61 protein-coding genes and 2 other annotated features (1 of these 63 running past the window's edge) are annotated in these 57,671 nt (G+C 42.8%); of the genes, 52 read left to right on the forward strand and 9 right to left on the reverse strand.

The genetic code is table 11. From position 1 onward, the window contains the following. Positions 1-322 precede the first annotated feature (322 nt). The 3 genes from RTR76_RS14005 to RTR76_RS14015 form a co-directional block, all read right to left on the reverse strand. Positions 323-1,060 (reverse strand): polysaccharide deacetylase family protein, encoded by a 738-nt coding sequence (locus tag RTR76_RS14005; protein ID WP_312521704.1) that lies wholly within the window; start codon positions 1,058-1,060, stop codon positions 323-325. Positions 1,061-1,168: 108 nt separating this feature from the next. Next, complete coding sequence (locus tag RTR76_RS14010; RefSeq protein ID WP_312521706.1) at positions 1,169-1,366, reverse strand: hypothetical protein; 198 nt, start codon at positions 1,364-1,366, stop codon at positions 1,169-1,171. A gap of 90 nt (positions 1,367-1,456) precedes the next feature. Further along, positions 1,457-1,918: a CBO0543 family protein gene (locus RTR76_RS14015; protein WP_312521708.1), complete on the reverse strand. Its 462-nt coding sequence runs from the start codon at positions 1,916-1,918 to the stop codon at positions 1,457-1,459. A 171-nt stretch (positions 1,919-2,089) separates the two neighbouring features. Here RTR76_RS14015 and RTR76_RS14020 point away from each other — a divergent pair, with 171 nt between their 5' ends. Together RTR76_RS14020 and RTR76_RS14025 are read left to right on the forward strand one after the other, a co-directional pair. Next, positions 2,090-2,626, forward strand: a complete 537-nt coding sequence (locus RTR76_RS14020) for a hypothetical protein (protein WP_312521710.1) — start codon at positions 2,090-2,092, stop codon at positions 2,624-2,626. Between the two features lie 36 nt (positions 2,627-2,662). Then, the gene (locus RTR76_RS14025) at positions 2,663-3,196 is read left to right on the forward strand and encodes a guanylate kinase (protein ID WP_312521712.1); all 534 of its coding nucleotides are present in this window, start codon (positions 2,663-2,665) and stop codon (positions 3,194-3,196) included. A gap of 68 nt (positions 3,197-3,264) precedes the next feature. On the opposite strand, the gene RTR76_RS14030 is transcribed toward RTR76_RS14025, so the two are convergent. Continuing rightward, positions 3,265-4,434, reverse strand: coding sequence for an aminotransferase class I/II-fold pyridoxal phosphate-dependent enzyme (locus RTR76_RS14030; RefSeq protein WP_312521714.1), 1,170 nt, complete (start codon positions 4,432-4,434; stop codon positions 3,265-3,267). Continuing rightward, a complete protein-coding gene (locus tag RTR76_RS14035; RefSeq protein ID WP_312521716.1) occupies positions 4,431-4,910 on the reverse strand; it encodes an Lrp/AsnC family transcriptional regulator in 480 nt (159 codons plus the stop codon). The genes RTR76_RS14030 and RTR76_RS14035 overlap by 4 nt, the downstream gene beginning before the upstream one ends. Before the next feature lie 102 nt (positions 4,911-5,012). Further along, positions 5,013-5,214: a binding site (T-box leader), on the reverse strand. A gap of 148 nt (positions 5,215-5,362) precedes the next feature. On the opposite strand from RTR76_RS14035, the gene RTR76_RS14040 reads away from it, so the two are divergent. The 3 genes from RTR76_RS14040 (at position 5,363) to RTR76_RS14050 (ending at position 6,635) form a co-directional block, all read left to right on the forward strand. Then, a complete protein-coding gene (locus RTR76_RS14040; RefSeq protein WP_312521718.1) occupies positions 5,363-5,557 on the forward strand; it encodes a hypothetical protein in 195 nt (64 codons plus the stop codon). Positions 5,558-5,675: 118 nt separating this feature from the next. Beyond that, on the forward strand, positions 5,676-6,173 hold the full coding sequence (msrA, locus tag RTR76_RS14045) for a peptide-methionine (S)-S-oxide reductase MsrA (protein ID WP_312521719.1): 498 nt from the start codon (positions 5,676-5,678) through the stop codon (positions 6,171-6,173). Positions 6,174-6,482: 309 nt separating this feature from the next. Continuing rightward, positions 6,483-6,635: a hypothetical protein gene (locus RTR76_RS14050; RefSeq protein WP_312521721.1), complete on the forward strand. Its 153-nt coding sequence runs from the start codon at positions 6,483-6,485 to the stop codon at positions 6,633-6,635. A 546-nt stretch (positions 6,636-7,181) separates the two neighbouring features. Here the strand turns inward: RTR76_RS14050 and RTR76_RS14055 are convergent. Continuing rightward, complete coding sequence (locus RTR76_RS14055; RefSeq protein WP_312521723.1) at positions 7,182-7,616, reverse strand: hypothetical protein; 435 nt, start codon at positions 7,614-7,616, stop codon at positions 7,182-7,184. Positions 7,617-7,856: 240 nt separating this feature from the next. Between RTR76_RS14055 and RTR76_RS14060 the strand changes: the two genes are divergently transcribed. The 21 genes from RTR76_RS14060 to RTR76_RS14155 all read left to right on the forward strand — a co-directional run bounded on the left by RTR76_RS14060 (position 7,857) and on the right by RTR76_RS14155 (position 31,255). After that, positions 7,857-8,450: a DNA-3-methyladenine glycosylase I gene (locus RTR76_RS14060; RefSeq protein ID WP_312521724.1), complete on the forward strand. Its 594-nt coding sequence runs from the start codon at positions 7,857-7,859 to the stop codon at positions 8,448-8,450. A 52-nt stretch (positions 8,451-8,502) separates the two neighbouring features. Then, positions 8,503-9,603 (forward strand): hypothetical protein, encoded by a 1,101-nt coding sequence (locus tag RTR76_RS14065; protein WP_312521725.1) that lies wholly within the window; start codon positions 8,503-8,505, stop codon positions 9,601-9,603. A gap of 15 nt (positions 9,604-9,618) precedes the next feature. After that, on the forward strand, positions 9,619-10,995 hold the full coding sequence (locus RTR76_RS14070; protein WP_312521851.1) for an RsmB/NOP family class I SAM-dependent RNA methyltransferase: 1,377 nt from the start codon (positions 9,619-9,621) through the stop codon (positions 10,993-10,995). Positions 10,996-11,008: 13 nt separating this feature from the next. Next, entirely contained in the window at positions 11,009-11,737 is a 729-nt protein-coding gene (locus RTR76_RS14075) for a pseudouridine synthase (RefSeq protein ID WP_312521726.1), read from the forward strand. A gap of 59 nt (positions 11,738-11,796) precedes the next feature. Next, complete coding sequence (locus RTR76_RS14080; protein ID WP_312521728.1) at positions 11,797-12,135, forward strand: hypothetical protein; 339 nt, start codon at positions 11,797-11,799, stop codon at positions 12,133-12,135. 114 nt (positions 12,136-12,249) lie between these two features. Then, on the forward strand, positions 12,250-13,164 hold the full coding sequence (locus RTR76_RS14085) for a putative sporulation protein YtxC (RefSeq protein WP_312521730.1): 915 nt from the start codon (positions 12,250-12,252) through the stop codon (positions 13,162-13,164). A gap of 302 nt (positions 13,165-13,466) precedes the next feature. Beyond that, entirely contained in the window at positions 13,467-15,380 is a 1,914-nt protein-coding gene (thrS, locus tag RTR76_RS14090; RefSeq protein WP_312521732.1) for a threonine--tRNA ligase, read from the forward strand. A 68-nt stretch (positions 15,381-15,448) separates the two neighbouring features. After that, positions 15,449-15,575 (forward strand) — a sequence feature (ribosomal protein L20 leader region). A gap of 27 nt (positions 15,576-15,602) precedes the next feature. Next, positions 15,603-16,121 (forward strand): translation initiation factor IF-3, encoded by a 519-nt coding sequence (infC, locus tag RTR76_RS14095; protein WP_312521853.1) that lies wholly within the window; start codon positions 15,603-15,605, stop codon positions 16,119-16,121. A 15-nt stretch (positions 16,122-16,136) separates the two neighbouring features. Next, the gene (rpmI, locus tag RTR76_RS14100; protein WP_312521734.1) at positions 16,137-16,334 is read left to right on the forward strand and encodes a 50S ribosomal protein L35; all 198 of its coding nucleotides are present in this window, start codon (positions 16,137-16,139) and stop codon (positions 16,332-16,334) included. A 31-nt stretch (positions 16,335-16,365) separates the two neighbouring features. Next, complete coding sequence (gene rplT, locus RTR76_RS14105) at positions 16,366-16,722, forward strand: 50S ribosomal protein L20 (protein WP_312521737.1); 357 nt, start codon at positions 16,366-16,368, stop codon at positions 16,720-16,722. Between the two features lie 188 nt (positions 16,723-16,910). Then, entirely contained in the window at positions 16,911-17,759 is an 849-nt protein-coding gene (locus RTR76_RS14110) for a class II fructose-bisphosphate aldolase (protein ID WP_312521739.1), read from the forward strand. A gap of 142 nt (positions 17,760-17,901) precedes the next feature. Further along, a complete protein-coding gene (locus tag RTR76_RS14115; RefSeq protein ID WP_312521741.1) occupies positions 17,902-18,714 on the forward strand; it encodes an RNA methyltransferase in 813 nt (270 codons plus the stop codon). 53 nt (positions 18,715-18,767) lie between these two features. Continuing rightward, entirely contained in the window at positions 18,768-18,881 is a 114-nt protein-coding gene (locus tag RTR76_RS20905) for a YqzL family protein (protein ID WP_396145152.1), read from the forward strand. A 267-nt stretch (positions 18,882-19,148) separates the two neighbouring features. Next, positions 19,149-20,171, forward strand: coding sequence for a phenylalanine--tRNA ligase subunit alpha (gene pheS, locus RTR76_RS14120; RefSeq protein ID WP_312521743.1), 1,023 nt, complete (start codon positions 19,149-19,151; stop codon positions 20,169-20,171). Positions 20,172-20,183: 12 nt separating this feature from the next. Next, positions 20,184-22,613, forward strand: coding sequence for a phenylalanine--tRNA ligase subunit beta (gene pheT, locus RTR76_RS14125; RefSeq protein WP_312521745.1), 2,430 nt, complete (start codon positions 20,184-20,186; stop codon positions 22,611-22,613). A 204-nt stretch (positions 22,614-22,817) separates the two neighbouring features. Continuing rightward, complete coding sequence (locus RTR76_RS14130) at positions 22,818-24,212, forward strand: amino acid permease (RefSeq protein ID WP_312521747.1); 1,395 nt, start codon at positions 22,818-22,820, stop codon at positions 24,210-24,212. 127 nt (positions 24,213-24,339) lie between these two features. Continuing rightward, positions 24,340-24,597 carry a cell division protein ZapA gene (locus tag RTR76_RS14135; protein ID WP_312521749.1) on the forward strand — a complete coding sequence of 86 codons (258 nt, stop codon included), beginning with the start codon at positions 24,340-24,342 and terminating at the stop codon, positions 24,595-24,597. A gap of 64 nt (positions 24,598-24,661) precedes the next feature. After that, the gene (locus RTR76_RS14140) at positions 24,662-25,324 is read left to right on the forward strand and encodes a YetF domain-containing protein (protein ID WP_312521751.1); all 663 of its coding nucleotides are present in this window, start codon (positions 24,662-24,664) and stop codon (positions 25,322-25,324) included. A gap of 152 nt (positions 25,325-25,476) precedes the next feature. Next, positions 25,477-26,394 carry a metalloenzyme gene (locus RTR76_RS14145; RefSeq protein WP_312521753.1) on the forward strand — a complete coding sequence of 306 codons (918 nt, stop codon included), beginning with the start codon at positions 25,477-25,479 and terminating at the stop codon, positions 26,392-26,394. Further along, on the forward strand, positions 26,387-28,882 hold the full coding sequence (locus RTR76_RS14150; protein WP_312521754.1) for a DUF3656 domain-containing protein: 2,496 nt from the start codon (positions 26,387-26,389) through the stop codon (positions 28,880-28,882). Before RTR76_RS14145 ends, RTR76_RS14150 begins: the two co-directional genes overlap by 8 nt. A 12-nt stretch (positions 28,883-28,894) precedes the next feature. Further along, complete coding sequence (locus RTR76_RS14155) at positions 28,895-31,255, forward strand: endonuclease MutS2 (RefSeq protein ID WP_312521756.1); 2,361 nt, start codon at positions 28,895-28,897, stop codon at positions 31,253-31,255. Between the two features lie 55 nt (positions 31,256-31,310). On the opposite strand, the gene RTR76_RS14160 is transcribed toward RTR76_RS14155, so the two are convergent. Further along, positions 31,311-31,922, reverse strand: coding sequence for a hypothetical protein (locus RTR76_RS14160; protein WP_312521758.1), 612 nt, complete (start codon positions 31,920-31,922; stop codon positions 31,311-31,313). Between the two features lie 14 nt (positions 31,923-31,936). Next, positions 31,937-32,257, reverse strand: coding sequence for a YbaB/EbfC family nucleoid-associated protein (locus tag RTR76_RS14165; protein ID WP_312521760.1), 321 nt, complete (start codon positions 32,255-32,257; stop codon positions 31,937-31,939). 99 nt (positions 32,258-32,356) lie between these two features. Between RTR76_RS14165 and RTR76_RS14170 the strand changes: the two genes are divergently transcribed. Beyond that, a complete protein-coding gene (locus RTR76_RS14170) occupies positions 32,357-32,719 on the forward strand; it encodes a hypothetical protein (RefSeq protein ID WP_312521761.1) in 363 nt (120 codons plus the stop codon). 563 nt (positions 32,720-33,282) lie between these two features. On the opposite strand, the gene RTR76_RS14175 is transcribed toward RTR76_RS14170, so the two are convergent. After that, complete coding sequence (locus RTR76_RS14175; protein WP_312521763.1) at positions 33,283-35,454, reverse strand: penicillin-binding protein 1A; 2,172 nt, start codon at positions 35,452-35,454, stop codon at positions 33,283-33,285. Positions 35,455-35,626: 172 nt separating this feature from the next. Between RTR76_RS14175 and tyrS the strand changes: the two genes are divergently transcribed. The 25 genes from tyrS to RTR76_RS14300 form a co-directional block, all read left to right on the forward strand. After that, a complete protein-coding gene (gene tyrS, locus RTR76_RS14180; protein WP_312521765.1) occupies positions 35,627-36,829 on the forward strand; it encodes a tyrosine--tRNA ligase in 1,203 nt (400 codons plus the stop codon). Positions 36,830-36,990: 161 nt separating this feature from the next. After that, a complete protein-coding gene (gene yunB / locus RTR76_RS14185) occupies positions 36,991-37,668 on the forward strand; it encodes a sporulation protein YunB (protein WP_312521767.1) in 678 nt (225 codons plus the stop codon). A gap of 187 nt (positions 37,669-37,855) precedes the next feature. Then, positions 37,856-38,098 (forward strand): NAD(P)H-dependent oxidoreductase subunit E, encoded by a 243-nt coding sequence (locus RTR76_RS14190; RefSeq protein ID WP_312521769.1) that lies wholly within the window; start codon positions 37,856-37,858, stop codon positions 38,096-38,098. A 4-nt stretch (positions 38,099-38,102) separates the two neighbouring features. Beyond that, a complete protein-coding gene (locus RTR76_RS14195; protein ID WP_312521771.1) occupies positions 38,103-39,794 on the forward strand; it encodes a [Fe-Fe] hydrogenase large subunit C-terminal domain-containing protein in 1,692 nt (563 codons plus the stop codon). After that, a complete protein-coding gene (locus RTR76_RS14200) occupies positions 39,794-40,936 on the forward strand; it encodes a SpoIIE family protein phosphatase (protein WP_312521773.1) in 1,143 nt (380 codons plus the stop codon). The genes RTR76_RS14195 and RTR76_RS14200 overlap by 1 nt, the downstream gene beginning before the upstream one ends. 97 nt (positions 40,937-41,033) lie before the next feature. Further along, positions 41,034-42,536 (forward strand): 4Fe-4S dicluster domain-containing protein, encoded by a 1,503-nt coding sequence (locus RTR76_RS14205; protein ID WP_312521775.1) that lies wholly within the window; start codon positions 41,034-41,036, stop codon positions 42,534-42,536. An 81-nt stretch (positions 42,537-42,617) separates the two neighbouring features. Next, complete coding sequence (locus RTR76_RS14210; RefSeq protein ID WP_312521777.1) at positions 42,618-43,349, forward strand: YebC/PmpR family DNA-binding transcriptional regulator; 732 nt, start codon at positions 42,618-42,620, stop codon at positions 43,347-43,349. A gap of 116 nt (positions 43,350-43,465) precedes the next feature. Continuing rightward, the gene (locus tag RTR76_RS14215; protein WP_312521779.1) at positions 43,466-44,041 is read left to right on the forward strand and encodes a BofC C-terminal domain-containing protein; all 576 of its coding nucleotides are present in this window, start codon (positions 43,466-43,468) and stop codon (positions 44,039-44,041) included. Between the two features lie 102 nt (positions 44,042-44,143). Continuing rightward, on the forward strand, positions 44,144-44,641 hold the full coding sequence (gene ruvC / locus RTR76_RS14220) for a crossover junction endodeoxyribonuclease RuvC (RefSeq protein WP_312521781.1): 498 nt from the start codon (positions 44,144-44,146) through the stop codon (positions 44,639-44,641). After that, positions 44,638-45,240: a Holliday junction branch migration protein RuvA gene (gene ruvA, locus RTR76_RS14225; protein ID WP_312521783.1), complete on the forward strand. Its 603-nt coding sequence runs from the start codon at positions 44,638-44,640 to the stop codon at positions 45,238-45,240. The genes ruvC and ruvA overlap by 4 nt, the downstream gene beginning before the upstream one ends. Positions 45,241-45,242: 2 nt before the next feature. Next, positions 45,243-46,259 carry a Holliday junction branch migration DNA helicase RuvB gene (gene ruvB / locus RTR76_RS14230; protein ID WP_312521785.1) on the forward strand — a complete coding sequence of 339 codons (1,017 nt, stop codon included), beginning with the start codon at positions 45,243-45,245 and terminating at the stop codon, positions 46,257-46,259. Between the two features lie 21 nt (positions 46,260-46,280). Then, positions 46,281-46,505, forward strand: coding sequence for a DUF2905 domain-containing protein (locus tag RTR76_RS14235; protein ID WP_312521787.1), 225 nt, complete (start codon positions 46,281-46,283; stop codon positions 46,503-46,505). Positions 46,506-46,524: 19 nt separating this feature from the next. Beyond that, positions 46,525-47,862 (forward strand): SpoIID/LytB domain-containing protein, encoded by a 1,338-nt coding sequence (locus RTR76_RS14240; protein WP_312521789.1) that lies wholly within the window; start codon positions 46,525-46,527, stop codon positions 47,860-47,862. Positions 47,863-47,900: 38 nt separating this feature from the next. Continuing rightward, positions 47,901-48,920: a tRNA preQ1(34) S-adenosylmethionine ribosyltransferase-isomerase QueA gene (queA, locus tag RTR76_RS14245; protein WP_312521791.1), complete on the forward strand. Its 1,020-nt coding sequence runs from the start codon at positions 47,901-47,903 to the stop codon at positions 48,918-48,920. 13 nt (positions 48,921-48,933) lie between these two features. Continuing rightward, positions 48,934-50,046: a tRNA guanosine(34) transglycosylase Tgt gene (tgt, locus tag RTR76_RS14250; RefSeq protein WP_312521792.1), complete on the forward strand. Its 1,113-nt coding sequence runs from the start codon at positions 48,934-48,936 to the stop codon at positions 50,044-50,046. 54 nt (positions 50,047-50,100) lie between these two features. Further along, the gene (gene yajC, locus RTR76_RS14255) at positions 50,101-50,406 is read left to right on the forward strand and encodes a preprotein translocase subunit YajC (RefSeq protein WP_312521794.1); all 306 of its coding nucleotides are present in this window, start codon (positions 50,101-50,103) and stop codon (positions 50,404-50,406) included. After that, a complete protein-coding gene (locus RTR76_RS14260; protein ID WP_312521796.1) occupies positions 50,390-50,983 on the forward strand; it encodes a 5-formyltetrahydrofolate cyclo-ligase in 594 nt (197 codons plus the stop codon). Before yajC ends, RTR76_RS14260 begins: the two co-directional genes overlap by 17 nt. A 38-nt stretch (positions 50,984-51,021) precedes the next feature. Then, positions 51,022-51,726: a PP2C family protein-serine/threonine phosphatase gene (locus RTR76_RS14265; RefSeq protein ID WP_312521798.1), complete on the forward strand. Its 705-nt coding sequence runs from the start codon at positions 51,022-51,024 to the stop codon at positions 51,724-51,726. Positions 51,727-51,739: 13 nt separating this feature from the next. Beyond that, positions 51,740-52,072 carry a hypothetical protein gene (locus RTR76_RS14270; RefSeq protein ID WP_312521800.1) on the forward strand — a complete coding sequence of 111 codons (333 nt, stop codon included), beginning with the start codon at positions 51,740-51,742 and terminating at the stop codon, positions 52,070-52,072. 4 nt (positions 52,073-52,076) lie between these two features. Beyond that, a complete protein-coding gene (locus tag RTR76_RS14275; protein WP_312521802.1) occupies positions 52,077-52,742 on the forward strand; it encodes a phosphohydrolase in 666 nt (221 codons plus the stop codon). 85 nt (positions 52,743-52,827) lie between these two features. Further along, positions 52,828-54,033, forward strand: a complete 1,206-nt coding sequence (secD, locus tag RTR76_RS14280; protein WP_312521804.1) for a protein translocase subunit SecD — start codon at positions 52,828-52,830, stop codon at positions 54,031-54,033. 13 nt (positions 54,034-54,046) lie between these two features. Then, the gene (gene secF / locus RTR76_RS14285) at positions 54,047-54,955 is read left to right on the forward strand and encodes a protein translocase subunit SecF (RefSeq protein ID WP_312521806.1); all 909 of its coding nucleotides are present in this window, start codon (positions 54,047-54,049) and stop codon (positions 54,953-54,955) included. A gap of 140 nt (positions 54,956-55,095) precedes the next feature. Then, positions 55,096-56,106 (forward strand): hypothetical protein, encoded by a 1,011-nt coding sequence (locus tag RTR76_RS14290; protein WP_312521808.1) that lies wholly within the window; start codon positions 55,096-55,098, stop codon positions 56,104-56,106. Positions 56,107-56,140: 34 nt separating this feature from the next. Beyond that, positions 56,141-56,599: a DUF456 family protein gene (locus RTR76_RS14295; RefSeq protein WP_312521810.1), complete on the forward strand. Its 459-nt coding sequence runs from the start codon at positions 56,141-56,143 to the stop codon at positions 56,597-56,599. A gap of 87 nt (positions 56,600-56,686) precedes the next feature. Then, on the forward strand, positions 56,687-57,671 hold the 5' portion of the coding sequence (locus RTR76_RS14300; protein ID WP_312521812.1) for a magnesium chelatase. The gene runs 365 nt beyond the window's last position; the window shows 985 of its 1,350 coding nt (coding positions 1-985); it begins with the start codon at positions 56,687-56,689; its stop codon lies off the right edge, out of view.

A 57,671-nucleotide genomic window follows, 5' to 3' on the forward strand; every position in this document is an offset into this window, starting at 1 on the left:
GCTGGAAACGGCCTGGGAGGATAGGGAGTCGCTGATTAGACAAAAAGCACTTACAATTGTAAGTGCTTTTTTGCTTTATGTATGTAAGCGTCCTGGTTAGGACGCTTTTTATTATGTTAGACTAATACCCATAATCCGCCAATCGCAATAAGAATTAGGATGATCAGCCAAAAGTTGGACAGTAAGAAAAACAGAATAACAGCTATAACTGCCCATGATATCATACGAATTCCTCCCCATGATCTTTATTACATAATATGTAATAGATCTGTTAGTGTATACAATATTGAGGAGAAAATTTGTATAGGGTTGAATGGCACTATTAGTATCTATTTAAAAAATCTTTAAAGGAAGTAATGGAAGGGTACGCTTCTTGTTTGTATTGTAATAACTCACTGACGGTTACGAATTCATATCCATCTTTGCGGAGTGCATCAATAATAGTTCCTATCGCCTGTGGAGTTGGCAAGGGGTATTGGCCATCGTGCAACAGGACAATACTGCCTGGCTTTGCTTCTTTTAAGACAAAATTAACTACTTTCTCAGTAGAAGGCCGCTGCCAGTCATGAGGATCAATGGACCATAATATGACTTTATACCCTTTTTGCTCAGCGACTTCGATGACTTTGCTATTGAGCATACCGCCTGGGGGCCGGAATAAAACGGGTTGGGGAGCATGGGAGAGAATGATTTTTTCTGTCTTATTAAACTCTTCTTCTATATTTTTTTTAGTAAGTGCCGGTAGTGATGAATGGCTATAGGCATGGGAGCCAATTTCATGGCCGTCGCGTACTTCCTGAGCAATCAGCGCGGGGGATTGCTCAGCATTAATCCCAAGTACAAAGAAAGTTACTTTTACTTGCTTGGCTTTAAGAACCTCTAATATCTCGGGAGTAGTTTTGTAATGAGGTCCATCATCAATTGTTAAAGCAATAACTTTACGGGGAACCTGAGCCTGATAAATGATTTGATTGTTATCGAGTTTAGTTTGGGCAATTTCTCCGATAACTGCTGTTGCCAGAATAAAGCAAGAGCAAAGTATAAAATGAATTTTTTTCATTTTATCACCTCAACTGATTGTCTATTGTCGCTGTATAGTCAAGTATATTCTACTGTTAATAAAATTAGGCTTAATAAGAACAAAAACCCCACTGCTGTAGCAGTGGGGTTACTTTTCTCCTGTTAAACGCTGCAAGGCGGTAATAAACTCATAGGGATCGACGGACATTGTAATGCCAGGAATTTGAGGATCTGAACTGCGGCTATACATTTCAAGAATCATTTTTTCATTCTTTAAATAAATATCTAAGACGGTATTTGCTTTGTTGTTCTCGAGACTGACTTTCAAGACTATTTTCTCATTCATCGAAATCTCCTATAAAGACGGCTTTGTGTTATTATCATATGTTAAGTTCTATATAGGAGGTGAAGAAAAAGTAAAAAAATTTGATATAAATTATTTTTCTGCTCTCCAGCCGTCTTTGTAAAACCAGATATGGAACTGATACCAGATAAACCAGCTAAGCATCCAAAGGATAAAGGAGTGATAAATTCTATAGCCATTGTTATAGCTGATCATAGAAGTATATTCTACCGCAAAGTACTCAAAGACCGATAAGACGATAGACCATAGCAATGCCCACTTTATTCTTGACATGGGGGAGTAGCGTACCCAAAACATTGCAAATACTGGAACAACAACTACATTCGCTGCAAATGAGATATCTTCTACCAGAGGCATTACCCGGAGCGGAAACTCCCACCAGCCAAAATAGGTTGCAGTGTAACACCATAGATTGGCATATAAGCTTGCAAATAAAGCTACTGGTATATAGCGCTTCATCCCTTTGTAGCCAATAATCAAGGCCGCTAGGGCGATAAGCAGTGATAAATACTGTACAGTAAGTTCAATAGACATAGCAAGTACTCCTTTAAAATGCAGGGCTGAAGGATAAAAAAATAACTGGCTATAAGCCAGTTAGAAGGAGAGGGAAAAATTTACTACAATATAGTTATTCCCTTTCGTTTAACTTTTTATTACCGGTAAGGACTATTCTTTTAAATAGTTGTTAGGAGGTTAGTATAAGCGATGGATGAAGTTGATTTAACACGACTGAGTTCAAAATTAATTACTTCAGTGAGTGAGCCGGTCTATACGATTTCCTATTTAACAGCGCAAGCGAGAAATGGGTTGGTAAATGTTAGTTCTGCAAATTTAACGCTTGCTGTTCCCGGCAATATCGTGTGTCAAATTAAAAATAATAGCGCAAATAAAATGACATCGGTGGAAGGGATTTTGGTCAACAGCTCAGTAAATATTGGTTATTCTCTTATACGAAATGGTGCATTAAATGGCACGCTAACGCCGCAAACCGTGTATAATGTAAATAGTAAGTTTATTCCTTCAATCTCTACTACTGTAGCATCTGCTGCGGGTGCTGCAGTTAGTGTGAGTGACGGAGATATTCTTTTGAGTCAGCTCTCATTAACCAATAGTTTTAACCCAATCAGTATTGTTCCGATCATTATCAATCCAGGAACCTCCCTATACTTTTTATCTTCGGGAGCGTTAGGTTTAAATGTTACTATAAATGTTATTTTCACAGAATACCCGAGCAATTTGTAATAGAAAAGAATGAGTTAAGTAGGTAGAGGTGTAGTTATGACAAATATTATTGCATTTCTAGGTCCCAGCGGAGCAGGCAAAAGCACCTTACAAGGTTTTTTGGATATTCAGCCAATTGTCACCTGGACATCGAGATTACCCCGTGAAGGCGAGATAAATGGAGTAAATTATCATTTTACAACTAACGATACGATTATGCAGATGTTTGAGCAGGGCTTATTACTGGAGTTTACTAAATACAATGGCAATTTATATGGAACACCAGTAGCTTCGCTGGATGAAGTAATTCTCAAGGGACTGCTTGGTTCAATAATCGTAGACTGCAATGGTGCTAGTGAACTGCGGAAAAAATATTGTGAACGAGTTTTACTTGTAGGTATCTATGCTCCCGAAGAAGAATGCATTGCCCGCCTTAAAAAAAGAGGAGATGCAAATGCGCTGTTACGAGTTAGTACCTATCATGAAGAAGTGCAAGCAATGCAGAAACTCGCTGATATTACAATTAATAACGCTAAGGAAAACTGGAACCGCAGCAGGAAACTGGTTCAATTATTTAAAAAACCCTGTTAAAATCAAAACAGCCAAATAACCTGCTTGAATATAAGTAGATTATTTGACTGTTTTATTTATTTATTTATTTATTTATTTAGCGATTTTACGAACCGCTCGATGCGAAGGAGCGCCTCTGACAGATTTTCAACAGATGCAGCATAGGAACAGCGGACAAAACCTTCACCACTTGCGCCAAAAGCATCACCGGGGACCAATGCAACCTTTTCTGCCTTTAGCAGCTCTTCAGCAAATTGCATAGAAGAGAGCCCTGTAGTTTTGATTGAAGGAAAGATGTAAAATGCTCCCTTGGGCTCGAAGCAAGGTAAGCCAATACGCTGAAATCCATCAAGCATAAGTCTGCGGCGATGATTATATTCGACAACCATCTTATTCATATTTGTCTTGCCTCTTTTAAGAGCCTCGATAGCGGCTACTTGGGCGGTTATTGGCGCACACAGCATCGTATACTGATGAATTTTCATCATGGCACCAATAAAATCGGAGTTTGATAATGCATATCCAATACGCCAGCCTGTCATTGCATATGCTTTAGAAAACCCGTTCAGCACAATGGTTCGGTCACGCATACCAGGAAGGCTGGAGAAACAGGTATGGCTGCCTTCATAGGTGAGATCGGCATATATCTCATCTGATATAACAATAAGATCATGTTTTAGAGCAAAGGCCGCGATGGCGGATAAATCCTCCCGCGTCATGATTGCTCCTGTTGGATTATTCGGGTAGCCGATGAGCAAAAGTTTTGTGCGGTCCGTAACTGCTTGTTCTAATTGATTAACGGTAACGCGAAACTCATCTTCCATAAAAGTAGGAACAGGAACGGGGATACCACCTGCTAATGAGACGCACGCCTTGTATGATACATAAGAGGGCTCGGGAATCAGGACTTCATCGCCTGGGCTTAATAACGCACGCATTGCGAGATCAACGGCTTCGCTTACTCCGACAGTAATTAATACTTCAGAACGCGGATCATAATGAACTTCGTAATCAGCAGCAATTTTACGGGAAATTTCTTCTCGCAGCTCAAGCAATCCATAATTGGAGGTATACGAAGTGTAACCGCGTTGTAAGCCATAGATACAGCTTTCCCTGATGTGCCAGGGAGTAATAAAGTCCGGCTCACCGACACCGAGCGAAATAACACCTTTCATTTCAGCAGCAATGTCAAAAAAGCGACGAATACCAGAGGGCGGAATAGCGTTTACTGTGGGTGAAATTCGATCTGCCCAGCTCATGGTGTGATTACCAGCCTGTGATCATTTTCGTCATCTTCAATAATGACACCGGCTTCTTTGTATTTCTTGAGCATAAAATGGGTGGTAGTACTGATAACGCCATCGATTGTAGCAAGTTTATCAGAAACAAACTGAGCAACTTCTTTTAGTGTCTGCCCCTGAATGATCACCAAAAGGTCGTACGCACCTGACATTAGCGAAACACTGTGTACTTCAGGAAAACGGTAAATACGTTCGGCAATAAAATCAAAGCCGCTTTCCCGTTGCGGTGTTATTTTTACATCAATCACTGCCGTTACGTTATCTATCCCGGCTTTTTCCCAATTGATAATAGCAGGGCGCTTTATAATAATTTTTTCATCCTCTAATCGTTTCATTGTTTCTGCTAATTCATTTTCAGGAGTATCCAGCATAATTGCCAATTTGTTTAAGGGCAGGGCTGGTTCCTTATCTAAAATCTCCAATAATTCTTTCATCTTGTATTTCTCCCTTCGAAATTTGCATAGTTTGCACGAGAATTTTCCTCTTTGCAGTCAGAGAGAGCGACTTTCTGACAAAATAAAAAGTTCCCGTCCTAAGAGAAGGACGGGAACTAAACCCGCGGTACCACCTAAATTAGCCAATTGGCTCACTTTATGCCGTTAACGCCGGCTACGATGAGACTTACGAATTCGTCTCTAACTCCAGGGTGGCTTTCCGTATTGTTCTTATGCCAGCTTCCACTAATACCAGCTCTCTGTGAAAAGAAGAAATACGTACTTTTCCTATCATCATTATGATGTCGTTATGCTATTTAGCAATAGCATAGCAAAAAAAAACCTCTGATGCAAGGGCAGATTTATTAATTATTAACATTTCGGGGAAGGTAGAGTGAATCTTATCGCGAATTATGGCAGAAAGTCAAATTTATTTTCAAGGAGGAATTGCCTTGATTGATCAAGATGATAAGGTATTGCCGGTGGCTCCGGTTGTAGGTAATAAAGCGATAAAAATTATGTCATTTGGACTTGAGCAGAATAAAGATCAACAAGTGAATCGCAAAAAAGTGACCAACCGCTCTGAGAAAAATAAGAAAGAGCTTATCTGTACGGTCACGGCCGATAAGGTAGACTGTCAAATCTAATAACTTGCAGCTTAAGGCGTAGGAATGGATTTGAGCTGACAAGGTACAAAAGTGTACAGCGGTGGATAGACACTGTTAATAAGCGTGTATACTAATTGCTAAAGGTGGTGATGTTGCAGTGAAAAAAATATGGCTGGCAGGCGGCTGCTTCTGGGGTGTTGAGGGCTACTTTCAGCAATTACAAGGAGTAGTCGATACAACAGTAGGTTATGGTCAGGGTCAAGTGGTGAATCCTACTTATCAGCAGGTGTGCAGCGGAGAAACCGGACACACGGAGATATGTGAGGTCGTTTATGAGGAAACACAAATCACGCTGGTTAAAGTGCTTGAACATTTCTTTCGCATCGTTGATCCCACCAGTCTCAATCGTCAGGGGCCTGACCGTGGCACGCAATATCGGAGTGGTGTGTATTATACAGACGAAATTGATGGGGCTGTAATAAAGGAAGTGCTGCAACAGGTACAAGTTCGCTATACCAGGCCAATCGTGGTAGAAGTAGAAGCCTTGCAATCCTTTTATCCCGCTGAAGAATATCACCAAGATTATCTCAACAAGAATCCACATGGGTATTGTCATATCGATATGGGTCTTGCCACAGTGAATGAAAGAAAGTAGTTGAGAGCACTCATGAAGTCATGAGTGCTTTTATTTTTGCAAAATGAATGTTATGAAAAGTTGGAATAGAGGGAAAAATACAAACATATCACAAGAGAGGAGAATAGTATGATTTGTATTATGGGATCAAAATGCCAGTGCGTGTACAATCAATCAGGTCAATGTGCTGGAGAGCCAAAACCTGAAAATGTTCCATGTCTTGGCTTAGTTTGCTTTAATATTACCAATAAATAAAAACGAAAATCCCCTCCTATGAACGATGTAACCATTATCTAGTTAACAGAATATAATAACATAGGAGGGGATAAAATGGATGAAAAACTGAAAGAAAAGCTAGATGAAGTGGGATCAAAAATAGACGATAAGGTTGAAGAAAAGGCATTAGAGTATGATATTCCCAAATGGGCTGTCTGGCTAGGCGGCGCAATAGCTGTCAGTGTGATTATTAAAATATTATTCTAAGGCATTCGTATCTGAAACAACGACCTCCGCCAAAGCGGAGGTCGTTGTTATTATTCAATTTCGTTTAAACAGCGTGTGTATCTGTTCGTAAAAGCAGATAATTAATGAACCATGCAATTTCGCTAAGTAAGAATTCATAGTCACCATTTAAAAATGTGGTAACAGGAAGCCAGATAAAAACTGCCACAGGCACTGATAACCAAAGTATGCCCGCAAATATCCAGCCAATACTTCCGGTTTGTATGCAGCGCAAGGCGGCTTTGCAAGGGAGTATTGCAAAATAATACAAGGCGAAGGAGCCAATAATATGCAGAATAGTACGTAGTGTTGAAAGCAAATTTATCACCTGCAGTCAATAGTGATTACTACATAATTCGACTTAGATGTACAATATCCTACACGAGACTAGCGTTAATTTCTCCCAAAAAAGGTTTTATTTCTTAAGTAGACGAATAGTAGAATGAAATACATCCTAAAGGACGTGGCTGGAACCAAGTCTTTTAGGATGTAGGTGGAAGCCTATTCGTTTATATATACGAATCTAAGTTAGTCTCTGTTAAACTCAGGCTGCACTGATTCGGGAGAGAACACTCGAATCGCTTCTGTTTTACCATTGTTTATTATTTGCAGGCTCCAGGTTCCCAGTTTTTCATTCTTTGCATTGACTACAAAAACCTGCAAGTTTACTAGAGAGCCTTTTTCAGCAGGGATTGATATCTTACCGGAATCTTTTCCCTTAAGAACAACTGTTTCGCGTTGGGTTTTTGAGTTTCCAACACTCCATTCAAGTTTAATTTCTGCAGCACTTGTGGGCATTTCTTCTTTGGCATAATAAGTGGACGCCCAAAACGTAGACGGATTATCTACAACAACCTCTACGGTCATATTTGCAGGTGAGGCATTTGCCGCATGGAATGGGGTAGCGATGAGGAATAGTAGTACTAAGCATACATTCAATAGCCCTTGTTTTAATTGATTCATAACAGTCTACCTCCGTAACGGTTTTTCTTTATTTTACCATAATTTATACAAGCTTTATAGTGAGAGCGGCATATTAACTTTTTTGCATTGGGACGGGCAAAAAAAATAACTGGCTGTTAAGCCAGTTAATGGGAGAGGAGAAGATTTGGTATCATATAAAGTATGCCCTGCATCATTGCTTTTTAGACAGTACCAAGTTTGTAAACTGACAAAAAAGAAAGATTGGGTGTGATTTTTGATATGGCCAAAAGTATAATGCCTATTCGCTGTCAGTGGTGTAGTGACGATCCCTTGTATATTCAGTATCATGACACCGAGTGGGGTGTCCCGGTATTTGATGACGGCAAACTTTTTGAATTTCTAATGCTTGAGGGTGCACAGGCTGGATTAAGCTGGATTACTGTTTTACGGAAAAGGGAAACCTATCGCAAAGCATTTGATGAGTTTTCCTGGGAAAAAATTGCTGCTTATGACGAAGCAAAAGTGGCCGAATTGCTGCAAGATCCAGGTATAATACGCAATCGCTTAAAAATTGCAGCTGCTATACAAAATGCGCAAGCTTTTATGAAAATTATCGATAGCCATGGCAGTTTTGCCAGTTATATTTGGCAGTTCGTAGAAGGAGCCCCTATACGCAATAACTGGCAAAGTATTGGAGAGGTACCTGCACAGAGTAAAGAATCGGAACGGATGAGCAAGGATCTGAAAAAAAGGGGATTCCGTTTTGTTGGGCCAACGATTTGTTACGCCTATATGCAGGCTGTTGGGATGGTAAATGATCATACAACAGATTGCTTCCGCCATAGTCAAATGGAGACCTGTATAAAAAAATAAGATAGCTGCTACAGTACAAAGACAATCATTATACATAGAGGCAGGAAAATGCATGCAGCATATTGTATATTACGTTTCCGGTCATGGCTTCGGGCACCTGACCCGGTCATTGGCAATTATTGAATTGCTTTTGCAGCATAGAAACGACCTTTCAATTCGTATGAAGTGCAGCTCAGCGCATGCTGCTTTTGCAGAGCGTTACTTGCAAGAGCGAAACCTGACTGTACAAATTCAGTTGTTTGAATCAAATTTTGATATCGTCGTTGACCCGGTTAAGGTATGCGTCGATTTTCCGTCTACCATTAATAATCTTAAGATGTGGATTAAAGAGTTACCGGCCCGGGGGCTGCGGGAATGTGAGCATGTTGAAGGAAAAACGGCTTTAATCCTTTCCGATATAGTACCGGAAGCTTTTGTAGTGGCAGCTCGGCTAGGGATACCTGCTATTGGAATTAGTAATTTTACCTGGTATGAAATTTGTAAGGAATATGTACCGGCAAAGTACCTGGCTATTCTAAAAGAAATGTATCAAAAAGCAACGACTTTTCTTGAGTTCCCGCTGTCTACAGGTGATCATATGCCAGTGAGCAACAGGACTCCGGTGGGGATGATCAGCCGTCCTATCAATGAAAATAAGGTGAAAGAAATCCGAAAAAGGTATAAGAAGGAGGATCGGCCGCTGCTATTATTTAGTATAGGCGGTGCCTTGGAACTGGAATGTCAGGCGTTGTCCTCAGGCATAGATTGGCTTTACACGCGTGGTGTTTGTTTGCCCTCCAAGGATAATACATTCCCGATACCTGATGATGAATCGGATATACAAAATTATGTCGCTGCTTGTGATGCCGTTGTTACGAAATTCGGCTGGTCTACATTGGCTGAAGCAATGATTGCACAAAAACCTGTATTTTTAATAAAAGCTAATGGTGGCTGGGCGGAAGAAAATTTAATTATGCCTGAAATTAAGACGTTAAATTGTATAAGATCAATTGTACCTGCCGAACTATATTCTTTCTCGCCGGACATTGTAAGTCAACAAATACAGCAGATGAGCGAATTTTATAAGTCTATTGGAGAGCGGTACAGGTATTCGCCTGAAGACATTATTAGGCAGCTTACACCTTATTTGCCTGTTAGTAACATGATAATCTAGAAGTAGAGGAATGTGATGCAACTGAAACTGCCAATACAATTAGCAGAAAAATTAAAGCAGCAATTAGGAGCAGAATATCCAGCTTTTGTTGAAGCTTTTGCACAAGATAAAATAGCCGGACTGCGGGCAAATCGTCTAAAGATTTCGCCTGAAAAACTGAAGACATTATTACCCTATTTGCAGGAGGCTGTTGAATGGTGCAGTGATGGTTTTTATTACCGAGACAGCGAAGTACGGCCGGCGAAGCATCCGTATTACTATGCTGGCTTATATTATATTCAGGAGCCGAGTGCAATGCTGCCCGTCCAACTGCTTGCTGCCCTTCCCGGGCAGCGGGTTTTGGATCTCTGTGCAGCACCTGGGGGAAAATCGGTACAAATAGCAGCACAACTGGCGAACAGGGGATTATTGGTTACAAACGATATTCACCCTCAGCGGGCCAAGGCATTATTAAAAAATATCGAGCGTTATGGTGTCACTCATGTTGTTGTTACAAATGAAAAACCAGACCGCCTGGCAAAGGTGTTCGCGGACTATTTTGATAAAATCCTCGTTGATGCTCCTTGCTCGGGAGAAGGGATGTTTCGCAAAGAACCCTCCATGGCCAATGACTGGTCCCAGCAGGAAGTAGATAAGTACGCAACTTGGCAGCAAGAAATTTTAAATTATGTTCCCTCCATGCTTCGTGCTGGTGGAGAAATAGTGTACTCTACTTGCACGTTTTCTTCTGAAGAGAATGAAATGCAATTAAATAATTTTGTTGAGCGGCATCCACAGTTTGCTATTATGGAAATGCAGCGCTTGTGGCCTCATAAGGTTAAAGGAGAAGGACACTTTGCAGCAAGAATAAAAGGACAGCATGAGCTGCTGGATGAAACTGCAAGTGAAAAACATCCATACCCGGACTGCGATATCAGCGGTTTGAGTACCTCGCTTCGCGAGGCATTGCAGACATTTTCCAAGCAAGTATGGCGCGAACAGCAGGCTTGGCTGAAATGGCTACCTTCCAACGGGGTTGTTGTTGAGCGAAATGGTCATGTTTTGTGGGAGCATAACAGCCTGCCTATACTTAAGGGATTAAAAGTTTTGCGCTCAGGCTGGCTGCTTGGTGCTTGGGAAAAGGGGCGCTTTCGTCCTAGTCAAGCTTATGCGATGGGGCTTCCCCGTGAGGCAGTTGCGTCGGCGCAGTGCTGTAATTTTGCGGCAGAGGATGAACAAGGCCGCTATGCAGCAATTCGCTATTTGCGCGGGGAAACAATTCAAATCGAGAATCACGACTGGCCTTCAGGCTGGTATCTTATGACAGTTGACGGGTTTGCGCTTGGCTGGGCTAAAGGTGCCGGCCATAGTTTGAAAAATGATTATCCTCCTGGCTGGCGCTGGGAAGATTAGCTGAGGTGCATAAATGGCAGAGAAAGACCGATATCGTTTGGACAAGATTTTAGCAAACACGGGGGTTGGTTCGCGTAAGGAAATAAAAATGGTGGTTAAGGCCAACCGGGTGATGGTTAATGGCGTTGTAGTGAAAAATGCAGATATGCATGTTTGGCTTTCCCGTGATACCATTGAAGTAGATGGAAAGCCTGTCATTTACCGGGAATATATTTATCTGCTTATGAATAAACCACAGGGTGTACTTTCGGCCACAGAAGACAATCATGGCCAGGTGGTGGTAGACTTGTTACAGCCGGAACACCGGCTTTTTGCCCCTTTTCCTGTGGGGCGCTTGGATAAAGATACAGAAGGACTGCTGCTGTTAACGAATGATGGACAGTTAGCTCATGAGTTGCTTTCTCCCAAGAAGCATGTAGCAAAGACGTATTATGCTAGAGTAGCAGGAGAAGTAACAGAAGCGGATGGACATGCTTTTGCTCAGGGCGTCGTACTGGATGACGGCTATAAAACGCTGCCTGGTGAACTTCAAATTCTCCATTCCGGTGCTGAGTCTGAAATAAAACTGACTATTTATGAGGGGAAATTTCATCAGGTAAAACGAATGTTTGCAGCTGTTGGTAAAAAGGTTATGTATCTAAAGCGTTTGACGATGGGAACATTACAGCTAGATAAATCGTTAGCTCCAGGAGAGTACCGGGAACTCACTTCGCAGGAATTGGAAGCATTGGGAGGAAAATAAGTAAACAAAGCGAATATTAGCGGAAAATACAGTAATGTTATTACAGGGAGCGAAACGGCATGTACAGCTTTCCTATTCAAGAGACGGAATGGATCGTAAAAAAAGGTCACGCCAGCCTGTCGGTTGAAGGCAATGCATTTAGCGGAGCTTTGTATTTGACCAATGAGCGCCTCGTATTTATCGGCTATCTGTTAAGCTTGAACCGTAAATATATGGAAGAAGTACCTCTAGAGCATATAACAGAATTAAAATTGGAGAAGACTTTTTTCATTATACCTAATGCATTTAGCGTTGTAACAATACGCGACCGGATTCTAAAAATCATTATTTCCAAGCGCGATGAATGGATAAATGCTATTAACAAGCAGTTAACGCAGATTGATGGAAGCACCCTTTAGGGGTGCTTTTTTTGTTGCAGATTCTTTTCCAATGCGATGGCATGTTAACACCGGCTTTTTGTATGCAAATGCTTGGTGGCACATATACTATAACGTGGAAAGGAGTTGAGGTCTTTGAAACTGCTTTCAGTAGGATTAACCGGTGTCAGTCAGGATGTCACCATGAGGCTGCAACAGGATTGCTGCAGCTTGATGCATGAAGGCTTTCGAATCGCCGTTGATGAAATGAATCGAGGGAAGTATACTTTTATTGGATGTAATATTGTTGAAGGGGAATTATCCTTTCGCAATTATGAACGTGTCAAAGACTCATTAAAGAATTATGTGGCTAAAATAGTGGCGGATTTTATACTTGCGAACGAGGAGAAGGCTCTTGTTAGCCGGCTTATTGAACGAAACTATCATTATTTTAGCAAAGAAGAACAAAAAATAATTTATGAGAACTCTTTAAAGCTCCTTGCAGACAGCAGCAGTTGCCTAATTCAGGATTTTAGCGCCGGAGAACGTCGCAAACGAATCGTATCACGCCTGATGGAATATCTGGATAACCATCATGAACTAGTCGTCGATGGATTTGTTCAGTTTCGTTTAAAAGATTACAGGGATAATCTGGCGCAGGTAGTAGATAAAGCTGTAGATGATCTGATGCTGGACTTGGAGTACCAGGAATTCATCCGCGTACTTCGTTATTTCATTAATGTTCAGGAACCACAAGTAGAAGAAACTCATGTCTTAATCTATGGTGCCAGCAGTTTTAAGCTTTTGGATGCAAACGGACAGTCAATTGACAATCAGTATCTTGACAGTTTTGATGCTCAGTATTCAGATGAAATCAATTATCAGGATTTGTTAATTACTGCGCTGATTGCTGTATCACCGCATCATGTTGTCTTGCATAATCCATTTTTACAAGGGCCGAATGAGCTGATTCGTACCATTAAGAGTATCTTTGAAGACCGGGTAATGTTCTGCAATGGCTGTGACATGTGCAGCACAAAAAGCGTCTCTCATAATGTTGACAGTGATTAATTTTTTTGCTATAGTTAAGTTTAAGTTAATATTCTTATCAGTAATGCCGGGGATACGATAAATATGGATCGCCGTACCAGAGAGAAGATGCCATAGGCTGAAAGCATCTTACGGGCTGACTATACTTATTACCACCTCGAAACTGTCTGGCCGAAATTCTTGTAAGCCAGTCCGGGTCATTCCCGTTATCACATGATCAAGTTGGGCTATTATAGCCAAACAGGGTGGAACCGCGTGAGTAGAACTCTCGTCCCTTTTAGGGATGAGAGTTTATTTTATTTGTCAGCAAGGAGGACTATAACATGGAAAAAATACAAATCACTTTAAAAGACGGAAGCGAACGGGAATATGATGCCGGTACAACTTTGGCACAAGTTGCCGAATCCATTAGCCGCGGCTTAGCCAAAAGTGCTCTTGCAGCAAAAGTTAACGGTCAATTAGCGGATCTGCGTACTCAACTAACCAAACCTGTAAAGGTTGAATTTTTGACATTCGAAGATGAAGCAGGTAAAGACGCGCTGCGTCATAGTTCATCGCACATTCTTGCGCAAGCGGTAAAACGTTTATTTGGGGAGGTAAAGATCGGGATCGGGCCGGCTATTGCCAATGGCTTCTATTATGATTTTGATACTTCACATACCTTCACTCCCGAGGACCTAGAAAAGATCCAAGCCGAAATGGAAAAGATTATTAAAGAAGACTTACCGATAGAACGGATCGAGATAAGCAGGCAAGAAGCCATTAAGCGCTTTGAGGAGCTAGGTGAAACTTATAAAGTAGAGCTTATTCGCGATTTACCGGAAGACGTTACTATTTCGTTATACAGCCAAGGTGAGTTTGTCGATTTATGTGCAGGGCCCCATGTACCTTCCACTGGTAAGGTAAAAGTTGTTAAACTGCAGAACCTGGCTGGTGCCTATTGGCGCGGCGATGAAAAGCGCAAGATGCTGCAACGTATTTATGGCACCTCTTTTGAGAAAAAAGCGGATCTTGATGGGTATTTGCACATGCTGGAAGAAGCAGCAAAACGGGATCACCGCAAGTTAGGAAGAGAGTTGGATTTGTTCAGCATGCAGGAAGAAGGACCTGGTTTTCCTTTTTTCCATCCTAAAGGTATGATCATTCGTAATGAACTGGAAAGCTTCTGGCGCAAATTGCACGTTAAATATGGATACCAGGAAATAAAAACTCCTATCATTTTGCACCAGAAACTCTGGCAGCAGTCCGGACACTGGGATCATTACCGGGAGAATATGTATTTTACAAATATTGATGGTGAAGGATATGCCGTAAAGCCAATGAACTGCCCTGGCGGTATATTGGTGTATCGCAGCCAGCATCACAGCTATCGTGATTTGCCGCTGCGGACAGCTGAACTTGGTCTTGTTCATCGTCATGAGCTTCATGGCGCTCTCCATGGGCTGATGCGTGTTCGGAGCTTTACACAAGATGATGCCCATATCTTTATGCTGCCATCACAAATAAAACAGGAAATAATGGGTGTTATCGAACTCTTTGATACTGTATATAGCGTATTTGGTTTAAGCTACCATGCAGAGTTAAGCACTAAGCCGGAAAAGGCAATGGGTTCCGATGAGATTTGGGAAAGTGCTACTAATGCTTTGCGGGAAGCAATGGAAGAAAAAGGGCTGCCTTTTAAAATTAATGAAGGGGATGGCGCTTTTTACGGTCCCAAAATTGATTTCCATCTGAAGGATTCTATCGGACGGACTTGGCAGTGCGGTACCATCCAACTGGATATGCAGATGCCTGAGCGGTTTGATCTTAACTATATCGGAGAAGACGGACAAAAACATCGCCCCGTTATGATCCATCGGGTAGCCTATGGAAGCATGGAGCGTTTTATCGGTATTCTGATTGAGCATTTTGCCGGTGCCTTTCCAGCCTGGCTGGCACCTGTGCAAGTAAAGATTCTTCCGATCACTGAGCGGCAAGTCGCTTATGCTCAGCAATTAGCTAAGACAATGCGGGATAAAGATATTCGAGTAGATGTGGATGACCGTAATGAGAAAATTGGTTACAAGATCCGTGAAGGACAAATGTCCAAAGTTCCGTACATGCTTGTGGTCGGTGACAAAGAAATGGAAAGCAATACGGTTGCTGTCCGCAAACGTGGACAGGGAGATCTTGGAGCTCAGGCGGTCGATGAGTTTATTGCCTCAGTCATGGATGAAGTGGCAAAAAAAACAATTTAGTTCCGTAAAAAATGGTAAAGCTATTGACTTTTATTGTTATGGATGCTAATATATCCTAGTAAGTAAATATTTACAAGCAGAGGCCATCCGCTTCTCACCTTACAACGCTTTAGGTTGTTCGTAAGGTATTAGGATTTAGCATAGTGATTATGCTGTTTTGCGGGTGGTGTATGCCATCCGCTTTTAATTTGTTTATTTGAAATTATCAGGAGGTGAGCGGCAATTAGCAAAGACACTTTAAGGATTAATGAAGAAATCCGCGCAAGAGAGGTTCGGGTTGTTAGCGAAGCAAACGAACAATTAGGGATTATGTTGTTGAGGGATGCACTACGGGTTGCCGGAGAACAGCAGCTTGATTTGGTTGAAGTAGCCCCAACAGCTAAACCGCCAGTTTGCCGTATTATGGACTTTGGTAAGTTCAAATACGAACAGCAAAAGCGAGACAAAGAAGTCAAGAAAAAGCAAAAATCATTTACTCTCAAAGAAGTTAAACTTCGTCCTAATATTGAAGATCATGACTTTGAGGTTAAATTAAAAAATGCTTTGCGCTTCTTAGAAGATGGGGACAAAGTAAAAGTTACCATCATGTTCCGTGGACGGGAACTGAGTCATCCCGAGCTTGGCAGACAGGTTCTTGTTAAAATGGCTGCTGAGGTAAAGGAAGTCGCTAATGTAGAACGCGAACCGAAGCTTGAAGGAAAAAATATGATTATGATTCTTTCAGCAAAGCAACACAATTAAAAAGGAGGATACATCATGCCAAAAATTAAAACTCGTAGAAGCGCCGCTAAGCGGTTTAAAGTTACCGGCACTGGAGAATTCAAAAGGTCTAAAGCTTTCAAAAGCCATATTCTGGAGAAAAAATCTCCTTCACGTAAACGTAATCTGCGCAAAGCTGGAATGGTAAGCAAATCTGATCATGAGCGCGTATCAAGAATGCTGCCGTACGCATAAATCAGGAATTTTTAAATGGAGGTAATTAGACATGCCAAGAGTTAAAAAAGGTGTGACGGCTCATAAGCGTCATAAAAAAATATTAAAATTAGCAAAAGGTTACCGTGGCTCGAAGAGCAAGCTCTTCAAAAAAGCTAATGAAACGGTAATGAAAGCTTTATACTATGCTCGCCGCGACCGTCGTGCTAAAAAACGCGAATTCCGCAAACTGTGGATTGCCCGTATTAATGCCGCTGCTCGTATCAATGGCATTTCTTACAGCCAGATGATTAATGGTTTGAGCAAAGCCGGAATCGAAGTTAACCGCAAAATGTTGGCTGATTTAGCTGTCAACGATATGGCTTCCTTTGGTAAGCTTGTTGAGACTGCTAAAGAGCAGCTCCAATAGAACAAAAAACTCCTGAGTAATCAGGAGTTTTTTTATTTTAATAGTATATTAGCTGCGATATTGGAAATAATTGCATCAACAAAGACTATTTTAAATTTTAAGATAATTCTGGCAGGTGTTTCTTCACTGATTCCCGAATAGTATGTAATAAGTGCATGACAATAAAGGAATAGAAGGAGGAGTCAATCTTGGCCTTGGTTACTATGCATGAGCTTCTTCAGGATGCCCGTAAAAGGAAGTATGCAGTCGGTGGATTTAATGTATTCAATTTCGAAACGCTGGGAGCTGTCCTGGAAGTTGCAGAAGAGTTAAAGACCCCACTTGTTTTAGGCATTCCAGAAAGATTGTTTAAGTTTGTCGATGTAGAAACGCTAAGTGCTGCTTTAGTGCGTGCCGCACAAAAATCCTCTATACCTGTTGCACTCCATCTTGATCATGGCTATAGTTATGAAGGGGTAATGAGAGCTATTCGCTGGGGGTTTACCTCTGTTATGTTTGATGGATCCCATTTGTCTATGCAAGAAAACTTAAAACGCACAAAGGATATTACCCGCATAGCCCATTCTCTTGGCATTTCTGTCGAAGGGGAATTGGGCTATATTGGTTGTTATGACAATATAGGCGATTTAACAGAGGATAATTTGGTTAAACCGGAAGTAGCTGCTGAATTTGTTGATAAAACAAAGGTTGATGCGCTGGCAGTAGCTGTAGGCACTAGCCACGGCGGGTATCATGGTCTCCCCAAACTGAATTTTTCCCGCCTTAATGAGTTAAATAGCAGCGTGAATGTGCCGCTTGTTATGCATGGCGGCTCAAAGCTGCATAAAGATGATTACCGGCATTCGATTAATTCAGGAATCACAAAGATTAATATTGCGACTGATATGTCACAGGCGGCGGCCGAGACATTGAGATCGGAATTAGGCAGAAGTGCTACTGCAAACTATGTGAATCTCATGAATGCTGTAAAAAAAGGGGTTAAAGAGTCTGTTCGTAAATACATGCTGTGTTTTGATTGTATAGCAAAAGTAGTTTGAACTATTGGCCTGCCTTGAAAAAAGGCGGGCTTTATATTTATTTGTTTTCATTTGCACATTGTGATAAACTACTGCAGTAGCGAAAAATCTTGACATCGATCTGAGAGTTGCGCTACTCGAATTCATGACCGGGGGAATTATAGTGCTAGAGGTCATTGCAAGTAACCAGAATAGCTTAATTAAGCTGGCTGCATCGTTAAAACAAAAAAAATATCGTGATGAAACAGGTGTGTTTTCGGTAGAAGGGGTACGCCTGGTGGAAGAAGCAATTCAGGCTGATTGGGAAATTACCGCTTGTCTTGTTACAAAAAAAGCTCTTGAGCAATCACGTGTTCAAAAAATAATGACTCAATTACAAGAGCGCCATTGCCGTTTGGCTGAGCTTTCGGAAACTTTGTATGCCAAAATTACTGATACAGATCAGGCGCAAGGCATTATGGCAATTGTAAAGAAAAAAGAATATTTATTCAAGAATTGGGTGACTGGAGACCGTCAGCCGTTGATTGCCGTCCTGGATAATGTCCAGGATCCGGGAAATGTAGGAGCTTTAATTCGCACAGCAGATGCTGCTGGGTGTACAGCTGTCATTATGACACCGGGAAGTGCTGACTTATTTAGTCCCAAGACCGTTCGGGCCACAATGGGCTCCTTGTTTCATCTGCCGGTAATCAGCAAAGTAAGTACAGCAGAATTGGTAACATATTTAACACAGTTTCAAATCCAGCTCATAGCTACTGCATTAACTTCTGCTAAACCCTATTATGAGGTTGATCTCACAGGACCGACTGCGATTGTTTTTGGCAATGAAGGCAATGGGGTAAGTGATGCGCTTCTTCATCAGGCTGCCAGCCGTTTATTTATTCCTTTGTATGGCAAGGCAGAGTCTTTGAATGTGGCTGCTGCCGCTGCGGTAATTTTTTATGAGATTGCGCGGCAGCGGCGTGCAGCCTTGTAATTTGAAAATTCGTATGGTATAATTACTAAAGCAATGACCTGAAATTTCCAACTATGGCAGAGAGGGTGTGGTCCTTCTTGGTGACCGCCGAATTATTCTGGAAAGTATTTGAAGCTACCGGTTCCATTGCTGCGTATATGTTTTATCGTCGCTTAATGATTCACTAATGAAATATACATTGCAATGACAGAGAGAGTACGCCAGTTCCGGTCCTACAGGGAGGATGTGCCGCCGATTGAGAGCCATCCGGATCGCCTGGCTGAAGTTCGCTCCGGAGCATCTGGCTGAAGAGGTTTCTTGTGTAGGCTGGACGTCTTTTCCGCGTTAATGGAAACACGAGTGGTAATTTAGGGTGGTACCGCGGAAGCTGGACTTTCGCCCCTTCAGGGGTGAAAGTCTTTTTATTTTTGAAATTAGCAACTAGGAGGTATTATATGGAACAACAATTGGAGTCCTTGCGTCAGTCAGCGCTGCAAGAGCTGAAACAAGTGTCCAACATGGACATGCTGAATGAGCAACGGGTAAAGTATCTTGGAAAAAAAGGCAGCCTTACATCTGTTTTACGCGGGTTAGGGGCGTTAAGTGCCGAAATGCGCCCACGTATGGGCCAGATTGTTAATGAAATCCGCACCGAACTGGAGGAGTTAATTGCTGCTAAGGCTGAGGAACTTAAACAAGCAGAATTAGCGCATAAAATCGCCTCTGAACGCATTGATGTCACTATGCCTGGACGCCGGTCCGTCCTCGGGGGGAAGCATCCCCTCACGGTAACGCTTGACCGTATAAAGGAAACCTTTATGCGAATGGGTTTTGATATAGCTGAAGGACCGGAAGTAGAAAAAGATTATTATAATTTTGAGGCGCTCAATTTTCCACCTGATCATCCCGCTCGCGATATGCAAGATTCATTCTACATAACGGAAGAATTTTTGCTGCGCACGCATACATCACCAGTACAGGTGCGTACGATGCAGTCCGGCGATCCTAATTCTCCGGTACGTGTTATAGCACCCGGTAAAGTGTATCGTTGGGACTATGATGCCACTCATTCGCCGATGTTTCACCAGGTAGAAGGTTTGGTTATTGATAAAGGAATCACGTTTGCTGATTTGAAAGGCACGTTAGAACTGTTTATTCATGACATATTCGGTGATGATGTTCGTGTGCGTTTCCGTCCCAGTTTCTTTCCTTTTACTGAACCGAGCGCGGAAGTTGATATTTCCTGCGTTATGTGCAACGGGCAGGGCTGCCGTGTTTGTTCAGGCACAGGCTGGTTGGAGATTTTAGGTTGTGGTATGGTTCATCCACGGGTATTGGAATTAAGTAATTATGATCCTGCCCAAGTCAGCGGTTTTGCTTTTGGCATGGGCGTTGAGCGCATTGCTATGCTGGTTTATGGAATTGATGACTTGCGGTTATTCTTTGAAAACGATTTGCGCTTTTTGCGACAATTTTAAGGAGGATATCACATGCGTGCATCAATAAAATGGCTTAAAGACTATGTCTCCATTACGCAAGCTCCGGAAGCTCTGGCTGATCAGTTAACTATGGCAGGAATACCGGTGGCGTCAGTAGAGAGCCTAGGACAGAATATTCATCATGTTATTACCGGCAAAATTTTGGAGGTTAATCCGCATCCTGATGCTGATCGCCTTTCTGTTTGCAAAATAAATATTGGTAATAGTAAAGTAACTATTGTTACCGGTGCAACTAATGTGCGTGCCGGTCAGGTAGTGCCGGTTGCTTTAGACGGAGCTAAACTTCCCAGTGGCAAGACAATTGTGAGTGCTGAACTCCGCGGAGTCATGTCACAAGGCATGTTATGTTCTGCTGAAGAGTTAAACCTCGATGCAAAGATTATTGCACCGGAGTTGCGTGAGGGCATTTATATTCTGCCGTCCGAAACTGCAGTCGGTATTGATATTCAGTCTGCACTTGGTTTAGATGATACGGTTTTGGAGTTTGAACTTACACCTAATCGGGCTGATTGTTTTAGTGTTATTGGTCTGGCTCGCGAAGTAGCGGTACTAACAAATGAAACTGTTACAAAGCCGATGCTTGCCTTGCAGGAAGCGGGAGAAGGCAAGGCAGTAACGCTTGCGAGTGTTACGATTAATGAACCCTCATTGTGCCCTCGGTTTGCTGCGCGCATCTTGCAGAATGTAAAAGTAGGCCCTTCGCCTGTATGGATGCAGCATCGTCTACAGGCCGCAGGTATGCGTCCTATCAATAATGTAGTTGATGTGACTAATTTTGTTATGCTTGAAATGGGACAACCCATGCATGCTTATGATTACAGCCTGCTTGCCCGTCATAGCATTACTGTACGCAGAGCAAACCCAGGTGAAAGGCTGACTACTCTTGATGGCGTTAAGCGGGAATTGAGTACGGATACACTTGTAATTGCCGATGCCGTGCAGGCTGTCGGTATTGCCGGTGTTATGGGGGGCTTGGCAACAGAAGTGACTGCTACGACCCAGACTGTTCTTTTAGAAGCAGCTGCTTTTCAGGGAGTGAGCGTGCGGCGTACATCGCGGGCGTTAGGGCTGCGTTCCGAAGCTTCAGGCCGCTTTGAGCGGGGGGTTGATACGGCAAACATAACACGGGCTTTGGATCGGGCTGCCAAATTATTGGAAGATATGGGAGTATGCAAAGTTTGTCCTGACATTATTGACAATTATCCAGGAATGACATTGCCACGCCAAGTTGTCTTTACGGCGCAACAAATTAACGCATTTTTAGGAACTGATGTTCCTCATGCCACGATGGTAGATATTTTGCGGCGACTGGAATTTGAACTGGATGTTCAAGCGGAGCGAGTCACTGTTACTGTACCAACATGGCGGTCAGACGTAACGGGACCTGCTGATATTGCAGAAGAAGTAGCCCGGATTTACGGGTATAATAAGGTTCCTACTACGACTCCGGCTGGAAGAATGACTCGTGGCAGTCAGAGCTATATACAGTCTATTGCAGATAAACTAAAAAATAGTTTAGCTGCCGGCGGCTTTACTGAGATTATTACTTTTAGTTTTATGCATCCTGCAACGCTTGCTAAATTGAACTTTGCAAGTGATAGTTCTTTATACCAGGGAATTGAGATTAAAAATCCGATTACTGATGAATTCCCCTGGCTGCGTACCACCTTATTAGGCGGTATGATGGATGTTCTTGTAAGAAATCTTTCACGTAAAAATGAAGATTTAAAACTCTTCGAATTGGGAGCTGTTTATCATCCCGGACAATTACCGTTAGTCGATTTACCGGATGAGCCTCTTATGCTGTGCGGTGCTTTATGCGGGCGTCGCAATGAGGTATCCTGGAATCAACCGCAACAGATGGTCGATTTCTATGATGCCAAGGGTGCTGTAGAAGAATTACTGGCTGCAATAGGAATTTATAATCCTATAGTAGAAGCAGGGGAACATCCATCGCTCCACCCTGGAAAAACAGCTGTCTTTACTGTTGGTGGCGAGATAGTAGCTACTGTCGGGGAAGTTCATCCTAAGGTCCAGGCTGCATTTGGCATTACCCGCAAAGTATATATGTTTGAAATGCCTGTTGCGGCATTGGCAAAGCAAGCCCGTTTAATTGCTAAGTATGAGCAGCTTCCAAAATTTCCGGCTATTGCCCGTGATTTAGCTGTAGTCCTTCCTGTTAGTGTATCAGCCAGCCAAGTGGCGGAAGTGATTGCTGAAAATGGAGGCAGTCTTTTAGCTGAAGTTAAGTTGTTTGATGTTTATACTGGAGAGCAAGTTCCTGCCGGGTATCGCAGCCTTGCTTATTCATTAGTATTTCGTGCAGTGGACCGTACCTTAACCGATACGGAAATTGAGACTCACCATAAGAACATACTTGTGCATTTAGAAAAGACTTTAGCGGCTAAACTAAGGGATTGAGAATAAAATGTCTTCGAGAAAAATACAAAAAAGACTTTACCCCCGTTTTACTTTGTGTTAAACTGTTAACCGTGGGCGGACGTGGGGCGAAGTATCTTGCATTATCATCAGACCTGCCTTAGGCAGGTCTATTATTTTGTTCGTGGTGCATAATACAAAGAGAAGTCGCTGTGTTCCCGTTTATTTTAATGAGGGGGAAAAAATATGAATATTCTTCGTACAAAAAAGATCGATGAATTAATTGCTAGTGCTGAGAAGAAAGGATTAAAGAAGACACTGGGAGCCTCTGACATGGTCATGCTTGGCGTGGGCTGTATTATCGGTACCGGTATTTTCGTACTTACCGGCGTGGCAGCAGCCAAATATGCAGGTCCTGGGATTATGCTTTCTTTTGTCTTATCCGGTCTTGCCTGCGCATTTGCAGCATTAGCTTATGCTGAATTAGCCTCAATGGTACCGGTTGCAGGCAGCGCCTATACATATTCGTACGCTGCACTTGGTGAAATTATTGCCTGGATTGTGGGCTGGAATTTAATTTTGGAATATTCTGTAGGTTCGAGTGCTGTAGCCGCGGGCTGGTCGGGCTACATGGTAGGACTCTTAAAATCAGCCGGTATTGAATTACCAAAAGCCTATACGGCTGTTCCGGCTGATGGTGGTATAGTTAATTTGCCAGCAATGCTTATTGCAATCTTTTTGAGCTTTTTACTTGTCCGGGGAACTAAAGAAAGTGCAACTTTGAATAAAATTCTCGTATTTATAAAACTAGCAGCTGTTTTTATTTTTCTAATTTTAGCAGGACCAAAAGTAAATCCTGCTAACTGGACTCCTTTTATGCCTTACGGGTTTTCCGGTGTAGCAGGCGGTGCTGCTATCATCTTTTTTGCCTATATTGGCTTTGATGCTGTCGCTACAGCGGCAGAAGAATGTCGCAATCCGAATCGGGATTTGCCGATTGGAATCATTGGGTCATTAATTGTTTGCACAATCCTTTATATAGCGGTTGCAGCTGTGCTGACAGGAGTGGTTCCGTATACAGAGCTCAATAATGCCGAGCCTGTTGCGTATGCACTTAGGGCTATCGGGTATAACCTTGGTTCTGCGCTGGTTGGAACCGGAGCGATTGCCGGTATCACCACAGTACTGTTGGTACTGATGTATGGTCAGACAAGAGTATTTTTTGCGATGTCCCGCGATGGACTTATTCCTGCAGGAATTTGCAAAGTCCATCCTAAATACGGTACTCCCCATGTTATTACTATGCTGGCAGGTGTAGCCGTAGCGTTAATTGCCGGCTTCACTCCTATCGGGATTATTGCGGAGTTAACCAATATTGGAACGCTTTTTGCATTTGTTGTGGCTGCTATTGGTGTATTTGTATTACGCCGTACCCGTCCTGATCTGCATCGTCCGTTCCGCTGCCCGGCAGTTTCCATTGTTGCTCCTCTTGCCGTTATATCGTGCAGTTACCTCATGTATAATTTACCAGGAGAAACCTGGATGCGGTTCTTTATATGGAGTGCGATTGGCTTTGTCGTCTATTTCGTCTATAGCTATCGTAATAGCGAGTTAAACAAACAAAAGGAAAGTCTAAAATAAACGCGGAGGAAAGGCTGCTTATGTCGAAGCATAAACGGCCTTTCTTTTTTTTATTGCAGGAAAATCAGATAATAAGTAGAATCTTATACATTCGACATAGAAAGTACATACTGAATAGGTGAAAACGATGAGTGCGAAAAAATCTAAGGTTACTGTAGAAATATACGGAGAACCCTATAATATAAAGGGTGAGGGAGAGCCGGAGCGCATTCGCCGGGTTGCCTTGCTGGTTAATGAACAAATGAAGCAGATTGCCTTGGCGAATCCGACGTTAACACCTGCTAAAATTGCCGTTTTAGCAGCTTTAAATATTGCTGATGAATTCTTACGCCTTGAGGAAGATTACCGGCAGATGGTGCGTATGCTGCAAGAAGAAAAACCATAACCTTTATAAGAGAATACCACTCCGCATGTTTGCTCATACTACAAACATAAAAAGGAGTGGTAGTGTGTTTGGCTACGAAGGAGCTGGACTCGTCATTGTAAGAATGACGATCATTTTCGCAGTTGCGCTTATTGTTGTACGTGCCATGGGGAATAGGGCAGTAGGCCAGTTATCACCCTTTGACTTCGTGTTAATGGTAGGCATTGGGGATATTGTTGCGAATGTCGCAATGGACAAATCGGAAACTGTTCTATTAGGTGCTGAAGGCTTAGTTGGTTTACTGCTATTGCAGAAAGTGTTATCTTATCTGGCATTGAAGAATACGACTCTACGTAAATGGTTTGAAGGAGTGCCGGTTACTTTAATTGAGAATGGTAAAATCCTTCCCCAAAACTTCGTAAAGCATCAATTTAACTACGATGACTTACGGCAGGAATTGCATAAAACCGGAATGGACATGACTAACATTAAAGATATTAAGGTAGCAAGACTAGAAAGCTGCGGTGCTTTTTCACTTATCCTTATGGCTGAGGCAGAGCCGCTAACCAGACGTGATTTTGAGAAATATCTTCAGGATATTTACGATAATCCTCTCAGTCCTATTGGAAAGCAAGCTGCAAAAATTGAACAGCTTATGAAAGATGTGAATATTGTTGCCGAGCATTTACGTAAACAGCAGGATTTAGTAATGAAAGCTCCAGAGGCTGAAAAGACACAATCAACGTAAGTACTAAAGAGGAGGGTAACCTTCTTTTTCTTTATCTTATCAGAACGTTTAACTTTCGATCTGTCGTGCATAAGCACGCTATAGGCTTCCACCTGCGCCCTAAAAGGACTTGGTGCAAGCCAAGTCTTTTCTAATGCTGAGGGTGAGATAAAATGAAAATAGTGATGCTCTTCATTGATGGATTGGGGTTGGGGCAAAATGATGCCAAGAGGAATCCGCTTGTCCGTTTTTCTCCTCGTTTTTTCAAAGAGCTCTTTGAAAAGCATTTAACAATAGAACTGGGGACTGTTTATCGTCCCGAAGTGTGTTTAGTGCCGACTGATGCATGTCTTGGAGTTGATGGCTTACCCCAAAGTGCTACCGGTCAAACTGCCATCTTCACCGGTGTTAATGCTGCCCAGGTTATGGGAAGGCATATTCCGGGATTTCCTGGTCCGGCTCTAGCCGGTATCGTCCAGGAGCACGGAATTATGCGCCAGCTTGCGGATCGAGGCTATAAAGTAACCTCAGCGAATATGTACTCACCAGATTATCAGGAACTGGTGCGACAGCGAAAAAGGCGGCACTCTGTTACAACACTGGTTATTATGGGGGCCGGAATTGGGCTGCGCTCTTTACCTGAAATGCAGCAGGGTCAGGCTGTTTGCCAAGATTTAACAAATGAAGTGCTATTACCATTCGCTATGCCTGGCGTATCTGCTATTACTCCGACTGAGGCGGGAAGACGACTGGTAGAGTTAGCGGAACAGCATCATTTTACGATGTTTGAATACTTTCAAACTGATCGATATGGTCATAAACAGAATTGGATTGCGGCAGAGCGGGTTGTAAATCAATTAGATGAGTTTTTACTTGCAGTTCAGAGCTCAGCTTCCGCTGATACGTTGATTATTATTACTAGTGACCATGGTAATTTTGAAGATTTAAGCGTCAAAACTCATACGCGTAATCCAGTGCCAACCATTATTATAGGCAGCCGTTGCCAGGAAGTGGCCGCTCAAATAAGGAGTTTAACTGATATTACGCCGGCAATTTTGACGTTGTTTAAAGGAGAGAATTTTTATGATTGAATTACTTGCCCCTGTAGGCAGCCAGGAGGCGCTCATAGCGGCAGTAGAAAGTGGAGCTGATGCGGTTTACCTGGGGGGGAAAGCGTTTGGGGCTCGTCACTATGCGCCTAACTTTACTGATGAAGAGTTAGCTGATGCTGTTCGTTTTGCTCATCTGCGTGGTGTATTCGTTTATGTAACCGTTAACACATTAGTCGATGACAGCGAAATCAGGATGCTGGAAGAATATCTTGTCAGCTTATATAATATCGGTGTTGATGCAATTATTGTGCAGGATATAGGGGTTGCCTCTATTGCTAAGAGGGTTGTGCCGAAACTGGCTCTCCATGCCAGTACGCAAATGACTGTGCATAATTTGGATGGAGTAGTTTTTCTTGCTCAGCAAGGCTTTACACGTGTTGTGCTGGCCCGGGAGGTATCATTAGAGGATATCCGGTACATTTGCAAGCACTCGCCTATTGAAATTGAGACATTTATTCATGGAGCATTATGCATTTCTTATTCCGGACAATGCCTGATGAGCAGTTTGATTGGTGGACGCAGCGGCAATCGCGGACGGTGTGCACAACCCTGTCGGCTGCCTTATACGCTAGTAAATCAGGACGGGCAGGATGTATTGGAGAACTGTGATAATGGTGAGTATTTGCTTAGCCCGAAAGATTTAAATACAATTGAACTTATTCCTGAGCTGATAGAGGGAGGCATCGTCTCTTTCAAAATAGAAGGCCGTATGAAACGGCCAGAGTATGTGGCAGTCGTAGTGGATACGTATCGCCGTGCAATTGACTCGTATTTACTTAATCAAGAAACGTATCAGGTAACGGATCAAACGCAAAAGAATTTAGCACAAATTTTTAACCGTGACTTTACAACGGCCTATTTGCAGCGTAAAGAAGGGCGCCAGATGATGAGTGACCGCCGGCCTAATAACCGGGGCGTACGCATTGGCCGTGTGATTGCCTATGACAGTGCCGATAAGACAGCTGTCATTAAACTGGATGAGGCTCTTGCGATTGGAGATATGGTTGAATTTTGGGTCAAAGTTGGCGGTCGTGTTAATACAAGTGTTACCTCAATTACGGTGCAAGGAAAACCGGTAACACAAGCAGAAGCAGGCATAGAAGTAACGATACCTGTTCATGGACCAGGTATCCGGGTAAGTGACAGGGTATTCAAAACTTTTGATGCCAGACTCATGGAACAGGCCAGATCATTTTTTAATGCCCCGGCAGCGGTTCGGCGTATTCCTGTTGATATTCAGGTTGAGGCAGTACTTGGCAGCCCATTAGTGATCAAAATGCTCGATGCTGACGGATATACAGGTGAAGCGAAAACCGCATTCATTGCAGAACCCGCTCTTAAAAGACCCTTGACTGAAGAAACAATAGCAAAGCAAGTTGATCGTTTAGGAACTACAGTTTTTGAGCTGCGGTCACTGGAATGCCGCATTGACGGGCAGCTTATGGTACCCGTAAGTGAAATCAACGAAGCAAGGCGAAATGCGGTAGAAGCTTTGGAGGAAGCGCGGCTGGTACGGTTTGCCCGCACGCGGCTTACGATGCCGAAGGCTGTTATTATGCCGACGTATAAGGCTGTTCAAGCAGCTCAAACGCAATTGACAGTGAACGTTGATACTCTTGATAAAGTTAAAGCTGCTGTTGATAATGGCGCTGACTGGATTTTATTCGGCGGTGAAAGCTTCCATCACTTACCCTTTACTGCAAATGATTATACACAGGCTGTAAGGCTCTGCCGTGATAAACATGTCAAAATTATTTTAAATACGCCAAGACTGATTAAAGAGTGGCAAGTTGCCGAAATTAAGCGGAACTTGCAGCTATTTATCGAACTGCGTCCGGATGCAATCGGAATATCAAATTTAGGTACATTGCATATGCTGCAGCAGTTAGACAGCACGGTCCCGGTTCATGGTGATTTCTCACTCAATATTTACAATAGCATTGCCATTGAATTCTTTGCTAATCATGGAGTACAAAGTCTGACCCTTTCGCCGGAATTGAATTTTACGCAAATTGAGAATCTGGCAGCCCGTACTAATACGACACTGGAGTGCCTTGTTCACGGTCATCTGACGATGATGATTTCTGAATATTGTACTGTTGGCAGCTATTTGGGGCAATTGCATACCGGAAAATGCAATCAGGCTTGTTTACAGGGACGATTTTGGTTAAAAGACCGTTTGGACGAAATATTTCCTGTTGTAACTGATCAATACTGCCGTATGCATGTATTAAATGCAAAGGAATTAAATATGGCTATTCATGTTCCCCGCTTTTCCCGGATGGGTATTAAGCGTATTCGGATTGAGGCAAAGCAGGGCTCTGCTCAAAAGGTGGGAGAAGTAACGAAGTTATATCGAGATTTGTTGACGTTGGGAGAAAATCACCATTTATTTACTCAATACAGTTCGGAAAAACCCGATAATAGCGATATAACCAGAGGTCACTATTTTAGGGGAGTATTGTAAGGAGAAATTCGAATGGAGTTATCCGTATGTAAAACGCTGGAATACCCAAAAATAGTAGCATTGCTTGCCGGTAAGGCAGGTTCAATCATGGCAAAAGAATTAGCGCAGGCTTTAATGCCTACGGCAGAGCGAATAGAAGTGGACAGAAGGCTGCAGGAAACGGGAGAAGCCAGAGATGTGCTGATCGCAGCCGCTTCTGTTCCCCTAGGAGGCATCCGGGATATTCGCGCGGCGCTGAAGCGTGCAGAGATTGGCGCTATGCTGGAGCCTCATGAATTATTAGCGATTGGCAGCACTCTTTATGCTGCCCGGAGGATAAAAAACTTCTTTGCCGAGTATAGTAAACCGCTGCCAATACTGGAAGGTACAGTAGCTGATATTACGATTTTGCGCAATTTGGAAAATATCATTGAGAATACGATTACCGAACAAGGGCAGATCCGGGATGATGCAAGTGTGGAATTGTCACGGCTGCGACGCGAGATACGGACTGCGCAGAGCCGCGTCAAAGAAAAAATTGAGAGTATTTTGCACTCCGGGGAATATCAAAAGTACTTTCAAGACGTGCTGGTTACTGTACGGGGAGATCGCTATGTTATACCGATTAAGCAAGAATATCGTCATCAGTTTCCTGGCATTGTGCATGATCAGTCTGCCAGTGGGTCAACGGTCTTTATAGAACCCATGGCCGTTGTTCAGCTAAATAATGATATGAAGCAAGCTATGGCTGCGGAAAAAAATGAAATAGAACGGATATTAACTCAAGTGTCCGGCCAAGTTGCTGCGATGGTAGAACCGCTAAGAACAAATTGTAGTGCTTTGGCTCAGCTTGATTTTGCTTTTGCTAAAGCGCGGCTTAGTTTGGATATGGATGCCGAAAAACCAATTGTTAATCAAAAAGGACATGTTCGTCTGATCGGTGCTAAGCATCCTTTAATTCCTAAAGATGTAGTTGTCCCCATCGATGTTCATATTGGCAAGGATTTTACCACTCTCTTAATTACGGGACCCAATACAGGTGGTAAAACTGTCAGTTTAAAGACGGTAGGCCTTTTTGCACTTATGATTCAGTCAGGCTTGTTTATTCCGGCTAAAGCTACTTCGGAAATGCCCTTGTTCCATAATATCTTTGCCGATATTGGTGATGAGCAGAGCATTGAGCAGAGTCTTAGTACTTTTTCAGGGCATATGACGAACCTCGTACGTATTCTTCGCCATGTAACTGCAAATGATCTCGTATTAATTGATGAAATAGGTTCAGGAACTGATCCCGGTGAGGGTGCAGCCCTCGCTATGGCTATCTTGGAATATCTTCATAATCTGGGTGCAAGGACTATTGCCACAACGCATTATAGTGAACTTAAGACATTTGCTTATGCGCGCCAAGGCGTTGAAAACGCTAGCGTTGAGTTTGATATTGAGACGCTCAGACCTACGTACCGCCTGCTCATTGGTGTACCAGGCAGCAGCAATGCATTTAACATTAGCCGTCGGCTGGGATTGTCGCAGCCTATTATTAACAGGGCTAAAGAGCTGTTAGATGAGGATCATGCTGAATTTGAAAAGGTTTTAGCTGCATTAGATGATAAACAACGGGAATATGCAAAGCGAAGCGCTGAAATCCAAGTCCTGGAAAGAGAAGTTACTGTGTTGAGAGAACAGTTGACAAGAGAGAAAGAGCAGCTGGAAACAAAAAAACGTGATATAGTTGCCAAAGCGCAAGAACAGGCAGGCATTCTTATTCGTCAGGCGCGCAGAGATGCAGAAAGTGTAATTACCGAGCTTAAAGCTCAATTTTCTGTTAACAGTGAAAGAGATCGGCAAACGGCTATCAGCGGTGTGAGAAAAAAATTGCAACAAGGCATGGCTAACTTATACACCGAGGATGGTGAAGAAGCAGCTAATGAGGATATTCCACAAGCTGGTCAGCTGGAAGTCGGAATGACTGTCTTTGTTACTACATTAAAGCAAAAAGGCATTGTTTTAGCTGTTGGCAGAGACGAAATCAGTGTTCAATTGGGTATTATGAAGGTCAATGTTCCTTTGATTCATTGCCGAATCATGGAGGAGCCGGTAAAAGCAGCGAAAGTTACCGCCAGGCGGGAAATTAACATTGCAAAGGTACAACAAATTTCACGTGAAATTGATATTCGGGGCACAACTGTCGCGGAAGCAGAAGAACTCTTAAATAAATATATAGATGATGCCATTTTAGCAGGATTAAGTGATGTACGAATCATTCATGGGAAAGGCACAGGTGCATTGCGCAAGGGCATTAGAACCTATCTCGTTGAGCATCCTCACATCAAGGATGTACGGTTTGGTGACATGAATGAAGGCGGCGATGGAGTTACTGTCGCTCAATTGGTATAGTTTATTAAATAAGAAGAGGTGTGGAAAATTTCCACACCTCTTCTTTATCTGGGCATTAAAAGTTATTTTTCCACTCCAGATAACGGGTTTTGTCTTTTGATGGCTGCGATTCTGATTCAATATTTATTGTCTCTGGAGTTGATTCAGTGAAGGATAGCTCAGGTATTTCTGAGTCTGCTCCGGCAGTAACTGTAGCGGCTGGTGAATCCTTTTTACCATCTCCTTTGCTATCTTGTTTCTCTTTGTCACTTTTTTCATGCTTGCCATCTCCGGATCCTCCGGAACCACCAAAGTTATTGATCAGTCCCAAAATAGCGGCAATATTGCCGGGAGTCATTTTAGATTTGATTTGCGGATTATTTAATAAAGGTAGAAGGCTCATTAGTGCGTCGCCTGATCCGCCGCCACCATCGGATTTCGTTAGCTGTCCGAGAAGTTTTTGCAGACCGTCGGCAGTATTGGCGGTGCTGTTCGCAACCGGTGCTGGTGAGGCGGCTGGTAATTCTGCTTCTGCGGGGTGACTGCGTTGTAATATGGATAATAAGCATAGCAAGGATAATACGGTGGTAATCGTGTCAAATGTCATGCCACCGCCAAGAGCATGTTGAATCATCTTGAGTACAGTATGTGATAAGGAAGGGGGATGCATAGTTGCTTCATTGGACATATAAGTGCCTCCTCTTAAAACAGGCCGGGAATTTTAGGTAAATTCATATCTCCGGCTAGTTTGCTCATTGCAGTTTGATTGAGTTCCCGGGATTTCGTAAGGGCATTATTCATGGTAGCTGCTATTAAATCCTGAAGAAGAGTCGCATTATCGGCTGTTAAATATTTGGGATTGAGTTCAATTGCAACCAATTCCTGCTGACCATTCAAGATGATTTTAATGACGTCACCACTAGACACCTCGATACGTTCCTGTTTTAGCTGATCCTGAACCTGGTCAACATTTTGCTGTACTTTTTTTACCATATCCATAAGACCGCCTAACTGTTCTAACATAATTATGCACCTCCTGTTTTTTCTTTACAAAGAGAGACCTTTTTTCCTTTTCCTTCATATATTAGAGTAGATAATACACTACCGAAGGAGGACAACGAGATGCGATTACGATGGCGACGCGACAAGAGTAAGAGACAGAATCGAAATAAAAGAGATGAATCTAACGCTCTCGAAGGTGTGAAAAAAAGTGAGGTCAAAGAAGCCGTGCCGGTAAAACCTGGGAGAGGTATTACACGGCTGTTAAGCGACCCCAATTTTAACATACAGATTATGACGGTGCTGCTAACAATGACTTCTGACAATGCTCGGATGGACAGAGGACTGGAAACGATGACAACAACCGTTGATAAAGTTCGCAATATTACTGAACTCATTAATAATAGTATGCGCTCGCTTAAAACTGCAGCTGAAGCTCCCAGACAAATTAAACAGTTATTTAATAATACATCAAATAGAAGATGAAAATGTAAGCAATGGGCAGTAACACTTCTTGCGGGAACTCCATATATTGAAGTAGAAGGCGGGACGGTAAATAATCGGGCAGGGAGAACTGTTTATTAACCGTCCCGCAAATGAATGTTAAAGGAGGTATTCCAAATGGCAAGAGGTTGGGGCGGTTGTGGTTTCGGCGGTAATAATGGAACTTGGGTTGTTATCGTTGTAATCATCCTTCTCTTATTCTTCCTTGAAGAAGATACGGATACCTGTCTATAAGTTTTCACTTGTTATCGTGGCGGGGAACACGTGTAACAGCGTGTTCCTGAGTCTTCAGTAACGGTAAGAGATAAAATATCATACTAGCATAGGGTACGATTTATTACTTATAAAATGAATGGGAAGGAGGAAAGATTTTATGAGCTGTTTTGGCGGTGGCCGCAGTAGTGTGGCAGTCATAATCATCATCATTATCTTATTGCTATTCTTCTTTGAGGACGATACTGATTTTAGCTGCTAATTATAACCAATAATAATGTATATGCGGAAAAACAAAAAAAAACACGCGTAGTTTACGCGTGTTTTTTTATTTAATTTTTTTTGTTGTCCGGCTTTACCGGTGGTGGCGGAGCAGGTGAGACAGCTGGTTTGCTGTCCGCTTTAGGTGGCGGCGGAACTAGTGTTTTATCACTAGCTGTTTCAGCCGGCTGCTCTTGTGATTTTGGATCTTTCGTATTTTTTAAATCTTTATTCTTGGCATCCTTATCTTTCTCATCTATGAGAGTACTCGGTTTAGTCGGCTGCGTGCCATCGACAAATATTTCGTTTTGCACGTCTTTATTTGCCGGGTCCGTTACAAGGAGCCCATCTTTAGTGGAAACGGTCGCTGATACAATACCGCCAGGGCGAGGGAAATCTCTCACAGGATATTTTGCCGCTGCCTCACTCATGAAAGAGTTCCAAATAACGGCAGGAACACCACCGCCGGTGATATCTCCCAGATAACCATCGTTATCATAACCCAGCCACACAGATGCAACAAGATCAGGTGTAAAGCCCACGAACCAGGCATCTTTATTATCATCGGTAGTACCTGTTTTTCCAGCAGCCGGCCGGCCAATGTTTGCTGCCGTACCAGTTCCTCTGATGAGCACGCCTTTCATGATATCTGTCAGAATATAGGCGCTTCGTTCATTAATGACAACCTTCTCATGAGGGCTGTTTTGCTCTAAGACTTTACCGGCGCGATCAACCACTTTAATAATGGAAGCCGGTTCGACGCGTACTCCCTGATTAGCCAGAACACCATAGGCACTTGCAATATCGAGAGGAGTTACACCACGAGTCAAGCCGCCAAGAGCCATTGCCAAGTTGCGATCATTGGTATTACCTCGTAGTACAAGCGTGGAAATACCCATTTGCTGAGCATAATATAAAGGCTTATCTACACCCACATGGTTGGCAAGCTTTACTGCTATTACGTTGAGCGACTGTTCCAGTGCACTGCGCAGTGAGACCTGACCACGGAATTTGCCGTCATAATTTCCAGGCGACCAGGAACCAAAAGAAATCGGACTGTCTTCAACTCTGGTTGCGGCGGTCATGCCGCTCTCAATAGCCGCCAAATAAACAAATGGTTTGAAAGCAGATCCAGGCTGGCGTTCTGCTAAAATAGCACGGTTAAATTGATCATTGCCGCGGCCTCCGACCATTGCCTTAATATAGCCGGTATGAGGATCAATTGCAACAAGTGCTCCCTGTGGCTGCTTAAGTCCGCCTTTATCAGTGTAAGCGGTCGGCAAATGCCGCATAGCCTTTTCGGCTGACTGCTGCATGTCTAAGTCGAGGGAAGTGTAGATTTTCAAGCCCTCTTTATAGACTGCATCGGCACCATACTTATCAATTAATTGCTGTGTTACATAATCAATAAAATAGGAAGCAACTTCATTGCTGCCGGAAATAGTCGCTAATTTAATTTCTTTTGTTTTTGTTTGTGCGGCAGTTTCTGCATCAATGTAGCCGTATTTAGCCATTTGATCAAGCACTGTCGATTGCCGCTCTTTTGCAGCTTTTATATTGCTCAGAGGAGAATAGTAATTGGGACTTTGCGGTAAGCCTGCAATCATAGCCGCTTCTGCGAGATTCAGATCTTCTACATTTTTACCGAAATACACACGTGATGCTGCTTGTACGCCATATGCACCTTGCCCAAAGTAAATCTGATTAAGGTACATTTCCAAAATTTCGGGTTTACTAAACTGGCGTTCTATTTGAAGAGCCAGAAAAGCTTCCTGAATTTTTCTTTTCAATGTTCTGTCCTGAGAGAGCAGGGCATTACGCGCTAGCTGCTGCGTAATTGTGCTTCCGCCTTCAGAAACTCCGCGGTCAGTAATATTCGACCATACCGCACGCAGAATACCGCGGGGATCAATGCCAATATGCTGATAAAAACGGGCATCTTCAGCCGCTATGAAAGCATTCTGTAAATTTTGCGGGATTTTGTTGATTGATACGGGCAAGCGATTCTCCACTGAATGAATAGTGGTGATTAACTTACCGTTAGAATCGAAGATTTGCGATGACGCAGCAGGACGAATTTCACCTTTTAAACTAGGCATAGTGTGAATACTTGCCGTTAAAAATCCAAGACCTGCTCCGGTAATCATTACAATAAATACAATGACTGAGATGATAGCAATTTTTGAAAAGGCGCGTTTTGAGCGACGACGTTCGCCCGTATCGCCATTATTGCGATTACTCATGATGACCTCCTTTGGTGCCGATATCTCAATCATTATAACATACATCCTCAAACAGGCATAGATTATGGTAAGATTTGCAATAAGAAGGATGTTATGTTATAATGCGGCTAACTATAATACCATTATACGGTAAAAACTAACAATTTATTGCGTTCTTATGGGGGTAAGCAGTATGGTTTCTGTTGAACAACAGTTGAAAATAATTAAACGCGGTGTAGCCGAAATCCTGCCTGAAGCTTTATTAGCAGAAAAGCTCAAACGTGGCAAACCGCTGAAGGTAAAGCTGGGATTAGATCCAACAGCCCCGGATATTCATCTTGGTCATACGGTAGTTTTACGCAAGTTGAAGCAGTTTCAGGATTTGGGACATCATATTATTATTATCATCGGTGACTTTACCGGACGAATCGGCGATCCAACCGGAAGGTCCGAAACCCGCAAACCGTTGACTGATGAAGACATTCGCCGCAATGCTAAAACATATGAAGAGCAAATCTTTAAGATATTAGATAAAGAAAAAACCCAAGTATCATTTAACAGCACATGGCTGGCGCCACTTACTTTTGCCGATGTGGTTAATTTAGCGGCCAGATATACGGTAGCCCGCATGCTGGAGCGGGAAGACTTTACTAAGCGCTTTAAAGAGGGCCGTCCAATCAGTGTTCATGAATTTTTCTATCCTTTAATGCAGGGATATGATTCAGTAGCCTTAACAGCGGATATTGAGTTTGGTGGTACAGACCAGAAGTTTAACCTGCTAATGGGACGTCATTTGCAAGAGGAGTTCGGACAAGAGCCGCAGGTTGCCATTATGATGCCTATTCTGGAAGGTCTTGATGGTGTCCAAAAAATGAGTAAGAGTTTAGGCAACTATATTGGAATTGATGAAGCGCCTACTGAAATATACGGAAAGAGCATGTCAATTCCTGATTCTCTGATGGTACGGTACTTTGAATTAGTGACAGATGTGTCGTTGGAGGAATTGGAGGAAATTCGTGCAGGGTTGGAAAACGGAACTCTTCATCCACGAGACACTAAGATGCGTCTTGCGTACACATTAGTGCGTCTCTATCATGGCGAAGCACTGGCTGAGCAAGCTCAAAACGAATTTATCAAGGTTTTTCAGCAAGGCGATTTACCTAATGACATACCGGAAATTACTTTTGAAAATCAGTCTGAACCGATTTGGCTGCCAAAGCTTTTAATGCAGCTCATGCTGGCCTCCGGCAGCAGTGAGGCTAAGCGAGCCATTCAACAAGGCTCTGTAAAAATAAATGGTGAAAAAATAACAGACACTGATGCAAAAATAACAGTTTCTGACGGAATGATCGTACAAGTTGGCAAGCGTAAATATGCCAAAGTAGTATTCGCCTAAAAAGCTAGGGATGCCATGTCGCATCTCTAGCTTTTTCTTATCATATCAAAAGTCTGATTGCATAAAAATGACATAGGCTTTCTACCTGTTTTTATTCAAAGAGGCACACTTCTCTGTCTCCTGACATACAATAATAAACAAACTGTTGGGGAGGGAGAACGATGCGGTTCTCCGTACGCAGAAAAAGACTAATTCCAAAATTATGGTTACTTGCCTTATTAGGCGTGTTTTTATCAGTTTATACCTTTTGGATTGTTGAATCTAACTTAAAACCGACCTTATTAACCATCGCAGAAGCCCGTGCAACACTTATCGCTACACAGACCATTAATAATGTAATCAATGAAAAAATCAGCACAGTCATCGATCCGCAAAGCTTAATTACCGTTCGTGTAGATGATCATGGCAAAGTAGTATTGATTCAGCCCAATGCAATGGAATTTAATAAATTGGCAGCAGATACAACAATCAAGGTTCAGGATGGATTAAGAGCAATTGCTGACGAAAAGATTTATATTCCTATCGGCCAGGTAGTAGGAAGCCAGTTAATAGCCAGCTGGGGACCGAACATTGTTGTAACGATTATTCCTGTAGGCACTGTGCAAGTGAATGTAGTGGATAAATTTGAACAGGCTGGAATCAATCAAACCCGTCATATGGTTTACCTAATGGCAACAACCACCGTTCGCATTGTTATTCCTTTAGTAAGCAAAAGTGTAAGCGTTAATACGCAGGTTCCAATTGCTGAATATGTTGTTGTCGGCGAAGTTCCCAATACATATGTTCAATTCCCGTTTCCCTTTCCCAATGAACTGGGGAATATCGGCAATACGAATTAACCAACGAAATGAGTTCTTATTAAATTAAGAACTCATTTCGTTGGTTAAGCTGCTTTTTTAGGTAAGCATATATAAAAGTGATACTAGCTATTCCTAAAAAAGCGTTGATCAAAACTTTCATATGAGGTAAAATAAAATAGAAACACCAATGTGAAAAAATTCACATAAATATTTGAGGTGGATTTAGATGGTAGTCATATCTGTCTGTATTGGTAGTGCCTGTCACTTGAAAGGAGCGCATGGCGTTTTAAATGCTTTCGCTGCATTATTACAGAAATATCAGGTTCAAGGAACTATTGATATCGAAGGAAGCTTTTGTCAGGGACGCTGTACGGAGGGTGTCGTGATTAAAATTGATGACGAGATTATCACTAATGTTGCTAAAGAAAAGGTACACGAAATTTTTATGCAGAAGGTGCTAGGGCGGTGATGCAATGAAGAGTATTACGACTCTCAAAGTAAATTGCAAGGACTGTCACAGGTGTGTACGGTCTTGTCCGGTCAAAGCAATTGGTATTGATAAAGGACAAGCACGTGTCGTAGAAAATCGCTGTATTGTATGTGGTAGATGTGTAACGGAGTGTCCGCAAAAAGCGAAGCAAGTAAAAAACCAAGTAATGGATATTAAAAACAAAATTGCTTATGGATATAAGGTTGTAATGAGCCTTGCTCCATCATTTATTAGTTCATTTCCCGAGTATCAAGGCGATGAACTGATCCAGGCCATTAAAAACCTTGGCTTTACTGATGTCGAGGAAACGGCAATTGGTGCAGAAATTGTATCAGCCCATTACAGCCGAATGCTGGAAGAATCCAATGAACCGGTAATATCAGCCTGTTGTCCGGTTGTAGTGAATGTTATCAAAACGTATTATCCTGAATTGGTAAAGAATATCGCCCCTGTCGTTTCTCCGATGGTTGCCCACGGCAAAGTGATTAAACAGCGATCCGGCAATGATACGTATGTTGTATTTGCCGGCCCTTGTGTTGCTAAAATTGGAGAAGCTGAAAAGGATGCTAATTCGATTGATGCAGTTATCACATTTGAACAATTGCGGCAATGGTTAATAGAAAGTCAACATAATAACTTTACTGAAAAACGGATATCAGCTGAGCCGCAAGGGCGGGGGCGCTATTTCCCCATATCCGGTGGTATTCTTAAATCATTTATGGATCATGATGAAACGGATACGGAAATTATTACGGTTGATGGTATTGAAAATTGCATGGAAACTTTTGATGCATTGATTAAAGGCGATATTTCACCGCGCTTTATTGAAGCCCTGGCTTGCTCGGGAGGCTGTATTGGCGGACCGGTAAGCGGCAGTCGGCAATGTATGGCTGCGAAACGCCGGAAAGTGATTAATTATGCTAAAAGCAATTCGCGTGAAACGGAACTGGATGATAATAGTGCGCTAAGCTTTACGCGTATTCATCAAGCTATGCCGGTAGCATATCCACTGCCAACGGAAGCAGAAATTGTCGATATTCTGAGCCAGACTGGCAAGACTACGGCAGCGGATGAAAAAAATTGCGGTGCCTGTGGATATAACTCGTGCCGTGATAAGGCAATTGCTGTTTTTCAAGGGTTAGCAGAAAATGATATGTGTGTTCCCTATATGCGCTCTAAAGCAGAGTCATTTGCCAATATCATTGTTACCAATTCGCTTAATGCGATTATCGTGGTTGACCAGCGTATGATTATCCAGGATTTTAATCCCGCTGCTCAAAAAATGTTCGATTGGGGCCGTGAAATGGCGACCGGCATGAACCTTGGCGAAATAATGGACTGTGCTCACTTTGTGTATGCGGCTAAAAGCGGCAATAAAGTGGTGGGTAAGCGTATCGAATATGTTCCTTATGGATTAGTAACAGAGCAGATGATTATTCCTGTACCCAAACACGATGTAATTATCGCGATTATCACGGATGTAACGGAGCAAGAGAAAAAATTAAAAGAACTTGAGTTGATGAAATTGGAAACGATTAAGAAAGCAACTCAGGTTATTGATAAACAAATGCATGTAGCCCAGGAGATTGCAGGTCTCTTAGGAGAGACAACTGCAGAGACTAAGTCGGCACTACTGGAAGTAATCTGGCTTCTTAAGGGTAAGGAGGAGGCTTGATGGAATTACTTCATGCTGAAGTCGGCTTATCTCAACTTTCAAAAGCAGGAGAAGAGCTGTGTGGCGATAATGTTGAAGTGGTACGTACTGCGACGGATACTATTATTGTCATTTCTGACGGATTAGGCAGTGGTGTGAAAGCCAATATTCTAGCTACCTTAACCACAAAAATTGCGTCTTCTATGCTGAAAAGGGGAATCCCGCTAGAGGATGTTGTTGATACCATTACAGCAACGCTTCCTGTCTGTAAGCAGCGAAAAATAGCGTATTCCACCTTCCATATCATCAAGATTTCCGATGATGGCTTGGCAACAGTGGTTGAATTCGACTGTCCTTCTACTTTTTTAAAAAGGAATAATCATGTAATTGTTTTTCCCACAGTGGAAAAAGTTGTTGGCGGCAAGGTGATTCGGGAAGGTCAGCTTTCTTTGCAGGAAAATGACATGCTGGTTGCCGTTAGTGACGGCGTGATTCATGCCGGTATTGGTGGACTTTTGAAGCTCGGCTGGGGGTGGCAAGGGATTGCCCAGCAGCTTGCCAGTGAATCTGCTAAGGTTATTAATGCCGATAGCCTGAGCCAACAGGTTATCCGGTGCTGCCAAGGCTATTATCTGGATAAAGCCGGAGATGACTCAACGGTAGTTTCCGTTAAAATCAGAAGACCACTGCATTTGACAATTTTAACTGGTCCGCCTGCTGATCGGTCGTATGATCAAAAAGTTGTGAAACGTTTTTTGCAACAGCCCGGCAAAAAAGTGATAGCAGGAGGAACAACCGCCAATATAGTCAGCCGCGTTACCAGCCGCCCACTCAAGGTTAATCTCGATTATCACGATCCTGCTATTCCTCCCACCGGGAGGATTGAAGGAATTGACTTAGTAACGGAAGGTGTTCTGACACTGAATGCTGCTGTGGATAGGCTGCGCAGTGCCGGAATAGGGAAACAGCAGGACGGAGCGAGCCTGTTAGCTCGAATGCTGCTGGAAGCTGATCAAATTAATATCATTGCAGGAAGCGCAGTTAATCCGGCGCACCAGAATCCTAATTTTCCAGTACAAATTAATATAAAATCACAGGTGTTGAATCAATTGCTTGCGGTATTAAAAGAAAAAGGCAAACAAGTAGCGATTGAATGGGTTTAATGGTGATTTGGTTGTATGAAACAATGTCAGTTAGCTGTTACTTCTGACTGTTTTTGCTACTATATAAAATTATTCGCAGCAAGAGGAGGAGTTTTTCATGTCCCAAGTAACGGAAGTTGTTAAAATTCGCCGTAAAGTTTTATCTGAGGTCGCTCGTATGGCGTTTGAGGGTACTTTACAAGAAAATGTAAAAGATATTTTACAATCGGTTGTTACAGAAAGCGGTCCACGCTATCGCTGTTGTGTGCATAAAGAGCGAGCGGTATTAAAAGATCGTGTTAATTTAGCTCTTTGTCAGCCTATTAATACAAATTTAGCAGTTTCTGCTGAGAATGCGTTAACCCAAGGGGCTGCTGATATACCAATTGTCAGCGTATTGCCAGAAGCATGTGATCAGTGTCCAATTGATAAATTTATGGTTACTGATGCCTGTCGTAACTGTGTGGCACATCATTGCATCAATAGCTGCGCAAGAAAAGCAATTATGGTGGTCAATAACAAAGCTTATATTGATCAATCTAAGTGTGTCGAATGTGGACTCTGTAAAAAGTCATGTCCATACTGTGCTATTATTGAAATCAGCCGTCCTTGTGAACGGGCCTGCGATTTAGAAGCAATCAATGCTGGAGCCGATCGCCGGGCTGTGATCGATTACGATAAATGTGTTTCCTGTGGTGCCTGTAAGACGGCTTGTCCCTTTGGTGCAATAGGTGACAGGTCTATCATTGTACAGTTAATACAACTATTAAAAAATACGGATAAACATATCTATGCAATTTTAGCCCCTGCTTTTATTGGACAGTTTGGCTTAAAGGTCAAGCCGGGACAAGTGATGAAAGCGGTCAAAGAATTGGGTTTTTATGAAGTTCATGAAGTTTCGTTCGGTGCTGATATTACAACTATTGAGGAAACCAAAGAGTTTGCCGCTTCTGTGCCTGCTGAGCGCCCTTTTCTGACGACCTCCTGTTGTCCGGCTTTTGTTGGGTTAGTTGACAAGCACATGCCTCAAATGCAGCCGCATGTCTCTTCGACTGTTTCTCCCATGATTGCAACCGGCCGATGGATCAAAAATAATGATCCTGATGCGGTAGTCGTTTTTGTTGGTCCCTGCATTGCCAAAAAGGCAGAGGCTCAGAAATATCCTGAAGATATTAATTATGTGTTAACTTTTGAAGAAATGACAGCAATGCTGGTCGGAGCTGGTATTAATGTAACCGAAGTGGAAGATGATGGTTATCAAACGGTTGCCTCGCGGGATGGAAATGCATTTGCAAGGGCTGGCGGACTCGTGCAGGCTGTAGTCGATGCAGCAGCCCAAATGGCTCCCGATGTTGTTGTTAAGCCACATCGTTCTGAAGGACTGGGCAATTGCAAAACGGCCCTGAAGCAACTCAAGGAAGGCAAGATTGATGCTAATTTCTTTGAAGGAATGGCGTGCTACGGCGGCTGCGTAGGCGGACCGGGTACATTGACGGATTACCGGGTTACCACCAGGCTGGTTGATAATCATGCCAATACGGCCAAAGTAACGGCATCACCTGAAAATAGCACAGCGATTGAGGAAATAAAGAAAGGCGAGAATTGGCATCACGGACATTAATATTATGTTTTCTGCTTTACCAAATGCTGCTTTTTATGCTACAATATAGCCTGATTTAGATTGTCTGAGAGGAGCAACAATATGTCTGGACATTCCAAATGGGCAAATATAAAACACAAAAAAGGTAGAATGGATGCCCTTAGAGGAAAACTCACAACAAAAATAGGGCGAGAAATTACAGTGGCCGTACGAATTGGCGGTGCAGATCCGACCGGTAATATGCGGCTTAAGCTGGCATTGCAAAAAGCGAAGGAAAACAATATTCCTAAGGAAAACATTCAGCGTGCGATTCAAAAAGGATCGGGAACACTGGATGGTGCCAATTACGAAGAAATTACCTATGAAGGCTACGGTCCGGGTGGGGTTGCCGTTACGATTGAGGTTATGACGGATAATCGTAACCGTACTGCGGCGGATGTGCGTCATTTGTTTACAAAATATGGCGGTAATCTGGGAGAATCAGGTTGCGTTGCATGGATGTTTAAGAAAAAAGGTTTGTTTGTTATTGAAAAAGAAGGGGTAGATGAAGAAACTCTTATGCTTGTTGCTCTTGAGGCAGGTGCTGAGGACTTTAAAGCAGAAGACCAATACGAAATTACAACTGCCCCCGAAGATTTTGATAGCGTGCAGCAGGCATTAGACCAAAACAAGGTTACTACTTTAGTCGCTCAGGTTACCATGGTTCCCGAAACTACAGTGGAATTGAATGGCGATGAAGCTGTTAAAATGGTTAAACTGATTGATGCTCTTGAAGACCATGATGACGTTCAAGAGGTCTATACTAATGTAGAATTACCTGAAGATATGGAGTAGTACCACCCAGATTTAATGCGGCCAAGGTAATGGTAATCCAGCTTTTGTAGTATATGTATACTCTATGCAATAATTGGTAATTATAATGGCAACACAAAACATAAGGAGTGTTTTTGATGTTGCCATTTAGTAATAGCACCAAAATACGAGCGGCTCTAACTGTGCTTTGTATTCTTCTAGCCTGTACGGGAGTTTATTATTTTGTAAAGCCATCGGCAAACTCTGATATGCCTCCTGCATTGCCAAGAGAAACAGAAGTAGCTAAACAGGATGCAAAGATTAAAATTACTTCCACGACGGATATCGTTCAAAGGATTGTCTACCTAAAATGTAATGAAGAGGAAACATTTCGAACTAAACCTGCCGATAATTTAATAGGGTTGAATTATCAGCAGATCCAGCAAATATATTCGGGATGGACAATTGAAAAGTTTGATATGCCTGAAGTGGTAATGTCTCTTAAGGTGAATAGCTTATGCCGTGAGCATGCCAATAATATGTTTATTGGTGTAAAGGATGGTTACGTAGCTGTTTTTCATGGCAAGCCAGGGGGCAAGGCAATTCTTAAAGAGGTAACGAAAATACCGATTACAAAGCTAGTGCCCGGGGATGCGGAAGAGTTAAAGCATGGAATGATTGTTCAATCAAGGGAAGAATTACTTCGTTTTATTGAAGGATTAGAGTCAAGGTAGAGTGAGGTGGGGTTAACGCCCTGCCTTTTTTCTTGCTCTAAAAGGATAATGCTTTTAATTTGTCGAATTTGGAGGTTTGAGAAAAAGGGAGGCTTGAGGGCCATGCTGGCGATTGGTATTGATCCGGGAACAGCCATTTGCGGGTACGGTGTTGTTGAAGCAGTGGGAAGCCGTTTGAAAGCGATCTCATATGGCGCGATTCGTACCAGTCCGGTTCTTAGTGCTGCGGATAGGCTGCAAATTATTCATCATGAACTTGATCTTTTATTAAAAAAATATCAGCCTGATATCGTCGGTGTAGAACAACTGTTTTTCAATAAAAATGTTACTACGGCTATGGCGGTAGGGCAGGCACGAGGAGTAATTCTACTGGCTATAGCCCAAAATGATATTTCGCTGGCTGAGTTTACACCATTGCAGGTCAAACAATCGGTAGTAGGATATGGAAAAGCGACAAAAGAACAGGTCATTTATATGACTCAACGGCTGCTATCTTTAGTGGAGAAACCAAAACCAGATGATGTGGCTGATGCTTTAGCGATTGCCATATGTTCGATTCATAGCAGCGGTTCCAATAAAATGTGGAGTGTAAAACCATGATTGGCTACATAAAAGGGCAAGTATCACATTTATTTTCCGATTTTTGTTTTGTTGACGTACAAGGCGTTGGTTACCGGGTGTTTGTACCTAATTCAACACGGCAGAAGCTTTCGACAGGGATGACTGTTGTTTTGTTTACGCATCTAAATGTACGGGAAGATGCAATGCTGTTATATGGCTTTATTACGCAAGAAGAATATGAACTTTTTTTACATCTTATTTCAGTTACGGGCATTGGTCCCCGAGTTGCTCTTGGTATTTTATCTGCCGCTAATCCGGAAGGTTTCCGGCTGGCTGTCAGTCAGAAAAACATAAGTATGTTAACTAAAATTCCCGGGATAGGCAAAAAGACGGCTGAACGTCTGATTCTTGAACTTCAGGATAAACTGGGAGCCGGCGGTCAGGCAGAACCTGCTGCCGGCCAGGCAGTCATCAGTCCGATGGCTGATGATGTGCAGGCGCAAGCGCTGCAGGCCTTAGTTGCACTTGGTTATAATCAGGGGGAAATTGCACCGATCATGCGAAAGGCAGGCAGTGATGTAAAATCAGTCGAAGATCTGATAAAACTGGCGCTGCGTGAGTTTGGCGGCGGGAGGTAGTTATGGAAGACGAGCGAATAGTAGCCGGCAGCGAGCTTGAAGCAGATAATTGGCAATATAGTCTGCGCCCACGCCGACTTCAGGAGTATATTGGACAAGATCAGGCAAAGCAGAATTTATCGATATTCATCAAGGCTGCGCTGGCAAGAGGCGAGGCATTGGATCATGTTTTACTGTATGGCCCGCCAGGGCTGGGTAAAACTACATTAGCCGGAATTATTGCCAATGAATTAGGTGTTAACTTTCGCATTACTTCAGGCCCGGCAATAGAAAGGCCTGGTGATTTAGCTGCGCTTATCACCAATTTAGGTGAAAAGGACCTATTGTTTATTGATGAAATTCACCGCTTATCGCGCAGCGTGGAAGAAGTTTTGTACTCGGCAATGGAAGATTTTGCTTTAGATATTATTATCGGCAAAGGACCTAGTGCACGGTCTATCCGAATTGATCTGCCACCATTTACTTTAGTGGGCGCAACAACCAGAGCGGGCGCTCTGGCGGCACCTTTACGGGACCGTTTTGGTGTTATTAGCCGTTTAGAATACTATGAAACCAAAGACTTAATCTCAATTATTAACCGGGCAGCAGAAATTTTAAACATAGCGATAGAAGATCGGGGCGCAGAAGAGATTGCCCGCAGGTCAAGAGGAACACCGCGCATTGCTAACCGTTTGTTAAAAAGGGTGCGCGATTTTGCTCAGGTTGCCGGCAGCGGCATTATTACCGATAAGCTGGCTGATCAGGCGCTGGTTATGTTAGAGGTAGATAAATGTGGTCTGGATAGAACAGACAGGCAATTATTATCTACTATTGTTACTAAGTTTAATGGTGGTCCGGTAGGCCTGGAAACTTTAGCAGCTGCCATTAGCGAGGAAACTACAACAATTGAAGATGTTTATGAACCATTTTTGCTGCAGCTTGGATTGCTAAACCGTACACCGCGGGGCCGGGTGGCCACGCCTGCTGCTTACGCGCATCTAGGAATTGCCTATAAAACAAATGAGGAAAAATTATGGTAGTTAGGGAAGGAGCGGCAAACTTTGGGCGGATTTGAATCGTTAGGAAAACTACTTATGGCAGCTGGAATTTTACTGCTTGTTATAGGCGCAATATTATCCTTTGGAGAAAAATTCCTTCCTTTTGGCCGCTTACCTGGGGATCTATTTGTGGAGAAAGAAAACTTTACTTTTTACTTTCCGGTGGTTACATCGCTGATTGTAAGTGTTATTTTAACTATCGTGCTGAATGTACTATTCCGCCGCTAGTGACATGTGGAGGATTTTTATGACTCAGAAAGTACGCTTTATTGGGCTCTTCAGTATAATGGTACTAACGCTTTTCCTTTTTTGCGGCGTAACACATGCACAGACAGTGCCATCTATTCGTGTTGGCTTATGGGCTGGTCAGCAAAATATTGTTGTTTCCGCAAATCGCGATTTCGTAGCGTTAAATGATAATGGTGAAATACTGGGTCAATTTTCGAATAAAGAAAGGGCTGCCTTTTCTTCTCAAGGAGATCAGATCCTTCTTAACGGCAAAGCAATTAAAGCAAAGACAATAGAGTTCCGAATAAATGGTGATACGAGCGACTCATACATGGAAGTGAATAAACGCAGCTATCGGGGCACTATTTCTATCCATAAGACAGTCGATAAACCAGGTCTGACAGCCATTAATACAGTTCCTGTTGAGGAATATCTTTATGGTGTTGTTGCACGGGAAATATCGCCAGACTGGGCAATGGAGGCTATAAAGGCACAGGCGGTTGCTGCCAGGACATATGCTTTATTTAGTATGAATAAGCACAGTGCAGATGGCTATGACGTTTGCTCAACAACGGATTGCCAGGTTTACGATGGCCGTGCAAGCGAATCGGAGCGTACGAAAAAAGCAATTGATGATACACGCGGGATAGTCCTGCAGTATGCGAACAAGTTGATTTCAGCTTGTTTTCACAGCAGCGGCGGCGGATTTACCGAGAACAGTGAAAATGTATGGAGTTCTCCTTTGCCTTACTTGAAAGGGGTTGTCGATTATGATCAGCAATCGCCTTATTCCAAGTGGAAACAAGAGTATACTCCACAGGAATTAAGCCAGCTTTTGACGAAGGCCGGATATAATATTGGTGATTTGCAGGCCATAGTGCTCAGCAGATTAAGCGAACCGCCGGTAAATGCGGTTGACCGTGGCGTATCAGGAAGAGTTAAGACAATTCGCTTTACGGGAACAAACGGATCTGTAATGTTGACCGGTAATAAATTACGCGGCTTATTAGGCCTGAACAGTACCTTGTTTGATATCGTTATAGTTACACCCGCACCACCGAGTATTGATGTTCCTATTACGGATAGCTTTGGTGATCACGGCACGAAAAAAATGCAAGTCAATTTAAAACCAAGTGTGGAAAAAGGGTTAATTAATGACAAAGACATTATCCGGCGAATTACCGGCCGCCCCCAGGAAAGGATTGTCATAAACGGATCGGGTTTTGGGCATGGCTTAGGCTTGTCACAATGGGGAGCAAAAGCGATGGCAGAAAAGGCACCGCAAAGTGATCTCGCATATTTCAGAACGATATTGAAACACTATTATCAAGGTGTGGAAATTGTAAAAATATACTAGCTTAACTTGAAATTTATTGCCTTTAAGGAGACAGTCGTATGTTGTTATCTGACTATCATTACAATTTGCCTGATGGGTTAATTGCTCAGCACCCCCACGAGCCACGGGATCATTCCCGTTTGATGGTATTGAATCGTACTACGGGTGAGGTTTCCCATCAGCATTTCTACAACGTTCCTGATTATCTTGAGCCAGGGGATACCCTGGTTTTTAATAATACCAGAGTCATCCCGGCCAGATTAATTGGCACTCGGGCAGACACTGGCGGCAAAGTTGAAGTTTTTCTGCTTAACCGGCTCAACCACAATGAATGGGAAACACTGGTAAAGCCGGGAAAACGGGCTCGACCGGGAACCACCATCTCTTTTGGAGAGGAGTTAAGCTGTGAGATACTTGACAGCACTGAATTTGGTGGACGAGTTGTGAGGTTTACCTTTCAGGGCGCTTTTGAAGCAATTTTGGACCGCTTAGGGGAAACGCCTCTGCCACCGTATATCCGTGAGCGTTTGGAAGACGGGGAGCGCTATCAGACGGTTTATTCCTGTGAAAGTGGTTCGGCAGCTGCACCAACAGCAGGACTGCATTTTACGGAAGAAATGCTGGAAAACCTTAAACAAAGAGGAATTAATCTTGCCTTCATCACGCTCCATATCGGTCTGGGGACATTTCGCCCTGTTAGTGTGGCTGATATTACGCAGCATGTTATGCATCGGGAGTATTACTCTATTTCTCCTGAAGCAGCGCAAATCATTAATCAGACGAAAGAAAAAGGGCACAGGGTAGTTGCGGTGGGAACTACTTCGGTGAGGACGCTGGAAACGGTGGGAACAGACGGCAGGATTGAGGCTGGGTCCGGCTGGACGAATATTTTTATGTATCCAGGATTTGAATTTAAAATGATTGATGCGATGGTGACAAACTTTCATTTGCCCGAATCAACACTCTTAATGTTGATTAGTGCATTTGCCGGCAGGGAAAATGTTCTTGCAGCGTATGAGATCGCTGTAAATGAAGACTATCGCTTTTTTAGTTTTGGCGATGCGATGTTAATCCTATAAGGAGGTATTGAGATTGGCAATTACATACGAATTAATAAAAAAATGCTCCCAAACAGGAGCTAGGGTAGGACGAATTTATACACCTCATGGTGTTTTTGATACGCCTATGTTTATGCCTGTGGGAACCCAGGCGACTGTTAAAGCAGTATCCCCGGATGAACTCAAGGCTATGGGGGCAGGTATCATCCTGAGTAATACCTATCACTTGTATTTGCGGCCAGGTGCAGATTTGGTTGCAGAGGCAGGGGGACTTCATAAGTTTATGAAATGGGATGGAGGCATTCTAACAGACAGCGGCGGTTTTCAGGTGTTTAGTCTGGGACCTTTGCGTAAAATTACGGAGGAAGGCGTAAGTTTCCGCTCCCATATTGATGGTTCAAAGCATTTCTTATCACCCGAGAAGGCAATTGAAGTTCAAATGGCCTTGGGAGCAGATATCATTATGGCTTTTGATGAATGCGTTCCTTATCCAGCGGAATTTGAATATGCACGGGCCTCAACAGAACGAACCACCCGCTGGGCAGAGCGCTGCCAAAAAGCTCATACTCGCAAAGATCAGGCCTTGTTTGGAATTGTACAAGGCGGCATGTATAAAGAATTGCGCACAAAGAGTGCTCAGGATTTAGTTAAAATGGATTTTCCCGGTTACGCCGTAGGAGGGCTTAGTGTAGGAGAACCTAAGCACCTTATGTACGAAATGCTGGAGCATACGGTGCCACAATTACCGCAAACGAAGCCGCGTTATCTGATGGGAGTTGGAACCCCGGACTGTTTAGTGGAAGGGGTTATGCATGGAATTGATATGTTTGACTGCGTTTTCCCCACTCGCGTAGCCCGCAATGGAACAGCGATGACCGGCAAAGGACGCCTGGTGGTTAAAAATGCCCAATTTGCCCGGGATTTCCGACCAATTGATCCAGATTGCGACTGCTATACGTGCCGTAATTTTAGCAGAGCTTACATTAGGCACTTGCTCAAAACAGAAGAAATTTTTGGTCTTAGGCTAACAACGATCCACAATCTTCACTTTCTTATTCATTTCATGAAAAAAATGCGTCAAGCGATTCTGGAAGATCGTTTCGTATCATTCCGGCAAGAGTTTTGGGCACATTACCAGACACATTAAAGGATTTTTACGTACTAGTGTGGAATATATTGGGGATATCAGGAGGTGAGTTGATTGCCCGAATTTTCTACAGATGTAACCCAGTTTATCCAGGCCTCATGGCCCATTGTGCTTATGGGGGTAATTTTTTACTTTATGCTTTACCGCCCGCAGCAAAAAGAGCAGAAAAAAAGAAGTAACATGCTTGATAATCTGAAAAAAGAAGATCGCATTGTTACGATAGGCGGTGTCTTTGGCACAATTACTGCTTTGACTGACAAAACAGTTATGCTGAAGATTGCTGAGAAAGTAGAAATTAAAGTTTCACGTTCAGCTATAAGCCATTATCAGGATTCTACAAAAAATGGCGATAATAAATAAGGACAAAAAGGAAATGCGCCGGGAAATTCTCTTACGGCGCAATGCTCTTTCAGCGGACTGGGTGAATAGCCAAAGTGCACTTATTGTCGGGTTTTTAACCAACTGGGAGCCTTTTCTTCAAGCCAAAAATGTAATGCTGTATCTTGCTATGCCGGGAGAACCGAACATAGATGAGCTTATTTTATTTGCGCTGGAAAACGGTAAGCAAGTGAGTGTACCGTTGCTTACTGAAAAATTTGGCTATATGGAAAGTGCAGCTATTACCGGATTACAGGATTTGAAAACGGGTAAACTTAATTTGCGAGTTCCTGATCCGGAAAAAATCACAATTGTTGATCCCGGATCACTTGACCTTATTTTAGTTCCTGCGGTCGCCTTTGATTTAAATGGAAACCGGTTAGGAATGGGGGCGGGTTATTATGACCGCTTTCTTACCCAGGCTTCAAAGGCTTGTACGCTTGGTGTAGCCTGGAGCTTTCAAATTGTTCCTTTTGTTGCAGCTGAAGAACATGATGTTCCTGTTCAGTATGTAATTACCGAAGAAAAAATAACTATTTGCAGTAAAGGCAAAATGTAGTTCACTGCATTTTGCCTTTCTATGCGCTGAGGCTGGAAATGGAAGTAAAAATAGGAATTGCACAAATGAATAAGTATGCCATGAGTGAATGCGGCGATAGTGTGGAAATTGCTGAAAGACCGCGGGGCGGGGTTTCTGTCATTCTGGCAGATGGACAAGGCAGTGGAAAATCAGCAAGAACAACCAGCCTGGCGGTCGTTAATAAAACATCCGCCTTAATTGCCGATGGAGCCCGCGATGGTGCTGTTGCCCGGGCAGTTCACGATTATCTGTATGCTCTTAAGGACGGTAAGGTGTCTTCCACTTTAGCCATTATCAGTGCTGATCTGGATACACAAACGGTGGTATTCTGCCGCAACTCAAACTGTCCAGTACTTGTAAAACAGTCTTATGGCCTCGATGTGTACGACGAAGAAATTAATCCCATTGGTGTTCATAAACGAATGAAACCGCTTACGTATGAAATGCCCCTGGATTTGGGCATGATTTTAGTATCCTATAGTGATGGTATTCAGGCAGCCGGCAGAAAAAGGGGACGAGCTGTGGATACCGATCATTTATACAGGATTATAAACGAGAATGAAGCTCTGGATGCCGCCTTTATAGCGGAAAGCATTTTAGAGTATGCTCTTGAGTTAGATGATTATCGGCCAGGTGATGACATGACAGTTGTGGTCATGGGCTTGTGCGACAAGGAAGATACCCATAAAATCCGTAAGATTGCAGCATCTTTTCCGTGGTAAAGCAGGTGATCGTATGCGAGTTATAATAGTTGGGGTTTGTGCCTCCGGCAAAACAACACTAGTTAATCAGCTGAAAGAGTGGGGGATCGACGCCCATAATGTTGCGCAAGAGCATTCGGGAATTAAGACTTTATGGAAACGTAAGCAGCCGGATCTTGTCATTATGCTTGATGCAACTTTAGCAAGTATCCGCAGTCGGCGCCATGTACCATGGGGAGAAGAACGATTAATTGTTCAGCGCGAACGCCTGCAAGATGCCAGAAAAAATGCCGACTTATATTTACCAACAGATTCCCTTACCAAAGAACAAGTAGCACAACAAGTAGCAGCTTTTGTCAGGGGGTAATACTATGGCGTTTCTTACAGTAGATGATCTGAAAAAAAATCACGAGGTTTCTGTCTACCTCGCCTGCAGTACTCAATATTTAGGACAATTGGGCTTCACTGAGCACGGGCACCGCCATGCCGGAATAGTCTCAGCCCGTGCCTATCAGGTGCTTAAGGATTTACAGTATGAAGAACGTGATTGCCAGTTAGCTGCTATTGCGGGCTATTTACATGATATTGCGAATATGATTAATCGCTTTAACCATGGTGGAATTGGTGCCGCTATTGCGTTTTCCATTTTATCCCGTTTAGAAATGCCGCCCGAAGAAATAGCGTTAGTTGTTTCAGCTATTGGTAATCATGAAGAGGAAAGAGGAAATGCGGTTAATCATGTGGCCTCTGCCCTGATTTTAGCCGATAAATCCGATGTTCACCGCAGCCGCGTAACTAATAAGGATTTTGCTAAATTTGAAATTCACGATCGAGTCAATTATGCTGCCGATCATAGTTTGTTGACTGTTGACCGTACAAAATCAGTGATCACTCTTGATTTGACAATTGATACTACTATTTGTCCAGTAATGGAATATTTTGAAATTTTTTTGGAGCGTATGGTTATGTGTCGCAGGGCAGCAGAATTCTTGCATACTAAATTTAATTTAGTTATTAATGAGAATCGCTTATTATAGGCAATAAGACTTGTTCGTTGACATAAATGGTACTTTCTGACTATAATTGTTTTATTGTAGAACACAATGATTGGGGGAGAACTGTTTGAGGTGGGGAATTTTTTCGAAATTTCTCGGCATTGTATTAGCTATTATTGTCGTTTTTGGTTACTACATCTCGCCGCTGGCTTTATCCATTAAACAAGGTCTCGATTTACAAGGGGGGACCCACGTTGTACTGGAAGCGGTTGATACACCAGAGGCAAAAGTAGATGATGATGCCGTTCAACGGGTTATTAAGATTATTGAACGACGCATTAATGAATTAGGGCTTACAGAACCAATTGTACAACGCCAAGGAGAACGACGGATTATTGTCGAACTGCCAGGTGTCAAAGATCCCGAAAAAGCGATTGAACTGATTGGTAAAACAGCATTAATGGAATTCCAAGATGAAAGTGGCGTTACCGTCTTAACAGGTAAAGACCTGAAAGATGCCCGGTCGCAAATTGATCAGGGAAAACAAAATCTCGTTGCTATTGAGTTTACTGACGAAGGTGCTAAGAAGTTCGCTGATTTGACGGCAAAAAATATCGGAAAGCGAATTGCAATATTGTTGGACAAGCAAGTCCTGACTAATCCTTCCGTTCAGGAAGCAATACCTGGTGGTAAGGCGGTTATTACTGGCAGCCGTACACTGGAAGAAGCACAGCGTTTGGCTATCTTACTCCGGTCGGGTGCATTACCGATAAAGGTTGAAGTAATGGAAACCCGTACTGTAGGGCCGACACTTGGACAGGATTCAAAAGATAAAAGTATCAAAGCGTTTACAATTGGCGTACTTGCCATTGTAGTTTTTATGTTACTCTTCTATCGTTTATCCGGTGTAGTTGCCAATATTGCCTTACTGGTATATGTGTTGTTGTTGTTAGGCGTATTGAAAGGCCTGGAAGCGACAATGACTTTACCGGGCATTGCCGGTATTATCTTATCAATGGGTGTTGCCGTTGATGCCAATGTACTGATTTTTGAAAGATTTAAGGAAGAGTTTCGCTCTGGAAAAACATTGCGAGCGGCAATGGATGCTGGCTTCCATCGCGCTTTTGGAACGATATTGGATGCCAATGTATCGGTTATGATCACAGCAGCGGTATTATTCCTGCTTGGATCAGGCCCTATCAAAGGATTTGCTGTCACACTTGGACTCGGCGTAGTTATAAGCATGTTTACGGCAATTACAGTCAGCCGTTCTTTGCTGCGAATGCTTATTCATGCCAATGTGGTTAAAAATAGCAAATTTTTTGGTGCATAAGGGGTGATAAAACATGAAGCTTAATATAATCGGAAGACGGTACTGGTGGTTCCTGCTTTCAGGTATTATCCTTATTCCGGGAATCATTTCCATGGCCATACACGGATTTAATTTAGGCATTGATTTTACTGGCGGAACGATCGTTGATTTAAAATTCAGCCGCGAAGTAACTGTTGCTGAAATTCGTGAATCACTGAAAGATTTCCACTTAGAAAACAGCACCATCCAGCTGGCAGGAACGGCGAAAGTGGATGCTTCGCAAAATGTATTTTTGCGGACTCACTTTTTAACAAATGACGAAAGCAAGGCTTTATTTGCGGGAATGACCGATAAACTTGGCGCTTTTGAAGTACAGAGAGTTGAGAAAGTGGGAGCTGTTGTCGGCTCTGAGCTTACTCGCCAGGCTCTGTTGAACTTAGCAGTTGCCTGCCTGTTATTGTGTGCTTATATTTCCTACCGCTTTGAATATAAAATTGCAATATCTGCTATTTTAGCTATTTTGCATGATGTGCTTGTGGTATTAGGTGTTTTTTCAATCTTTCATTTGGAACTTGATTCATCCTTTATTGCCGCAATTTTAACGGTTATCGGTTATTCAATGAATGAAGCCGTCGTTATTTTCGACCGCATCCGGGAGAATCTGCGTAATCATCGTAAAAGCGAATCATACGAGGAATTGGTCAATCGCAGTATAGGACAAACGATAACCCGCTCTATATATACATTGTTGACGGTATTGTTTGCAACTGCATCTCTGTACTTTTTCGGTGGAGAAACAACCAAGAATTTCTCACTGGCGATGTTAATTGGTTTTATCAGCGGTGCGTATTCATCCATATTTAATGCCAGTCCAATCTGGGTAACCTGGAAAGAATATGATGACCGCCGCAAGGCGCAACTGCGCCCTAAAAGTGCAAAATAAATCGATCATAAAAATTGTGCAGCCACTTATTAAGTGGCTGCACAATTTTTTTATGCAGATTTAGCTGGGATCAAAGTTGTAATGATTCACCATCGGCTGATCTTTGTAATATGATGGTAGCAACAAGGGCGGTGAAGACAATGTGGATGCTATTACCAGCTATTTCTTTGGCAATTGTGCAAATTGCCGGTGATAACGTAGCAGTCGTTCCTGATATGGCTTCGGTGATTGGTACAGATATTTATAGTACAATTATTGTAGCCTACGTCATTTTAGGTTCGCTCATCACCGGCATATCAGCATGGATTGGAGTACAGACCGGACAAGAGTTAATTATTGTGGTGAAGAAATATTTTGGTTGTACGGGAAAAAATACCTTGGCCGCAATTATCTTAGCTACCTGCATTCCGGCAAGCGCTATCACAGGCTGCTATTTTGCCGGATGGGTATTACACTTACTTACTGGAATCCCAATTCTGGCTGCAGGTCCTGTCTGTTTATTGTTCTTTACTCTAATGGCAGCCGGTTATGGATTTGAGTTCTTAAAATTATCAAATTATTTAGCCTTGTTTTTACTGCCTGTTGTAGGCATTTTGTTTTTTCAGCAAGATTCTACTAATTTGCAGCATTTTTTTGATATGGGAGCAATTAACTGGCCCCTTGCATTTGCCTTAATCGGTTACAACTCAGGTGGAATGCGGTCAATTCTAGTTGTGGAGGCAGCCGCGCTCTTATCAAAAAAAGGAGATAAGGCAGTTTTTTTAGCCGTTATGTCCAAAGTGGTTGAAGGATTATTTACAGTTGGTGTGGCTCATCTGGTACTGTTTGCCGGTGCTGCAGGTCCGCTGGCATTATCTCAGGTAGTACATAAGTTTCTCGGAACAATTGGATTTCATATATTCAATCTTATTTTGTTGTGTACGTTTATGAATACAATGGTCCCGGCGATGATCGTAAATGCCCGGCAGATTAGCATAATCACGGACTTACCAATATGGCCGTCACTTGGGCTTTCCATGCTGGCGGTCTATCTGGTTAGCCTAGTGAATTTTAATACTCTTCTGATGATGATGAGCTGGGCTGGCCTTATTACGATAGGCTTTTTAGTTTATACTGCATGGTTTTTACATAAACAGCGAATAAACAAGTAATAATGATACTATATCGTTGAAAGGATATAGTATTGTGAAGCTTTTGATTGCAGTTATCATGCTTATTGGAGTAGTCGGTACACTGATCCCTCGAATACCAGGTACCTTAATTATCTTTTGCGGAGCTTTATTATATGGGGTGCTCACAGGGTTTGCCAGTTTTCAGCCGTGGCTTACTGTTCTATTATTGTTTTTAACAATAACCGCAGAGGTAGGAGGAAGATGGCTTCGTGCCTATTTAACCAGACGTTACGAGCTGTCTCGTTTGTTTTGTGTCAACGCTTCTGCAGGGAATATTGCAGGAATAATTGCAGCTGATGCTTTATTAGGCCCTATTCTGGGAATCGTGATTTGGGAGGTAATTGTCGGTAAGACTTTTATCCCCCGCTGGAGTACTGTAGGACGAGTTATTTATCTGTTAGCTGTAGCTGCAATGCTCCGGCTTATTTGTGCAGTCGTTATGGTAATCTTGATAACTATCTACATCCTGTAATATACAAAATGAATATTACCGTTAGCTAGACTCGTATGCCAGGTCTCGCAATGGGCAAAATAAGAAAAATGGCGGGGAGGGATTCGATTGCCTTCATATTTTGAACTTGTAAGACATAGCGGAAATGGCGACTTATTTCGTGCAGTAGAGTTATCGTTATCGGCATTAGCTGAAGGGCAGACTTTTCACCTTCATGCCGAAGGGCTGCGAGGGACAGGGAAAACAACAATCATGCGGGCAGTAAAGGACATTTTACCATCGATTGTCAGGATTAAGAACTGCATGTATAATTGTGACCCGGCGAAACCACATTGCCCTGAACACCGGTACTTAACGCCCCAGGCCATTAAAGAAATTGGCTCTGAAACAGTACCGTGCCCTTTTTTGGAAATATCACAGTCAGCTAAAATTGGAACTGTGGTAGGAACAATTGACTTAGCTAAATTAACGGATAAGGCTTCACCGGGAGCCTCGCTGCTGCCTGGTACAATTGTACAAGCTCACCGGGGGATTATTTTTGTAGATGAAATTAACCGGCTTGCTGATACATCACCTGAGTTAGCAGATGTTTTACTAGATGTAATGGGAACAAAACCAGGCCGTATTCAAATTGAAGAGACGGGTATGCCTACGGTGGAATTACCTTTAGCTGTTACTGTGTGGGCAGCTTCCAATCCGGATGAAGACCCGGGTGCATTAGCCCAAGTTCGCCGTCAATTGTCGGATCGCTTTGATGTATTGGTAACGATGGGGCGTCCCAACGACTACTTGGCTGTACACTCTATTTTAGAAACTCGCGAAAAAGGACCTTTAGCTTCTGCCCAAGCTTCTCCAGCTTTTACGTTCCCTGTTGGCTTGGAGCAAGTCGTGATTAGCAAAGAGATTCGAAACGTATTGGCGACTATTTACGTAGATTTTAGCTTGGAAAGTCTGCGGGCAGTGCAAGCCATGGAAATGGCTGCCGCCTTACAGGCATTGCATGCCGGTAAAATACAAGTTACGCTGGATGATGTTATGCAGGTAGTACCGCTCACCTTAGGTCATCGAGCGGACCATGGTACAGTAACCAATA

Origin of the sequence: Anaerospora sp. (genome assembly GCF_032013335.1) — a bacterium.
Classification (GTDB): Bacteria; Bacillota; Negativicutes; order Sporomusales; family DSM-15969; genus Anaerospora.

Bases quoted from the DNA above. Each gene is read 5' to 3' on its own strand.
- RTR76_RS14005 (WP_312521704.1), bottom strand. From the start codon at position 1,060: ATGAAAAAAATTCATTTTATACTTTGCTCTTGCTTTATTCTGGCAACA.
- RTR76_RS14010 (WP_312521706.1), bottom strand. From the start codon at position 1,366: ATGAATGAGAAAATAGTCTTGAAAGTCAGTCTCGAGAACAACAAAGCA.
- RTR76_RS14015 (WP_312521708.1), bottom strand. From the start codon at position 1,918: ATGTCTATTGAACTTACTGTACAGTATTTATCACTGCTTATCGCCCTA.
- RTR76_RS14020 (WP_312521710.1), top strand. From the start codon at position 2,090: ATGGATGAAGTTGATTTAACACGACTGAGTTCAAAATTAATTACTTCA.
- RTR76_RS14025 (WP_312521712.1), top strand. From the start codon at position 2,663: ATGACAAATATTATTGCATTTCTAGGTCCCAGCGGAGCAGGCAAAAGC.
- RTR76_RS14030 (WP_312521714.1), bottom strand. From the start codon at position 4,434: ATGAGCTGGGCAGATCGAATTTCACCCACAGTAAACGCTATTCCGCCC.
- RTR76_RS14035 (WP_312521716.1), bottom strand. From the start codon at position 4,910: ATGAAAGAATTATTGGAGATTTTAGATAAGGAACCAGCCCTGCCCTTA.
- RTR76_RS14050 (WP_312521721.1), top strand. From the start codon at position 6,483: ATGGATGAAAAACTGAAAGAAAAGCTAGATGAAGTGGGATCAAAAATA.
- RTR76_RS14055 (WP_312521723.1), bottom strand. From the start codon at position 7,616: ATGAATCAATTAAAACAAGGGCTATTGAATGTATGCTTAGTACTACTA.
- RTR76_RS14060 (WP_312521724.1), top strand. From the start codon at position 7,857: ATGGCCAAAAGTATAATGCCTATTCGCTGTCAGTGGTGTAGTGACGAT.
- RTR76_RS14065 (WP_312521725.1), top strand. From the start codon at position 8,503: ATGCAGCATATTGTATATTACGTTTCCGGTCATGGCTTCGGGCACCTG.
- RTR76_RS14070 (WP_312521851.1), top strand. From the start codon at position 9,619: ATGCAACTGAAACTGCCAATACAATTAGCAGAAAAATTAAAGCAGCAA.
- RTR76_RS14075 (WP_312521726.1), top strand. From the start codon at position 11,009: ATGGCAGAGAAAGACCGATATCGTTTGGACAAGATTTTAGCAAACACG.
- RTR76_RS14080 (WP_312521728.1), top strand. From the start codon at position 11,797: ATGTACAGCTTTCCTATTCAAGAGACGGAATGGATCGTAAAAAAAGGT.
- thrS (WP_312521732.1), top strand. From the start codon at position 13,467: ATGGAAAAAATACAAATCACTTTAAAAGACGGAAGCGAACGGGAATAT.
- rpmI (WP_312521734.1), top strand. From the start codon at position 16,137: ATGCCAAAAATTAAAACTCGTAGAAGCGCCGCTAAGCGGTTTAAAGTT.
- rplT (WP_312521737.1), top strand. From the start codon at position 16,366: ATGCCAAGAGTTAAAAAAGGTGTGACGGCTCATAAGCGTCATAAAAAA.
- RTR76_RS20905 (WP_396145152.1), top strand. From the start codon at position 18,768: ATGGCAGAGAGGGTGTGGTCCTTCTTGGTGACCGCCGAATTATTCTGG.
- pheS (WP_312521743.1), top strand. From the start codon at position 19,149: ATGGAACAACAATTGGAGTCCTTGCGTCAGTCAGCGCTGCAAGAGCTG.
- pheT (WP_312521745.1), top strand. From the start codon at position 20,184: ATGCGTGCATCAATAAAATGGCTTAAAGACTATGTCTCCATTACGCAA.
- RTR76_RS14130 (WP_312521747.1), top strand. From the start codon at position 22,818: ATGAATATTCTTCGTACAAAAAAGATCGATGAATTAATTGCTAGTGCT.
- RTR76_RS14135 (WP_312521749.1), top strand. From the start codon at position 24,340: ATGAGTGCGAAAAAATCTAAGGTTACTGTAGAAATATACGGAGAACCC.
- RTR76_RS14145 (WP_312521753.1), top strand. From the start codon at position 25,477: ATGAAAATAGTGATGCTCTTCATTGATGGATTGGGGTTGGGGCAAAAT.
- RTR76_RS14150 (WP_312521754.1), top strand. From the start codon at position 26,387: ATGATTGAATTACTTGCCCCTGTAGGCAGCCAGGAGGCGCTCATAGCG.
- RTR76_RS14155 (WP_312521756.1), top strand. From the start codon at position 28,895: ATGGAGTTATCCGTATGTAAAACGCTGGAATACCCAAAAATAGTAGCA.
- RTR76_RS14160 (WP_312521758.1), bottom strand. From the start codon at position 31,922: ATGTCCAATGAAGCAACTATGCATCCCCCTTCCTTATCACATACTGTA.
- RTR76_RS14165 (WP_312521760.1), bottom strand. From the start codon at position 32,257: ATGTTAGAACAGTTAGGCGGTCTTATGGATATGGTAAAAAAAGTACAG.
- RTR76_RS14170 (WP_312521761.1), top strand. From the start codon at position 32,357: ATGCGATTACGATGGCGACGCGACAAGAGTAAGAGACAGAATCGAAAT.
- RTR76_RS14175 (WP_312521763.1), bottom strand. From the start codon at position 35,454: ATGAGTAATCGCAATAATGGCGATACGGGCGAACGTCGTCGCTCAAAA.
- tyrS (WP_312521765.1), top strand. From the start codon at position 35,627: ATGGTTTCTGTTGAACAACAGTTGAAAATAATTAAACGCGGTGTAGCC.
- yunB (WP_312521767.1), top strand. From the start codon at position 36,991: ATGCGGTTCTCCGTACGCAGAAAAAGACTAATTCCAAAATTATGGTTA.
- RTR76_RS14190 (WP_312521769.1), top strand. From the start codon at position 37,856: ATGGTAGTCATATCTGTCTGTATTGGTAGTGCCTGTCACTTGAAAGGA.
- RTR76_RS14195 (WP_312521771.1), top strand. From the start codon at position 38,103: ATGAAGAGTATTACGACTCTCAAAGTAAATTGCAAGGACTGTCACAGG.
- RTR76_RS14200 (WP_312521773.1), top strand. From the start codon at position 39,794: ATGGAATTACTTCATGCTGAAGTCGGCTTATCTCAACTTTCAAAAGCA.
- RTR76_RS14205 (WP_312521775.1), top strand. From the start codon at position 41,034: ATGTCCCAAGTAACGGAAGTTGTTAAAATTCGCCGTAAAGTTTTATCT.
- RTR76_RS14210 (WP_312521777.1), top strand. From the start codon at position 42,618: ATGTCTGGACATTCCAAATGGGCAAATATAAAACACAAAAAAGGTAGA.
- RTR76_RS14215 (WP_312521779.1), top strand. From the start codon at position 43,466: ATGTTGCCATTTAGTAATAGCACCAAAATACGAGCGGCTCTAACTGTG.
- ruvC (WP_312521781.1), top strand. From the start codon at position 44,144: ATGCTGGCGATTGGTATTGATCCGGGAACAGCCATTTGCGGGTACGGT.
- ruvA (WP_312521783.1), top strand. From the start codon at position 44,638: ATGATTGGCTACATAAAAGGGCAAGTATCACATTTATTTTCCGATTTT.
- ruvB (WP_312521785.1), top strand. From the start codon at position 45,243: ATGGAAGACGAGCGAATAGTAGCCGGCAGCGAGCTTGAAGCAGATAAT.
- RTR76_RS14240 (WP_312521789.1), top strand. From the start codon at position 46,525: ATGACTCAGAAAGTACGCTTTATTGGGCTCTTCAGTATAATGGTACTA.
- queA (WP_312521791.1), top strand. From the start codon at position 47,901: ATGTTGTTATCTGACTATCATTACAATTTGCCTGATGGGTTAATTGCT.
- RTR76_RS14260 (WP_312521796.1), top strand. From the start codon at position 50,390: ATGGCGATAATAAATAAGGACAAAAAGGAAATGCGCCGGGAAATTCTC.
- RTR76_RS14265 (WP_312521798.1), top strand. From the start codon at position 51,022: ATGGAAGTAAAAATAGGAATTGCACAAATGAATAAGTATGCCATGAGT.
- RTR76_RS14270 (WP_312521800.1), top strand. From the start codon at position 51,740: ATGCGAGTTATAATAGTTGGGGTTTGTGCCTCCGGCAAAACAACACTA.
- RTR76_RS14275 (WP_312521802.1), top strand. From the start codon at position 52,077: ATGGCGTTTCTTACAGTAGATGATCTGAAAAAAAATCACGAGGTTTCT.
- secF (WP_312521806.1), top strand. From the start codon at position 54,047: ATGAAGCTTAATATAATCGGAAGACGGTACTGGTGGTTCCTGCTTTCA.
- RTR76_RS14290 (WP_312521808.1), top strand. From the start codon at position 55,096: ATGTGGATGCTATTACCAGCTATTTCTTTGGCAATTGTGCAAATTGCC.